Annotated in this window: 35 protein-coding genes; 5 read left to right on the forward strand and 30 right to left on the reverse strand. The window is 35.7% G+C overall.

All coding sequences use genetic code 11. From position 1 onward, the window contains the following. Nucleotides 1–153: 153 nt before the first annotated feature. On the forward strand, nt 154–627 hold the full coding sequence (locus tag NQ163_RS17450; protein ID WP_268191616.1) for an aminoacyl-tRNA deacylase: 474 nt from the start codon (nt 154–156) through the stop codon (nt 625–627). Between the two features lie 42 nt (nt 628–669). Here NQ163_RS17450 and NQ163_RS17455 read toward each other — a convergent pair whose 3' ends face one another. The 16 genes from NQ163_RS17455 to NQ163_RS17530 all read right to left on the reverse strand — a co-directional run bounded on the left by NQ163_RS17455 (nt 670) and on the right by NQ163_RS17530 (nt 18,918). After that, the gene (locus tag NQ163_RS17455) at nt 670–1,656 is read right to left on the reverse strand and encodes an N-acetylmuramoyl-L-alanine amidase family protein (RefSeq protein ID WP_268191617.1); all 987 of its coding nucleotides are present in this window, start codon (nt 1,654–1,656) and stop codon (nt 670–672) included. Nucleotides 1,657–1,724: 68 nt separating this feature from the next. Next, a complete protein-coding gene (locus NQ163_RS17460) occupies nt 1,725–2,591 on the reverse strand; it encodes a DUF4249 family protein (protein WP_268191618.1) in 867 nt (288 codons plus the stop codon). 10 nt (nt 2,592–2,601) lie between these two features. Further along, nucleotides 2,602–5,187: a TonB-dependent receptor gene (locus tag NQ163_RS17465; protein ID WP_268191619.1), complete on the reverse strand. Its 2,586-nt coding sequence runs from the start codon at nt 5,185–5,187 to the stop codon at nt 2,602–2,604. Nucleotides 5,188–5,322: 135 nt separating this feature from the next. Then, the gene (locus NQ163_RS17470; RefSeq protein ID WP_120239638.1) at nt 5,323–5,784 is read right to left on the reverse strand and encodes a hypothetical protein; all 462 of its coding nucleotides are present in this window, start codon (nt 5,782–5,784) and stop codon (nt 5,323–5,325) included. Between the two features lie 97 nt (nt 5,785–5,881). After that, nucleotides 5,882–6,415, reverse strand: a complete 534-nt coding sequence (locus NQ163_RS17475) for a DUF3575 domain-containing protein (protein WP_268191620.1) — start codon at nt 6,413–6,415, stop codon at nt 5,882–5,884. Between the two features lie 18 nt (nt 6,416–6,433). Further along, complete coding sequence (locus NQ163_RS17480) at nt 6,434–7,411, reverse strand: FecR family protein (RefSeq protein WP_268191621.1); 978 nt, start codon at nt 7,409–7,411, stop codon at nt 6,434–6,436. Between the two features lie 64 nt (nt 7,412–7,475). Beyond that, nucleotides 7,476–8,048, reverse strand: coding sequence for an RNA polymerase sigma-70 factor (locus tag NQ163_RS17485; protein WP_268191622.1), 573 nt, complete (start codon nt 8,046–8,048; stop codon nt 7,476–7,478). Nucleotides 8,049–8,253: 205 nt separating this feature from the next. Further along, on the reverse strand, nt 8,254–8,610 hold the full coding sequence (locus NQ163_RS17490) for a hypothetical protein (RefSeq protein WP_268191623.1): 357 nt from the start codon (nt 8,608–8,610) through the stop codon (nt 8,254–8,256). A 945-nt stretch (nt 8,611–9,555) separates the two neighbouring features. Next, complete coding sequence (locus NQ163_RS17495; protein ID WP_268191624.1) at nt 9,556–10,722, reverse strand: DUF819 family protein; 1,167 nt, start codon at nt 10,720–10,722, stop codon at nt 9,556–9,558. Between the two features lie 404 nt (nt 10,723–11,126). Further along, the gene (locus NQ163_RS17500; protein WP_268191625.1) at nt 11,127–12,371 is read right to left on the reverse strand and encodes a DEAD/DEAH box helicase; all 1,245 of its coding nucleotides are present in this window, start codon (nt 12,369–12,371) and stop codon (nt 11,127–11,129) included. Nucleotides 12,372–12,740: 369 nt separating this feature from the next. Next, on the reverse strand, nt 12,741–13,727 hold the full coding sequence (locus tag NQ163_RS17505) for a lysylphosphatidylglycerol synthase transmembrane domain-containing protein (protein ID WP_268191626.1): 987 nt from the start codon (nt 13,725–13,727) through the stop codon (nt 12,741–12,743). A gap of 46 nt (nt 13,728–13,773) precedes the next feature. Beyond that, nucleotides 13,774–14,187 carry a DUF5655 domain-containing protein gene (locus tag NQ163_RS17510; RefSeq protein WP_268191627.1) on the reverse strand — a complete coding sequence of 138 codons (414 nt, stop codon included), beginning with the start codon at nt 14,185–14,187 and terminating at the stop codon, nt 13,774–13,776. Nucleotides 14,188–14,247: 60 nt separating this feature from the next. Continuing rightward, nucleotides 14,248–15,792: a carboxypeptidase-like regulatory domain-containing protein gene (locus NQ163_RS17515; protein ID WP_268191628.1), complete on the reverse strand. Its 1,545-nt coding sequence runs from the start codon at nt 15,790–15,792 to the stop codon at nt 14,248–14,250. A gap of 39 nt (nt 15,793–15,831) precedes the next feature. Continuing rightward, nucleotides 15,832–16,827: a FecR family protein gene (locus NQ163_RS17520; protein ID WP_268191629.1), complete on the reverse strand. Its 996-nt coding sequence runs from the start codon at nt 16,825–16,827 to the stop codon at nt 15,832–15,834. 6 nt (nt 16,828–16,833) lie between these two features. Further along, nucleotides 16,834–17,388 carry an RNA polymerase sigma-70 factor gene (locus NQ163_RS17525; RefSeq protein ID WP_268191630.1) on the reverse strand — a complete coding sequence of 185 codons (555 nt, stop codon included), beginning with the start codon at nt 17,386–17,388 and terminating at the stop codon, nt 16,834–16,836. Nucleotides 17,389–17,613: 225 nt separating this feature from the next. Further along, on the reverse strand, nt 17,614–18,918 hold the full coding sequence (locus NQ163_RS17530; RefSeq protein WP_268191631.1) for a carboxypeptidase-like regulatory domain-containing protein: 1,305 nt from the start codon (nt 18,916–18,918) through the stop codon (nt 17,614–17,616). A 249-nt stretch (nt 18,919–19,167) separates the two neighbouring features. Here NQ163_RS17530 and NQ163_RS17535 point away from each other — a divergent pair, with 249 nt between their 5' ends. After that, nucleotides 19,168–19,878, forward strand: a complete 711-nt coding sequence (locus NQ163_RS17535) for a hypothetical protein (RefSeq protein ID WP_268191632.1) — start codon at nt 19,168–19,170, stop codon at nt 19,876–19,878. 38 nt (nt 19,879–19,916) lie between these two features. On the opposite strand, the gene nadA is transcribed toward NQ163_RS17535, so the two are convergent. Both nadA and NQ163_RS17545 read right to left on the reverse strand, forming a co-directional pair. Continuing rightward, nucleotides 19,917–20,843, reverse strand: a complete 927-nt coding sequence (gene nadA, locus NQ163_RS17540) for a quinolinate synthase NadA (RefSeq protein ID WP_268191633.1) — start codon at nt 20,841–20,843, stop codon at nt 19,917–19,919. A gap of 104 nt (nt 20,844–20,947) precedes the next feature. After that, nucleotides 20,948–24,334 carry a ligand-binding sensor domain-containing protein gene (locus NQ163_RS17545; protein WP_268191634.1) on the reverse strand — a complete coding sequence of 1,129 codons (3,387 nt, stop codon included), beginning with the start codon at nt 24,332–24,334 and terminating at the stop codon, nt 20,948–20,950. 198 nt (nt 24,335–24,532) lie between these two features. On the opposite strand from NQ163_RS17545, the gene NQ163_RS17550 reads away from it, so the two are divergent. Continuing rightward, the gene (locus NQ163_RS17550) at nt 24,533–25,267 is read left to right on the forward strand and encodes a copper homeostasis protein CutC (protein WP_268191635.1); all 735 of its coding nucleotides are present in this window, start codon (nt 24,533–24,535) and stop codon (nt 25,265–25,267) included. 265 nt (nt 25,268–25,532) lie between these two features. On the opposite strand, the gene NQ163_RS17555 is transcribed toward NQ163_RS17550, so the two are convergent. The 12 genes from NQ163_RS17555 to pstS form a co-directional block, all read right to left on the reverse strand. Next, a complete protein-coding gene (locus NQ163_RS17555; protein ID WP_268191636.1) occupies nt 25,533–26,711 on the reverse strand; it encodes a phosphopentomutase in 1,179 nt (392 codons plus the stop codon). Nucleotides 26,712–27,391: 680 nt separating this feature from the next. Beyond that, nucleotides 27,392–29,008, reverse strand: a complete 1,617-nt coding sequence (locus NQ163_RS17560; protein WP_268191638.1) for an ABC-F family ATP-binding cassette domain-containing protein — start codon at nt 29,006–29,008, stop codon at nt 27,392–27,394. A gap of 151 nt (nt 29,009–29,159) precedes the next feature. Further along, a complete protein-coding gene (locus tag NQ163_RS17565) occupies nt 29,160–31,208 on the reverse strand; it encodes a tetratricopeptide repeat-containing sensor histidine kinase (protein ID WP_268191640.1) in 2,049 nt (682 codons plus the stop codon). Nucleotides 31,209–31,333: 125 nt separating this feature from the next. Beyond that, on the reverse strand, nt 31,334–31,678 hold the full coding sequence (locus NQ163_RS17570) for a hypothetical protein (RefSeq protein WP_268191641.1): 345 nt from the start codon (nt 31,676–31,678) through the stop codon (nt 31,334–31,336). 130 nt (nt 31,679–31,808) lie between these two features. After that, nucleotides 31,809–32,798 carry an L-glyceraldehyde 3-phosphate reductase gene (mgrA, locus tag NQ163_RS17575; protein ID WP_268191642.1) on the reverse strand — a complete coding sequence of 330 codons (990 nt, stop codon included), beginning with the start codon at nt 32,796–32,798 and terminating at the stop codon, nt 31,809–31,811. A gap of 226 nt (nt 32,799–33,024) precedes the next feature. Next, complete coding sequence (locus NQ163_RS17580; RefSeq protein WP_268191643.1) at nt 33,025–34,821, reverse strand: sensor histidine kinase; 1,797 nt, start codon at nt 34,819–34,821, stop codon at nt 33,025–33,027. An 18-nt stretch (nt 34,822–34,839) separates the two neighbouring features. Next, nucleotides 34,840–35,529, reverse strand: coding sequence for a response regulator transcription factor (locus tag NQ163_RS17585; RefSeq protein ID WP_268191644.1), 690 nt, complete (start codon nt 35,527–35,529; stop codon nt 34,840–34,842). A 527-nt stretch (nt 35,530–36,056) separates the two neighbouring features. Then, nucleotides 36,057–36,749, reverse strand: coding sequence for a phosphate signaling complex PhoU family protein (locus NQ163_RS17590; protein ID WP_268191645.1), 693 nt, complete (start codon nt 36,747–36,749; stop codon nt 36,057–36,059). A 95-nt stretch (nt 36,750–36,844) separates the two neighbouring features. Beyond that, nucleotides 36,845–37,693, reverse strand: a complete 849-nt coding sequence (gene pstB, locus NQ163_RS17595; protein ID WP_268191646.1) for a phosphate ABC transporter ATP-binding protein PstB — start codon at nt 37,691–37,693, stop codon at nt 36,845–36,847. Continuing rightward, nucleotides 37,675–38,568: a phosphate ABC transporter permease PstA gene (gene pstA, locus NQ163_RS17600; RefSeq protein ID WP_268191647.1), complete on the reverse strand. Its 894-nt coding sequence runs from the start codon at nt 38,566–38,568 to the stop codon at nt 37,675–37,677. The genes pstB and pstA overlap by 19 nt, the downstream gene beginning before the upstream one ends. A gap of 23 nt (nt 38,569–38,591) precedes the next feature. Continuing rightward, nucleotides 38,592–39,446, reverse strand: coding sequence for a phosphate ABC transporter permease subunit PstC (gene pstC / locus NQ163_RS17605; protein WP_268191648.1), 855 nt, complete (start codon nt 39,444–39,446; stop codon nt 38,592–38,594). A gap of 114 nt (nt 39,447–39,560) precedes the next feature. Continuing rightward, complete coding sequence (gene pstS, locus NQ163_RS17610; RefSeq protein WP_268191649.1) at nt 39,561–40,631, reverse strand: phosphate ABC transporter substrate-binding protein PstS; 1,071 nt, start codon at nt 40,629–40,631, stop codon at nt 39,561–39,563. A 326-nt stretch (nt 40,632–40,957) separates the two neighbouring features. Here pstS and NQ163_RS17615 point away from each other — a divergent pair, with 326 nt between their 5' ends. Together NQ163_RS17615 and fabG are read left to right on the forward strand one after the other, a co-directional pair. Next, nucleotides 40,958–41,695, forward strand: a complete 738-nt coding sequence (locus NQ163_RS17615) for an SIR2 family NAD-dependent protein deacylase (protein ID WP_268191650.1) — start codon at nt 40,958–40,960, stop codon at nt 41,693–41,695. A gap of 221 nt (nt 41,696–41,916) precedes the next feature. Continuing rightward, nucleotides 41,917–42,663 (forward strand): 3-oxoacyl-[acyl-carrier-protein] reductase, encoded by a 747-nt coding sequence (fabG, locus tag NQ163_RS17620; RefSeq protein WP_268191651.1) that lies wholly within the window; start codon nt 41,917–41,919, stop codon nt 42,661–42,663. The last annotated feature ends 508 nt before the right edge of the window (nt 42,664–43,171 follow it).

Genomic DNA, 43,171 nt, shown 5'->3' on the forward strand with positions numbered 1-43,171 from the left:
TTTTTTTTTGTATTTTAAAGGTTCCCCCCTCTTAGTTGTTAAAGTGGGATCGAAGTGAGAAAAGAAAAGGAATAAAACTCAATCGGCATGACCGATTAAAGGCGATAGAGCCTTATGCGGATTGCAAATTTTAAACCATAGAACCAGAACGCTATGCCTATCCGAAAGTTAAAGCAATATCTAGATGAAAGACAGATAAAATATGTTACGATTCGGCACTCTTCAGCTTATACAGCTCAACAGATTGCGGCATCGGCCCACATACCCGGGAAAATGCTTGCAAAAACCGTAATGATTAAAATTGATGGTAGAATGGCAATGGCTGTCTTACCAGCATCTTATTTGATCGATTTTGATTTGTTAAAGCAAATGTTAGGTTGTAAAAAAGTTGAATTAGCCCACGAACAGGAGTTTAAAGATATATTCCCTCAGTGCGAAGTAGGAGCAATGCCTCCTTTTGGAAATCTTTATAACCTGGAAGTTTATGTGTCAGAAAGTTTAGTAGAAGATGATGATATCGTATTCAACGCAGGAACTCATACCGAATTAATCATGTTATCGTATGAAGATTTCCACAATAGTGTTGAACCAGTAGTTTTGAAATTTACACATAAGTGTTACGCTTAGAAATTATATAAATGATTAAAATTAAAAAACACTTTTCTTTTCTTACTTTTTCTTTTGTTCCTTATAATCATCAATAATTCCTTCGCATAGCCATTTTGCCAAAGCTTGTCTGTTATCAGTTTTGGTAAATCTAATCTGATCCCTGTAATTGTTAATATTTCCAAGCTCTACGAATACCGATGGAGGTGTAGTGGTTTTTAGCATGTACAACCTTCTTGAACCAACGGTTCCTGTATATTTTCTGTTGGGTTGATATTTCGCGTATTTGGCTTTCATCTTTTTTTGAAGGGTTAATGCAAGCTTTTTTCCCTTTGTACTATTGGCATGATGATAGAAGTATACATCGGTTCTGTTTCTTTTACTTCTTGAATCGAGATGCAATACAATTAAGCGTTGATAGCTTCCTGGTTTTTCTTTTCTGGCTAATATGTTTACGGCAGCTGCTCTTTGTCTTAAGCGCGGGGTTTGTTTTCTCGGAATTACCTGGGAAGGATAGCATTTTTCATCTTTATCGGGTTTTAGAAAAGCCGCATTTCGAATTCCATCATTGGCATCTCTAATAATAAAATGGACCTTTGCCCCTTGCGATATAAGCTCTTTACCCAATCTTAAAACAATATCATAGGCATACTCGTCTTCACAAATTTTATTGCCCGATACTTTACCTACAGCACCAGGATCTGGACCTCCATGACCGGCTACCAAATGAATTACTGCACCTTCCAATGAATTATTGACTTGCTTTACGCTTGCGTGTTCTTTTCCTAGCAGGGGAATGGAATGGACGGAATATCGCAATGGAACTTTGTATTTTCTACCAGCAATTAAATGACCACTTTTTGTGAAACGACCTGGGTTTAAGGCTTTGAATTGTGTGGTATGTTTGGCTGGAGTGAGTTGGTTTCGGTATAAAAAAGCATTGAATCCTTCACCTTTTTTTACACTTACCCATTTGAAATTTTCTTGTGAAAATATTGGATTGCTTAGGCTTAGTAGAAATATTATTAAGAGAGGAAGGTATTTTAACATTGAAAAGCGTTTAATTTTGGTTCAATAAAAATAGATCAATTTTTAATATAACCCTCAATGTCATTTAATTATTGTTTGGATACAATTTTATAATCCAAGGCATAGCTTGAGAAAATGCCAAATGCTTCTTCAACATTGGAATAGAGATTTGTTTTATTGGAAAATAAGATATCGTCTTTGTTTTCGAGGGATACAAAGGATCTTTCGTAATTGAAATAATCTTCGTTTAGGTGATACAATTCAATTTTATATTCTGGATAATCCACAAAAAAATCATTATTCAAAATATAAAATGAAATCTCAACTTGTGAACTTTCAAAGTTTTTATCGGAAAAGCTTCGGCTACCACGAAGCATATTTTGATCAAAGTCATTATCATTTACATTCAAATTTCCTTCAAATACAATATCGTTGCTATAATATTGAATCACATTCGAGTGATTATTTGCGATGCCTTTTACGAGCAGCATATAGTAATTGTTTTGTGAGGCATCATCAGTAAATTTTAAATGAAAAGTGGTTTTGCCTTCTGATACATCATTCACAAGTTGGATGTCATTGATCGATACTTTTTCTGGCGCAAAGGTGTTTGTTGTGATTTTTTTGAAACTTGGATGTGTTACTGTAATTTGATACTTGGATTCACTCGCCAGGTATTGACCAGGGAGTTCATAAATACCATTTTGTCGATAAACGAAATCGCCTAATTCTTTATCGTTTTTATGTGCTGTAATTCTTGCATCAGAAATATATTTTATTTCAACAGATGTTCCAGTACTCTTTGATAATTTTACCTGAATTAAACTATCTACACCCATTAATGAATTGACAGAAATGATCTGATGGGATTTTGCTTCAGGAAGCTCTTCTTCCTCTTCGCATGAAACAAGTAGTAAGAATAAAATTAAGCTGGTTAATAGTTTAAAATAATTCATGATTAAAGGATTAAAATTTATAGGAATAGCTTACACTTGGTATAAATGAGAACAGGTGGATTTTTTTTAATTTAGGGTCAGTATATGTATTATTATCAGTAGATACATACATAAAGCTAGTGTTTTTTCTATTGTAAAAATTATAGATGTTTATATCCCAGGACCTTGTTCCATGTTTCTTCTTCTTTATAAAACTAATTGACAAATCAAAACGGTGATAGTCTGGAAGTCTGTAAGAATTTCTTTCAGTAAAGACTGTTTTTGTTTCAAAGGAGGAAGGATCATATGGAGATATGGCTGAAATATTGGAAGTCGATAAGGTTGCGGGAAGTCCGGTTCCATAAGTCCAGAAAGCAGAAAACTTGGTTTTATTGCTAATGAACTGATTGACTTGAATGGAAAAATTGTGTCGACGATCATAAGGAGAAGCATAAGCCTTGCCATTATTGATACCTTTAAACTTTACTTTTGAATGAGATAGGGTATAGGCAATGTTTCCATTTGTTTTCCCCATGCTTTTACTCAACTCTATTTCCAATCCTTTACTCCATCCTTTGCCATTTTCAACCATATATTCCCAATCAGAACTAACGTCTTGAAAGTATGATGTTTCTTTTAAATCCAATAGGTTTCGACTTAGTTTGTGATATATTTCGATGTTTAATTTTACTGATTTGTTAAATGAATAATGTGTTCCAGCTGTATATTGGAAAGAATCGATTGGTTTAATTTTTTTGGTTACCGGAAACCATAAATCAGTTGGCAAACTTAAGGTGCTGGTTCTTACCAAATGAAGGTATTGTGTCATTTGAGAAAAACTACCGGTAAGTGACCATTTTGGGGTTAGGAAATATTGTGAATTTAATCTAGGTTCAATTGTAGAGTAGTAGGTATTATCCACAAAGAAACTGCTCCAGCGAGTTCCCATATTAACCAGTAATTTCTTACCAAATCTAATTTGAGCTTCACCATATAAGTTAATCTCTTTTGATTTGATTAATTCATCAGTTGAAATTCCAGGGTTGTTATCTCTGGTGTTTTTGAGAAAATCACTACCAGGTTTGGTATGATGAAGCGAAGCTTCCAGTCCAAATTTTAAATAATGTTTATAATCGGGGATAAAGTCAAACTCTGTTTTAAATGAGAAATCACGAATACCGGATTTAAATTCATGATTATAGTTTTCAATATAGTCTGAATCATTGTTTTTTTCACTTCTCTTTTCTTTCAGCAAGAAGGTATATCTGCTTAATATCAGAGTTGTGTTACCAAATAAGTGATTGTTGTACACATGATTCCAGCGCAGTGAGTTGGTGAAATTTCCCCAGCCTAGTTTATATCGGACTTTTTCTCTGATGTTTGCAGAAATATCTTCTGAGCTTTTTATACTATACAAATCACCTCCCCAATAAGTACTGAAGTATAGTTTATCTCGTTGAGAAAATCGGTGCACAATTTTCCAGTTTAGATCACCAAAATAGTAGCCGGCATTTACATTGCTACCTGAAAGATCCAGAATCCCATTAATCAAAAGATCAAGATAGGTCCTGCGTATAGATAAGTTGAATGTAGTTTTATCTTTTTTGATTGGCCCATTTAGATTGAATTTTGCAGTAAGCAATCCCAAACTATAGCCTCCTTCCAACTTCCTGGTATTTCCATCTTTCATACGAATGTCTAAAACTGAAGATACTCTTCCTCCATAATGTGCAGGAAAACCTCCTTTAACCAGCTTCACCTGGTTGATGGCATCCTGATTAAAAACAGAATACAGGCCCATTAAATGCGAAGAATAATAAACAGGAACATCATCTAATAGGATAAGATTTTGATCGGGTGAGCCATTCCTGATATTTAAGCCACCTAAACCTTCGTTGCTGTTTTGCACACCAGGCAAATGTCTTAAGTTTTGGAATAAATCATTTTCACCAAAAACACCCGTTTGTTGCATGGTTTTGGCCTGGAAACTATTCGTACTAACAAACAAATGATTAATGTTGTTTGTTCTCTCGTCTGCGGTTACTTTAACTTCCTGAAGAATGGTTTTGGGTTGCAAGGATATGTTAATGGAAGTATCTCTCTCCAGCTCAACATCTAGTAGTACCTCTTTGTAACCCACAAAAGAAAACTGCAAAAGGTGTGTTTTGTTTTTTAAGCTCAGGCTGTAAAAACCAAAATTATTACTAACTGTTCCTGTGAAGTTGCTCAGGTTTGCAATAGTTGCATTGATTAATACTTCTCCAGATTTGGCATCACTGATGTATCCACTAATTCTGTATTTTCTGTCGTAGGGTGGAATAGAGATAATGAAAATTTTATTGCCTTTTGCCTGTATCTTAAAATTTTTCAGGTTAATGGACTGATTTAGGATATCTCTAATGGATGAAACTGAATCAGATAGTTGAACCCTTTTATTGGTGTTTAGTTCACTGGTAAAACTAAACTGGGCCTTGGTTTGATCTGTAATTTCTTCCAGTAGTTCGGATAATTGATAACGACTTTTTGGAAGGCTAATTTCTTGTTGCAGATTGACATTCTGACAATAGGCCGATAGAAAACAGAGCAATAATGAAAAAGTAAAAATAAATTTTACCATGAATTAAAGGATGTGATTGGTTAAGGCCGTAAAAATAATTATTGTCATTATAAACAACAAAAGGAAGCCCATAAGGCTTCCAATTTAATGCATTTTATTTGAATCTTTTATAATTTCATTTGGTTAGAAGGGATATTAATTATTATTTAACCTCTTAAAGATATATCTGGTAATGAATATCCCTTTACCATCACCTTTACCACTATCACTTTCAACACCACTGGCAACAAATGCCAATTCCCATCCTTCGTTGGTAAGTTTGTTAATTTTCGACGATAACAATGCATCGTTAGAAGCAATATTCTGGAAGTTAATACCTGCAATACTATAGAAGTTTAGCAATTTGGTTTCTGAGAAAAGGTTCACTTTTGCATCCGATCTTTTCACCGCTTTTTGTTTGCTTTTCTTACCATCGGTTCTTTCAGTGGTGAAATTTGCAGCCTCAATTGGATCTTTCTCTTCAATGATTCTTGAACGACCAATTCCCATAGGAACGATTGACTCTACTGAAGTAATCACTTTATATTCTACTTTTTGAGCATTTGAAGTTGAGAAAAATCCGAATGCAATTGCTGCAATAATTAATAATCTTTTCATGTTTATTTATTTGTTTAATTAATTTTTAGACACAAGTTGAGCCTTTCACTCAAATTCTCGAGTAAATAATACTTTCTTTTAATACGTTTTGTGATTTTTAAAATGCAATCCCCAAGGTGATTCCTGCTCGCAAGGTAAAGCCATCCCAGCTACCGGTATCAAAGTCATCTTCAACACCTGATTCTACATCCAAATCAATATTGGTGTAACCCGGACCAAAGAACCATTCGAAGCTAACTCTTTCTTTGAAAATGTATTGCTGACCAATAATTAAACCAGCTCCCAATCCATTCATTTTTGCTTCGTTATTGGCTTCATTTTCCAATTCAAAATGTAAATATCTGGCGTAAGGAGCAACAAAAAAACCTTTTGGAGCAGGTGAATCAGAAAGATAGAATCTGTATTCAGGAGTTACACCCCAGCCTCTGATTTGTGTATCATCCCAGGTTTTTCCGGTATACAGTAAGCCCAACTGTATACTGCTATTATCGTTTAATTGATGTTCTACAAAAAATGATCCTGTTCGTACCAATGGACTAAGCATATTGGCTTTTACTACTGTTTTCTGTGCTTTTGCAAATGAAACGCTTAGCAATAGTATGAATGATAGAAGTGTAATTTTATTTTTCATCGTTTCTTTCTTTTAGATTTAATTACGCTTTTCTGAAATAATGAGATGCTTGCCCCTTTTCACTGTTTTTACATTCAGATGCAATTCCAGTTCTGATATCACATCTTTGATATCATCGTTGTTGAATATGCTGTTAAATGTCAGCGTATCTATTCTTTCGCATCTGTTCGTAATTTTTACACCATAGTAGTCTTCTATGTATTTAAAAACTACTGGTATTGGTGTCTTGTTAAATCTTAGAATTCCAGTTTTCCAGGCATCAAAATTTGGTTCATCATTTTCCGACTCGCTAAGATTGGAATTGTGCAAAATTCCCTTTTCACCTTTGGTCAGGTAAACCACTTTTTTAGTTTTCTGATCTGTTAAACTTACTTTTCCAGATTGAACGGTTACTATGGTTCTTCCATACTCATCGTTGCGAACATTAAAGGCGGTACCAAGTACTTCAATTATCGCATTTCCAGAAGTGATTATAAATGGTTTGGATGGATCTGATTTTACCTGAAAGTAAGCTTCACCTTCCAATTTTACATTTCGTTTTTTACTACCAAACTGGTTTGGATAAACAAGTCGGCTATTCTGATTTAAATAAACTTGTGTTCCATCAGCCAAAAGAACCTGATCTTTGTTTATTTCGGTTTTTTGCTGAGCCAATTTTCCAAATCCGGGAGTGGTTTCATAAAGCAACACAAAACTCAATCCGATTAAAAGCACAACTGAAGCTGCATATCGCATAAAAACCCTAAGTTTTCTTGATTTAACCGATGCACCACTTTTTGATTTTACCAATTTCCAGTCTGCTTCTACATCAATTTTATCAAATACCTCAATTTCAGTACTCTTTTCCCAAATCTTACGAACTTTGTTAAAAACAGCTTTGTTTTCCGGATTTGATGCCATCCACTTTTCAAATGTTTCTACATCTTCCTCCGAAGCCTTTTGATTTAAAATGCTTAATAATATTTGCTCGTCGATATGTTGTTTGTTCTTGTTCATTTTCGCTTTTCTAATAGTAAGACAAGTAAGAATATCCTCACACGTATTTAAATTTGAAAAAAAATCACATTTTTTCCATGAGCCATAAAATCAGCAGGCTTGCTAGCATTGGTCCAATTTTATTTCGTAGGATTTTTAATGCTTTACTGATTTGTGTTTCTACAGTTCGTTTCGATATGCCTAACTGATCGGCAATTTCCTGGTTGGTATAACCATCAAAACGATTCATTTTAAAAATACGCTGGCATTGTTCTGGCAACTCATCAATGGCTTGATACAATTCATACTCCAGTTCGGTTTGCTCCAAAATTTTGTCAACACCAACTCCGATATCCGAGTTCAAGTACTTGATATTTTCATGATGCTTGGCATGCGTGTTTTTTTGTTTGATTGCGTTTAGGCATGCATTTCGAACAGAGGTATACAAATGTGCTTTTGCCGAGGTGTGAATTTTAACAGTGTCTTTGTGGTCAATTAACTGAACAAATACATTTTGGACAATTTCACGGGCATCATCCAAATCGGAAAGAAATTTATTGGCATAGGCCGTTAAAACCGCATAGTGTTCCTTAAACAGTGCTTCAATTCTTTTTTCAGTAAGTAATTCTATAGAATAGTTGGTAGAGCTTTGTGTCATCGATATCGCGCTTGTAATTCCCTTTATTTTCAATTCATATATTAATATATCGAGTAGGTATATTTTGAATATGAATTTAATGTTTTTATTGCAATATTACCTACCCTCATTCATTAGACAATTAATTCTTGTACTACACGTACTGATGGTGTAAAAAAAAAGATCATTGCAATGGCAATGATCCTATTTTGATAAGTGTGGTGGTTTAAGCAGACTCTTCAATTTTCGTTTTGGTCGATTCGTCAACCGTGAAGCCCCAGCCACCCAATTTCTTTAAATCCTCTGGATAATGAGCCTTTAGAAGGTTACGGATTTGAATAATATCCTTTCTTACCGCTTTTGCTTCTTTGTTTTTCTGTTCATTCAATTCTTCTTTCAAACGATTCGCTTCATCAGCTTTTTGTTCATATTCCTGCATTTTAGCCAATCGTATTTGTAGAGAAGCAAAGTTTGGAAAATCTTTAAGTAGGCTTGATTCACCATCTGTGGTGTTTTTAGCGATGATCTTGCTAGCCAAATCAGCAAGTTCATGCACTTTCGATGAAATCTTAACTCTTGACATACAAATTTGTTTTAAAATAATTATTTATCCATTGTTAAATTAATAAAACTTACTCGTGGTAAGATCAGCTAAGCTGCTGAATTTCAAAATTTATAATCGTTTTAAATAGTATGTTAAGTGGTAATGGGCTTGTGAATGGTCCTGTGTATTGTTAATGAGCCTGTAGATGGTAATGGTAATTTCTTTTGTATTGCCTGATAATACAGGAAAATATAGTTTTATAGTAAGTTTTGTGAATGGGATGATTTACCATTAAATGATGAATTTTCAGCACGAAGTATGTGAGATGTTACCAAGGGTGTATGTGATATAAACGTAGGAAAATATGAGCAGAACGTGGAAATATATGACGCTGACGCAGGAAAAACTCATCTGAACGTAGGAAAATATGATCTGGACCCTAATTTTTGAGATGTTTTTGTGGAATTGGATGTCATTTTCCTACAAAAATATAATGCCAGGCTAGCCAAAATAGACAAAAAAATGCGTTGATGTGATTCCGACGCGCGTCAGGCTCATCTTTTCCCAGGTTTGGCTGATCTCAACGTGCGTTCAGCTCAAGTAAACCTGGGTCAGTGTCACATCTACCCAGGAACGGAACTCATTTATGCGCGTGGGGGAGAGTGTGACGCATGAAAGTATCTTATAATTGCAGGAAAGAAAAGCCAAGTTTCACAGCTTGGCTTTCATATCGTGCATGCAGTTTTAATTGTTCTTCTAGTGCATTTCTCCAATATCGTCCATATTGGGTTTATATTTCTCTGCTCATAAAAGGTAGCACATTACCCTTCCAATTGAGACTAAAAAGTCGCTGAGCGACGATAGTATGGTAGCCAATTTCATATGGTGTAGAAAAAGTACCATAGGTACGATATTGTCATTTAGCAATAAAAAAGGCCTTGCAATTCTGCAAAGCCTTTCTTTATATATGGTTTATTGATATGTTTAGCTCAAATAAATCGCAATACTAACCCCAATAAAAGTACCAATAACATAGCCCAAAATTCCGACTAAGATACCAGGAGTTACCAGCTTTTTTTGTCCCATTGATGCAGCCATGGGTGCGGCAACCGATGGGCCCATAATATTGGCAGCCGAAGAAATAACCACTTCGTAAACATCAAGTTTGAACAGTTTGGCCAATGCCAGTAGAAACAAAAAGTGGAAAATCATAATGGTAAGATAGAAAGCCAATACAGCTGGTCCGATACTGAATATTTGCTGAATGTTTGTAGCGGCACCAATGACAGCTAAAAACACATACATCATCCATAAACCAACCGAGAATGCGGTGTTTTCGAGAGGTTGTAAGAGTTTAGGAAACAGGTTGGCTGCCAGCACTGCAAAAACCGTAATGATTAGAATGCTTAAATTGATATCAGTATTCAAAAGACTTTGCAAATAAGGAGAGACAAAGCTACCTGCACCTGCTATGAAAGCTGCAATAAATACCGAAACGGCAATTCGCTCCATGGTGATAGGATATTCTGCTTTTTTTGCTGAGCTTTCTTCTACACGATTTTCGGCCTTAGGCTTTACAAAAAAGCGAGCCAAAAATAGCAGAGAAGGAGTTAAAAACAGGAATAGGGTGTACAGGTTGGAAACAAAATTATCAACAGCAATGGTAGCTGTAAACAATGGGTTTGTACTAAAATTAAGTGCTTCGGCAGCAGCTATAAAATTCACACTTCCACCAACAAGCGTTGCTGCAATAACTCCTGCAGTTTTACCAGAATCAGGACCCAAATCGATAATGTTGAAGGCCAAAAAACAACCCAAAACAATGCCAATGGCTCCTAAAATGTAGGCCACAAGCAATTTGCCGCTTTCCTTTACAATTTTTACAATGTTAGAACTAAACAGGAGCATAGGAATGGAAATGGGAATGAAGTACGAAAATACCAATTCGTAAACATCTACCTTAATGTTTGGGTTCGATGCTACCGGAACAACTCCAGCCATTGCCAACAAGGACATGGAAATCATGGTAACCAAGATACCTGATAGTTTTCCAAACCATTTTTTGTGTTCAGAATAGATTCCAAAGGCGGCAGCACCTGCCACAACGAAAAACAACACCATGTTGCTTTCGGGAGAGATAAGTGATTGCATGTGTAAGATATTGAAATTAGTGTATTAGACCACTTTGCTTGAGTTCAAACAAAATGGCTTACCGAATTTAATAAATAATTTGAATCAAGGATTGAAAATTTCCCTATATCCTCAAGCCGGAAGGCTTTTACTTTTTCCATTGATGAAAAAGTAAACAAAAAATCTAGGGCGTGTAAGCTAAAACTGCTTCTACTTGAAAACTTTAAGTGCGGCGGAGTGATCTTCGAACAAGTTCTCAGCTTCTCCGTCTTTCTAAAAGTTTACTGCGTATAATCAGCTTGACCTTCCAATGCCCCAAAGACATGATGTTATACTAAACCTTTTTAAAGGAAATATTACAATCCTGGACTCTTAAAATATTCAAAAGAAAAGCTCAAACTATATTGGTTTGAGCTCGAAGTATTTTACTTTTTCTTTCTTTTTTTCTTTTTTGGATTTTCGAAGTATTCATCTGCTTCTTCCATAAGTTCTTTCAAACTTTTTGAATAATCTTCCGAAAAGTCGATGGTTGCAGAGTATTCCTGGTGTGAGATATCCATCACTTGAATTTCCCCTCCAAGATAATCTTCAATTTCGTTTAAAAGTTCCTTTTCAGTATCTGGGCAACAGAACGAAATGGCAGTTCCTTTTTGTACGCCACGTCCTGTACGTCCAACTCGGTGTACGTAGTTCTCAGAAACATCAGGAAGATCGTAGTTTACCACGTAATCAACATTGGGAATGTCAATTCCACGTGCACTTACATCGGTAGCAATTAGAATTTTTACTTTGCCGGATTTAAATTCATTTAAGGCGGCCAAACGATCTTTTTGCTCTCTATCGCCATGAATCAATTGTGTTTTTACGCCCACACGATCCATTGCTTTGTGTACACGTTCGGCACGAACTTTGGTTCTTACAAAAACCAAAATTTTACTTTCCTCATGCTCTTTGGCAATGCGTTCAAGGAAGAATCGCTTGTCATCCATTTTTACATATGCCAATGAATGCTCCACATTTCTTGATACCGGATCTTTCGGTGAAATTTGAATGCGAATGGCTTTTCGAACCAATGAATAGGCCAACTTCTTAATTTTTGGCGTAATGGTTGCCGAAAAGAATAAGGTTTGTCTGTTTCTTGGCAAAAATTTAATTAGGTCTTGAATGTCTTTAATAAAGCCCAAATCCAACATGTGATCTGCTTCATCCAATACCAGGGTGTCAATGTTTCTCAAATTGATATAGCCTTGGCTTGTAAGGTCGAACATTCTGCCTGGAGTCGAAATTAAGATGTCGATTCCCTTCTGCAATTTTGCAATTTGTGGATCTTGTTCAACGCCACCAAAAACGCAAAAGCTCTTTACTTTGGTGTACTTGCCAACTTCCTGAAACACTTCGGTAATTTGTATTGCCAGCTCGCGAGTAGGAACCATTACAACACATTTAATGTCTTTACTGCTTTTGTTTTTCTTCGATTTGTGAATTTTATCGATAATAGGAATGGCAAAGGCTGCCGTTTTACCGGTACCGGTTTGTGCAATAGCCAAAACATCCTCACCTTTTACAATGGGTGGAATGGCTTTGTACTGAATATCGGTGGGTCTTTTAAAACCAAGTGTTTCCAGATTCTTCTTAATATCTGGAGAAAAGTTATATTGACTAAACTTCATTCTTCTTTGTCTTCAAATTTGCGACAAAGATAGTTGTAAAAACTGAGTTTGCAGGCATATCCATTTTCTGATTTTCACAATTAATTCTAATACATGCAGACCGCATGAATAATATTGCCATGAATCTTTAAATTATTATCCACTGCACTGTATTTAAATGCCAATTATAGATTCTAATACTTCGGTGCACTGCACCTTTTTATTTGCTATAAATACTTCGCCACTCTGTGGCTTGTTTCGTATTGATTTTAATTAAAAACAGGTTGATAAGGAGCGTAGCACCAAAGTCTCTATAGAATAAATGAGTTGAATAAAACCTAAGGTGCAGGGCACCGCAGTATGTAATACCAATACTACTTCAAGTGCTATTTATGCCCGCTTCATTTCTACCCAATATCTAAAATAACCATATCCACCCAGCACAAGGGTTCCGATAAAAGTTAGCCCGTTGGATAAAATTCCAAAACTAATTCCTGCATTGGCATCGAGCTGATAGGCCAAAAATAATTGTAGCAAAAAGAAATGCGTGGTTCCTATTCCGCCCGGACTTGGTAGTGCCCATCCTAATCCTCCAATAAATAAAATTACTACGGCAAAGAAGATTGAATATTCTGATGTTTCGGGCAAACATAGTAGGTATATGTAATTTAGAATTACCAGTGTCATCCAAATTAAAAGGGTAAGTAGAATAAACTTGAATCTCTTTTTTAAGAGCAATCCTTGTTTTAAGGATTCAAACATGCTTTGCAAAAATCCAACCACTTTCTTGATAATTGGTTTCTCTGATTTTTTAAGTCTTTTGAGACTAATCAAAAACAAAACGACAAAGAGAATTAGAAGGATTGGCAGGACATAGATGTAGCGATATCCGTAGATGTGTGAAATGCCACCAATGGTTGAATCAATAATTCCTTGTAGTCTTTCTACCTCGATAACGAAAATGCATACAATTCCTAATCCTAGTATTAACAAGTCGTAGGCACGTTCGGCCATTACACTTCCCATGGAAACAGCCACCGGAACTTTCGAGTTTTTTTGAAGTGATGTACAACGGATGATTTCGCCAAGTTTAGGCGTGAAACTATTTACGAAATATCCCAAAAGGAGAGAGGTGAGTACTTTATCGGATTTAGGAGTTTCTCCTGTCTCTTCGATTAATAGTTTCCAGCGCAAAGCTCTTAGGTAAAAGACCAGGAACAGACATAGAAAACTAAGGAAGATGAAAAAATAATCGGCTCCTGCCAAGCTTTCCCAAACAGGACCTAATGGTTTTTCATGTAGGGTAAGAAAAAGGAATATTGCTCCGATAATTACACCAGATAGGTTTTTAAGTATGCTTTTTATATTATTTATCATCTATTAAAAATTCAATTGTAATTAGAGGAAGAAACAAAAATATAAATTATTTTTTCCTCACGGTCCAATAGGCAGCCTTTATCCAATCCTTTATTTGTGCATCGAAATCTTCAGCTTCGGCTATTACTAACCTATGAAGCACCCTGTTTTTAGATATTCGCTTGCAAAAGATTACAGGGAAAACATCTTCTTCGTGGTGAAGCTGATATTCCAGTACAAGTCGATCTTTTTTAGGGTAAACCGATAAGAAATTTGCACCAATTTTAAACTGAATGCAGGTTTTTAGGTATAAAATCTCGATGTTTTCGAAAGTATTCACATACTCTTCCAATAGGGCAAAGGTAGCCACTACATTGTCACTCATTTTATTGGTATGAGTTTCTTTATCGGTGATATAACACGAATGATATTGATTTGGTCCGGGAAGAATTCGCTTACAATTGGGGCAAGTCCAAGGCATACTTCAATTCTATAATTTTCGGAAAGATACAACAAATCTTAATTTTACATAGAACTCACGTTAATTTAGATCTGACCTGCCCAAAGCAATTTGTTGCATGCTGTTGTTGATTCTTTTTAAGGCATCCTGAATGTTCTCTTCGGGTTTTATAAAATTGCTTTTTCCCCAAAAAGTAGGATCATATCTTGTTTTGTAATTGGAGAAAATGGTAGTAGGAGGTAGGGATTCCCTATATTTAAATCGTACAACATTCTCCGCTTTAACATTTGTAGTTGCCATCTCGAATGAGGTGAAGAAATAACTGGAGAACAATCTCTTTTTATTTTTAACTTTGAATTTTAGATTTCCCAAGGCATGATTCAAATAGTATTTTCCGTTGATATCTCGATAGCTCACTACATAATTTATCATGCTTGGTTTGGCCTTGGTCTTTGCACTGCCTTTTACAATGAATCGGTTTTTTAGTTCGTTCATGCGATACTTTTCGAAACCAAATTCAGCTCGAATGATGGCCAAATTATTAGTTTCAATAAATAATTTACCTTCTAACATAGGTTCACTCAGTTTAGGCCTGGGTTTAAACTCAATAATGTATACCGAACGATTGTTGTAAGTGCTGATATCCAACAAACGGTAATTGTACAAATGGGTATATTCTTCGTTTAGAAATTCGGGTAGGTTTTTCACAATATCCAACTGTAAACATCCTTGAATTCCACCTTTTAGTCGAAACGAAATGGTATCTAATCTGGTAACATCATAAATTTTTCGGCTTTTAAAAACTTTTACTCTTTCCAGTGCATCTTGATGAGAATAGGAACTTTTGTAGATATCCAATACTGATTCCAGATAAATCATGTATTTGTTATTTTTCATCACCGATTCCCGGTAGAAAGAGGTTAGGTTTGTTGATTTTTGAGGATAGTTCTTGTGGATGTTATTCACAGCTGCATGAACCAAAGCCAAAGGATCATTGTTTCGAATAATTACTTCTTGAAGGGAAATGAAATCTTCTTTGAGTTCCACTTCAATTTGATTTTTCTTTAAATTGGCAACAACAATTTCATTATTCTGATATCCAACATATGAAAAAACCAATGTGTCATTTAAGTTCTCCGAAGATATGCTTAGTGAGAATTCACCATCTTGGTTGGTTATGGTACCCACGTGCTTTCCTCTTATTCCGATGCTGGCATATGGTAAAGCTTCTTTTGAATTCAAATCTTTAACAATACCAGTAAGTTTTCGGTATGAAATGTATGGTATAATTTCCTTAGGAGCCTGAACATTAAGAGCTTCCTTTACAGGAACAATAACAATGTGCTTTTTGGTTACATGAAAATTAAGGTCTTTATCAGGGATTAATTTTCTTAGTACACTTGAAAGTTTTTCATTTTTGATGGTAATATTTAAAGGCTTTCGATCTTTAAAAAGGTCGGCATTGTAGGTGAAATAACATTGGGCTTTTTGTTCAATGCTGTCTAGTGCACTTTCAATAGGAGTTTCAGATAAGTTTAGGTTGATCTTTTTATCCAACAAATGAATTTGAGCTTTGGTATTAAAGCATAGAAATAGCAGAATGAAAAGTATGGTATGTTTTTTCATTGAGTACTTTTGATATGATTTAATACGATCCATAAGTAATTAAATTCCCTTTTTCAATATGATGGTTTTACCTTTCTTCTCATATGTCAGATTAAATGACATACAGATATTGTTTAAAACATGCCTAAGCGATTCCTGATCGAAAGTGGTATTAATTTTCTCTTTTGCAATTTCATCGCTTTCAAACTGAATTTGAACGTGATAAGTTCTTTCAATTACTTTGGCAACTTCTTTTAGCTCCATTCTTCTGAAAACCATTTTTTGTGTTTTCCACGATAAGTAATTGTCATCGTTCATTAAGCTTTTGCTCAGTAAGCTTTCTTTCAAAATCGCAAAATCACCTTTTTCAAGGATAACCGATTCCTTATTGTTGATCTCAGAAAATTTAACTTTCCCCGTTTTAACCAGAACTTCAACTTTATCATCCTTGGCAATTACATTGAAAGATGTTCCCAAAACTTTAATTTCGGCATCTTTTGCTGCAATAATAAAGGCTTTGTTTGGGTTTTTGGCAATATCAAAAAAAGCTTCACCTTCCAGGCTTACATTTCTGGTATCATCATTAAATTTTCTTGGATAAACCAGTTTGGCTTCTCCGTTTAGAGTAACGGTCGAACCATCGGCAAGAACAATGGATTTATTGCTTTCATGGGCTTGCGAAATAAAAGTTTGATATGGCGATAGGTAATCATTGTAAACTTTGTTAGAAATCAGGCCCAAGCCAATTACTACAATAATCATTGCTGCAAACTGAAGAACTCTTTTGGTATTAAGAATTAACTTTTTGCCACTCTTCTTATTCTTAATTTGGCCGTTTACTTTGTTCCAGGCAATATCAGCATTGTATTGCTCTCTGATTTGCATTACATCTTCAACCAAACCCAAATCCTTTTCTGATGCTGCAACAATTTGAGCATATTCGGGCTTCGAATCAATCACCTTTTTAAAGGCTGCCTTTTCTTCCTCACTCATTTCTCCGCTCAAATACTTCGAAATGATTTCCCATTCAATGTTATGTGATGTTTCCTTCTTCATTTTATTTTAAAGCACAATAATACTAACGTAATCTTTTAAATTTTTGCGAAATGCCTTTAATGCTTTTCCCATATTGGCTTCAACAGTTTTTACCGATATGGAAAGTTTGTCAGCTATTTCTTGATATTTTAATCCTTCAAATCTACTCATTTTAAATATTTTACTGCATCTTTCTGGCAGATTTGATAGTGTGTTTTGTATAATGGTTTGAATTTCCTTTTCTTCCAGGCTATGATTTGTGGATGAATCGTTAATTCTGGTGTTTTTTAAATGATCTTCGTATTGGTTTCTAATTCCTTTTTTTCTTAAGTGTTGCAAGCTGTTTAAGTAGGTTGCTTTGTACAAATAAGCTTTGAAAGAGGTATGAATTTTTAGTTTTTTTCTGTCTTCCCAGACCTGGCAAAACAGATTTTGAACAACTTCTTCTGCTTGATCAGGATTTTTGACAAATTTTACCGCATAATGACATAACAGTGGGTAATAAAACTTAAATAATTTTTCAAACTCTTCTATATTGCCTTTTTGAATGCTTAATAATATGGTGTTTGTATCTTCCGACATTCTTATTTTCGTATTCCTTATATATTAGTTTAATTATTTTCTAATATAGGATATTTAGTTATTAATTCCTTAGGATATGTTTACTTTAAAAGTGTGTTTTTTTGATGTATTCTTAAGGAATTAATGGAAAGAACCACATTTACTCTTTGTTATCCCCATATAAAGAGTTTGTAATTCTTTCCATTATTAGTGCTTTATCAGTTAATAGTAGGTTATGCTATTTATTTAACGAGCTTTTCTTTTTAATTTTCGAATTGCTGCCTCAATAGATTGATCTGGTTCAATTGTATTATGGGCACCCCAGAAATTCTTATCAGCAAAGTTTCCAATTTCATCAACCATTACTTGATTTCGTTTGAATTTTTCATGTCGATTGAATCTCACAACATTGGATTCATCTCTGTCAGTAATTGCAATTTCGGTCATAGCTGTGTAGTTGGTGTTGAATAGTTTTCTTTTCCAATTACATTTGAAATTGATTTCACCACGGGCATAGTTAAAATACCATTTGCCTCCTGTTTCATGATAGTTTACGATATAATTAGCTGAGGTTGGTGTTACCTTAACGCCTATTGGTTTTCTTCTAATAAATAACCTGCTTGCATCTTCCGGATTATCAAGGTTTAAGCTGAATTTTGCACTTGTCAATGCCAGGTTTTCAGTTTCTACATAAAGTAATCCATAGTATAAAGGAATGTCAACTGCTTCTCTTTGAATAAACTCAATTACGTAATGTAATTTTCCATTAATCTGTGTAATTGATTTTAAATTGAACTTATAACTTTGGCTGAAATCTTCTGAAAGCAAGTTGTAAGGGTTCTTAATTACATCAAGTAACAATGCAGTTGCCGGTCCACCTTGTAGTTTAAAAAGAAGTGTGTCCATTTTCTTAACATCCTGGCTTTTTCTTCCTTTAAAAACCTGAACCTGGTCTGATTTGGCTTGTTTGTAGCCTGACTTGTGAATGTTAACAACAGCTTCAGATATTGCTACATAGTTTCTATTTTTACGAACGGTTTCTCTGTAGAATCCTTCCATCATATTGGGCGTTGTTGAGTAGTTTTCACCTACCTTCTTTAAAATTCTTCTTACCAACTGCTCAGGATCCAAAGGATAAATATTGATTTCATCCAAAGGAATAACAGCCATCTGAAGTTGCAATACATTTTTCTTAGGTTTTAATGATTTGATATCGACTTCCAGATTTTTGTATCCAACATGACTGATTTCAATTTTACTAACAGGCAAATCTTTAGCAATTTTTAGTGTAAATTCGCCTTCATTATTTGATACGGTAGCTACATTTACTCCTTTTACTGCCACTGTAGCAAAAACAAGAGGGTCTCTAGAATCTTGATCTTGTATTTTACCTTTATATACATTGTATTTTAAGGTGTCAATAACATGCTGTACCTTATTCTTTTCTTTCTTCTTTTTTTTCTTCCATTCTCCTGCTGATACAGAAATGGATGACAATAATAAAAATGCCGAAAGTAGAATGGTAATTTTTGAAATAAAATTTGTTCTCATGGCAAAATGTTTTTATCTGTTTATATTATTGTTGTTTATATGGAATTACGATCGTTCAATTTCCTGTTTCTATTACTATGATGCATGAGGTTGAATTTACCCTATTAAAAATTGTTGTTTTTTTTTATTTTCGGTTAATTTCCTTTAGTTCACGTATGTATATTCTTAATAAGAAGTAATGCATAGACATCTCGGATTTTATAAGTAATTTTAGTTTGATTCATTACGCAAATAATCATTTAAATTAATATGAAAGTAGATTTCTGCAAAGAGGAACTGGTTTTAAAAGTTTACCCGACTATTGGAGGGTGTTTTCAAGAAGGATGGAATGTATTGAGGAATCATTTTTTGATTCTTTTCCTGGCAGTGGTTCTTGCCGGATTACTGGATATTCCAATGGGGTACAAGCAATACATTGAAAATGTAGATGATTCTTATTCAGTGGGGATTTCTTTTTTTAATTTAATTGGATTCATCTACTATGTAATGATCATCACGCCATTTAATTATGGTTTTGATTGGATATATTTAAATGCAGCCAGAAAAAAAGAGCCACAATTCGAAGAAATACTTTCAGGCTTTAAAAAATACTTAGTTGTAATTCTTAGTCATTTACTGGTTATAGGCATCACAGGATTTGGCTTTATCCTACTGATTATTCCAGGTATATACCTATTGTGTAAACTGGTTTTTGTGCCTTATTTGGTGATGGATAAGAATGTAGATCCTATTCAAGCAGTAAAACTAAGCTACTACCTTACGAAAGGCTACTTCTGGACAATTCTTGGAATGGGTATTCTATCGTTCTTTATTATCATTCTGGGAATTATTTGCCTTGTGGTAGGGGTATTTGTTTCCTTAGTTTGGGTGCACTCGGCCTTTGCGGTTTTATACAGGGCTGTTGATGAATTACATTTTAAAGAGGCTTGCGAATTAGCAGGAGTAGAAATAAAGGAATAATAAAAAAGCCATCACATCTGATGGCTTTTCTTATACAATTACAGTTTTAACTGTTTCGACATTTCAAGCATTTTAACTATTGGAGCTTTGGCATTCTCCATGATATCATCGGGTAGAATAATTTCTGGTTGTTCATTTTTAAGAGCCAAATAAATTTTCTCCATGGTATTTAACTTCATGTATGCACAATCGTTACACGAACAAGTTTCATCAGCAGGAACAATTAAAAATTCTTTTTCGGGCGAATCTTTTTTCATTTGATGAAGAATACCTGTTTCGGTAGCAACAATAAATTTCTGAGCATCGCTGTCTTTGGTGTATTTCAACATAGCGGTTGTAGAGCCAACAAAATCAGCAAGCATTAAAACAGGCTGAGGACATTCTGGGTGAGCGATTAAAGTTGCATCAGGGTTCTCAACTTTCATTTTCATGATTTTTTCTGCTGAAAGAATATCATGAACCTCGCAAGTTCCATCCCATAAAACCATATCTCTACCAGTTATTTCATTAATGTAACGACCTAGATTTTTATCTGGTGCGAATATTATTTTCTGATCTTTAGGCAATGATTCAACCAATTGTACAGCATTTCCTGATGTGCAAATTAAATCAGAAAGAGTCTTTATTTCTGCACTACAATTAATGTACGAGATCACCATGTGATCGGGATATTTTGCTTTAAATTTCGCAAAATCACTTGCAGGGCATGATTCAGCCAATGAGCATCCAGCTTCCAAATCAGGAAGAAGAACTTTAGTATTTGGATTTAGGATTTTTGCAGTTTCGGCCATAAAATGAACCCCTGCAAATAAAATAATATCTGCATCTACTTCAGTTGCCTTTTGTGCAAGTGCCAAGCTATCACCTTTAAAATCCGCAATTTCCTGAATATCCGGAGTTTGGTAATAGTGCGCTAAAATAACTGCATTCTTTTCTTTTGCCAGTTGAAGAACTTTCTCTCTCATCAAATTTTTCTTTGCTATAAGGTTGTATAAATACAGATGCAAATATCTTTAAATTCTTGAGAAATCCAAGAGGAGTCAGTTTATTTTAACAGGTTCTTAAAAATTTAAGCAGAGGGCAGAGTAAATAGAAAAGTGCTTCCTTCACCTAATTTGCTTTCCACTTTTATCTGTCCTCCATTAATTTCTACAAATTCTTTGCAAAGGAGTAATCCCAATCCCGTACCTTTTTCTCCTGCTGTACCCGATGATTTATATTTCAGGTCAATTCTGAATAGTTTGTCAATATTCTCCTTATCAATACCGATGCCTTGATCTATGATTTGAATTTCATGAAAATCGGCGTGTGGAATAACCTGGATCGAAACATTGCTGGTATTATGAGAAAATTTGATTGCATTATTAATCAGGTTTCTTAAAATAGAACTACACATGTTCCGATCTGCTTTCACCCTTATTTCTTCAGAACAAAATTTTGTAAGATTGATCTGTTTTTTATCTGCTGAAGCTTCGTATAGACTTAATGTATCTGATATCAATTCACACAAATCAAATTCACTTGGTTCAAAATCAATTTTTCCTGTTTGTGAACGTGACCAGGTAAGAAGGTTTTCTAATAAATTGAAAATGTGTTTTACTGACTCATGAATTTTTTGAATGCCAATTTGCTTTTCTTCCTCTTCTACATGTTCGTAATTCTCATGAATCATCTCACTAATCGAAAGTAAGCTGGTAAATGGATTTTTTAAGTCATGAGATATAATTCTAAAAAACTTGTCTTTGGTGGCAACCATCTCTTTTAGGTTTTGTTCCGATTCTTTTAGGTTTTTATTGGCAACTTTAATTTTCTCGTTTTGTGCACTGAGTAGTTTATTGGTTTTAATGTTTAAAAGATAACCATATACAAAAACTATAATACCACTAGCAATGATTACCAAAAGAAAAATAAACCACCAGGTCATGTAAAATGGGGGATGAATGATGATTTGCAACTCTTTGGGAGTTTCGCTCCATTTTCCGTAAGGGTTTTGTGCAATTACCTGGAAACTATATTTACCAGGCGAAAGATTAGAGTAGGATGCAAAATTTCTTTTCTCAGAATACACCCATTTTTTTTCCAGGCCTTTAAGTCGATAGGCATAATTCACCTTGTCGGGAGAAAAGTTTGACAAGGTCGAGAATTCAAATGAAATGAACCGATGTTCATAATCCAATTCTATTGAATCGGTAAAGGCAATGCTTTTTGAAAAACCATAGCTGTCGTTTTCTTTGTTATAGGATATTTTATTGCCTTTTGAAATTGCTGGAAGAACATTTACTGGCTGACCATGAATCTCGAATTTTGTGAGCACAGCATCATACAATGCATCTTCTGTAATTTCGTTATCCGGATTGATAATGTTTAATCCATAAACTCCACCAAAATAGAGCAAGCCACTTTTTCCTTTGTGGAATGCTCCTCCATTAAATTCATTGCTTTGCAAGCCGTCATGAACATCAAAATTGTTACAAGAATGATTGTTTAATGAAAACTTACATATTCCGGAATTGGTGCTGAGCCACAAATTGTTTTTCTTGTCGGGAAGAACTCCATAAATTACATTATTGGGTAAACCGTGTTCTGTTCCAAAATGTTCAAATTGCTGAGTGTTGGGATTGAACTGGTTTAATTTGTTGTTCGTGCCAATCCACAAAGTTCCATTTTTCTCTTCGTAAATGGAGAATACCACATCGTCTGAGATTGTGTTTTGCGAATTGCTTTTATAGGTATAGCTTTTGAATGATTTTGATTCTTTGCTGTAAACATTTAATCCACCGCCATAAGTTCCTACCCAAATGTTTCCTTTGGTATCTTCGAAAATTACCGAATAAACAAAATTGTGGGAGATGCTGTTGGGATCATTGTCCGAATGTTTAAATTGTGTGAATTTTTCTGTTTTAGGATCAAGCAGATTTAAGCCATTTTGTGTGCCAACCCACAGTAAACCTTCGCTGTCCTCAAAAATTACGCGAACCGAGTTGTTGCTAATCGATTGCTTGTTGTTTGAATCATTGGTATAATATTTTCTTTTCCCATTTGAAGGATTATAACGGATCAGGCCGTCGCCATCAGTACCTATCCAAATCAGGCCTTTTCGATCTTCATAAACTTTACGAATGGCTTTATGCGGAAGCTTTCTGGATTGTCTAAAATCATATCTGATAAAGGTATCCTGACTTACCTGATATTGTGTGAGACCTTGGTTATTTGTTCCTATCCAAACATTAGCGTCTTTATCTTCGCAAATTGACCAAATAAAATTACCTGGTAAACTATTTAGATCTAAAGGATCGTGTTTTAATAAATCGAATTTATGCAATTGAGGATCGTAGATGCTAATACCTGCTCCAAAGGTTCCAATCCAAATAACTCCATTTTTATCTTCGTAAATACAATTGATGGAGTTTTCAGATAAACTTTGAGCATCTGCTGAATTGTTCTTGTAGTGGTATTTTTTCTGCTCTCTGGTATCTAATCGAAACAATCCTGAACCAAATGTGCCAAACCATAAATTGTTGTGGTTATCAATGATTAGTGGTTTTTCCGTATTAATGGAAAGACTATTTGTTGATTCGAATGATTTTACTGACTTTTTAAAATGTGTAGCATCTTTAGGTTTATAGAGCAGTGCGTTATTGGTAGAAATCCATATCGTAGAGTCTTTATCGAATAGGATTCTTTCCACTTCAATATCTTTAAGGAAATGTTGGCGTTTGGCTTTTAGATTTTTATCGAGAAGATAAAAACCATTGTTGGTCCCAACAAAAATGGATTTAGGGGTTTGAACTAAGGTCGTGATTTGAATGCTATCCTGACCATCAGAAAGTTTCTCTTTTGTGATTTGATTGGATTTTTGGCTGTATGAGTACAATCCGACATCTGTTGCGATTAAGATGATATTGGAATTGATCTGGAGAATACCATTAATCCTGGAGGAAATACTTGGGGAGTTTTTAATGCTGATGGAACTTAGCTTTTCGATATCAATGCAATTGATTCCATCTAAAGTGCCAACCCACAAACGCTTATAAGAATCTTCATACAAATGTGTAATCGAATCGTTTGTTAAAGCTTTATTGGTCCCTATGCCTCTAAATTGAGTAAATTGTTCATGAACAGGATCAAATCGAGTGAGTCCGCCTTGAGATCCGAGCCATAATTTTCCTTTGCTATCTTCATAAATATGCTCTATCCATTTGTGAGTTATGGTGTTTAAATCATCGGGATTGCTTCTGTAAATCACAAAGTTTTTGCCATCGTATCGATTTAAACCATCTTCGGTACCAAACCACATGAACCCTTTAGAGTCTTGAAAAATACAGTAGACAGAACTAAGTGACAAACCATCATTAATTGTAATACGTTTAAATCGAATGTTATTTTGTTGTGCTAAAACATTGCCAAAAGACAACAAAATAATAAGGAGGAGCAAAATTGTTTTTTGGTGGTTCATGTTGGGTAAATCTGGGTTAATCAATCCACAACAAATTAATGAAAAAAGTTCTCTTTACGTAATTTATAAAATTAAAGATTGTTAAATCAGCTATTTGGGATGGAATGCGATTCCATATTCAAAATTTATTGTGTTTTGTGGGAAGAGAAAATTACTTTTACCTTTTCAAAGCTTAATGTTAGAAAAGAACCTGAGAGAATGTTAGAAATTTGTTGTTATTCGGTGCAATCGGCAATAATTGCTGAACAATCTGGTGCCAATCGTATTGAATTGTGTGCTGGTGTTTATGAGGGTGGTACTACACCAAGTTTGGCTACAATACAATTGGTAAAAGAAAAAGTAGACATCCCCGTTCATGTTATTATTAGACCCAGAGGTGCCGATTTTTGTTATTCGGATGTTGAATTTGAATGCATGAAGATGGATATCCTATCCTGTAAAAAAGAAGGGGTAGAAGGTGTTGTATCAGGCATTTTGCTTGCCGATGGAAAAATTGATATTGAACGAACAAAAGAATTGGTTGATTTGGCAAAACCAATGAGTTTTACCTTTCACAGGGCATTCGATATGCTTGAAAATCATGCTGAGGCATTGCAGGAATTAATGGAAATGGGTGTTGAAAGAATTCTTACTTCGGGTGGAATGCAAACTGCAGAAGAAGGAATTGATCTGTTGATCGAATTGGTAGAAAGAGCAGAGAATAGAATCATTATAATGCCTGGTAGTGGTGTAAATGAAGATAATATTGGCAAACTTCGAGATGTAACAGGAGCTAAAGAGTTTCATTGTTCAGCCAAAAAGTTGGTAAAAGGCAAAATGGAATATCAGAATCCGAATATCAATATGGGAGGAGAGGGAAGTATTCCCGAATTTGAATATTACGAAGCAGATTCTGAGAAAATAAAGAAAGTTTTATGCAAGCTTCATGCATAATAAAAACTTGCATGATGAAATGCGAATCACCAACAGAAATGAAACTTTTCGTGTCGCGATAGCTATCGGGAGTGTAATTTTTTCATTGTGTAAATGTAGAATTAGAACTATGCGTCAGTGCATTATTGTATTGACCATTGAATTTTACAACTATTCTACCTTTCCACGATTCAAACTGTTCAAGACTTTCAAAATAAAAAGAGCTGTTTCATAATTGAAACAGCTCTTTTTATTGATTTGAAAACTTTTAATCGAATTCAGTATTTTAGTAAAGGTCTTTGGCAAAACTTCCTTCCACTTTATTGCCTAGTAACAATTCTTCAACTGTTGCTGCAATATCGGCAAAAGTAGCTCTGGTTCCCAAATTAACATTCTGTTTGATGTTTTTACCATATACCATTACAGGAATGTATTCCCTTGTATGATCGGTTCCTTTATAGGTTGGATCACAACCGTGGTCTGCGGTTAAAATTAAAATTTCGTCTTCTTTTAGTTTTTCCTGAATTTGTGGCAGGTACTTGTCGAACTCTTCCAAAGCATCTTTGTATCCTTCAGGATTTCTTCTGTGTCCGTAAACCATGTCAAAATCAACAAGGTTGGTAAAGATTAATCCTTTTGAATCTTCTTCAAGAGCAACAAGCGTTTTTTCAATACCATCCACATTGTCTTTGTTGGTACCTCTTGAATCGGTGATTCCTTGTCCTGCAAAAATATCTTTGGTTTTACCAATTCCAATCACATCCAAACCATTTTCTTTTAAACGATCGAGAACAGTTGGTTTTGGTGGCGTAACCGAATAGTCATGACGATTGGCAGTACGAGTAAAGTTTCCTTTTCCGCTTCCCAGGTAAGGACGAGCAATTACACGAGCTACCGGTTCATGTTCAGAACAAATTTCCAAAGCAATTTCACAAGCTTTGTATAATTCTTCCAAAGGAATAACTTCTTCGTGTGCTGCAATCTGAAATACAGGATCGGCAGAAGTATAAACAATCCAATTTCCTGTTTTCATTTGCTCATCGCCATATTCATCAAGAATTGCCGTTCCTGAAGCTGGCTTGTTTGCCATTACTTTTCTACCGGTTCTTTCTTCGAATAACCTGATGGTTTCCTTAGAAAATCCGTTGGTATAAGTAGGGAAGGCTTTTTCTAGTTTCACACCAGCAATTTCCCAGTGGCCGGTAGTTGTATCTTTACCTTTCGATGCTTCAGCCGCTTTTCCATAAGCTCCATTGGCATTGTTTTCAGGTTCAACACCTTCAATATCGATGATGTTACCTAAACCAAGTTTTTGCATGTTTGGCAGCTTGATGCCTCCGCAATGTTTTGCAATATTTCCGATGGTGTTCGATCCAAGATCACCAAATTCTTCAGCATCTGGTAAATAACCAACACCTGCGCTATCTAATACTACGATTGTAGCACGTTCAATTTTTTGAATCATAAAGTATTGTGTTTTTATGTATTTCGAAAAATACAGATGATGGGTTGTTTTTGTAGTGCTGCAAAGATAACGGATCAATTAGTAATTAACAATTAATATTGAATAATATTAGAGTACAGCAGCCAGCAGTCAGATTCAAGTTTCAAGAAACAAGTAATACCGATTATTAATTTATATAAGCCATTAGTGCGCTTCACTTCTAATGCCTAACAAATTATATATCGGCATTATACCTAAACTATTCGAGAGCTTAAAATAGCTCTCTATTTTTTATATATGGTATAACAAGCGAAATGAATTCAAATCGCAGTTAATGCTCATTACTAATTGTTCATTATTAATTGTTAATTGCAAAAAAAGATCCCCCAAACAACAAGTGTCTGAGGGATGAAATATTAAAACCTGAATTCATCTAAAAATATTTACACAGTTTCAGCTATTTTTTAGTAGAAATTATTACAGATTTTTGTAGCACTATCGGGATAATGCAAAAAAATATGGAATGATTTATACAAAAAATAATGTAATCCATAAGGAAAGTCACCTTTATTCAATCTTTAAATTAAAAATTCTTCAAAATACCCCGGTATTCTTTCAAAATTTTTAATTCAAATCTTAAACAAATTTGACTTTCTGTGTTAGATATTTTTAGGTGAATTCAGGTTTAAGATTTATATAGACTAAATTTGATACATCTTTTCGCGTTGCTCTTTAATCTTCTCGCTAGTAATGTAGTCATCGTAATCCATCAACTTATCGATAATTCCATTCGGAGTTAATTCGATAATACGAGTACTTACGGTTTGAATAAATTCATGGTCATGAGATGACATCAATACAGTTCCACCAAAGTTAATTAGTGAGTTGTTGAAAGACTGGATCGATTCCAAATCCAAGTGGTTGGTTGGAGTATCCAAAATCAACAAGTTGGCGTCTTTTAGCATCATTCTTGATACCATACAACGTACCTTTTCACCTCCTGAAAGAACATTTGCTTTTTTGTAAATATCCTCACCCGAGAACAACATTTTACCCAAATATCCACGCAAGTAAATTTCACTTGTGTCATTTGAATATTGTGCCAACCAATCGATCAAAGTAACTGGCTCCTGAAAGAAGTCTGAGTTATCTAATGGCAAGTAGGCTGGCGTAATGGTAACACCCCATTCGTATGATCCGCTATCGGCTTTAACATCTCCATTGATAATATCAAATAAAGAAGTCATTGCACGAGGATCTTTTGAAAGGAATACCACTTTTTCTCCTTTTTCAATGGTGAACTCAACATCTTTAAATAAGGTTTCGCCTTCGATGCTTTTGCTCAATCCCATACATGAGAAAATCTTATCACCAGCTTCGCGTTCCTGTTGGAAAATAATACCAGGGTAACGACGCGTTGATGGCTGAATGTCCTCAATGTTTAATTTCTCCAACATCTTCTTACGAGAAGTAGTTTGCTTCGATTTAGCAACATTGGCACTAAATCGGGAAATAAATTCCTGAAGCTCTTTCTTCTTCTCTTCAGCTTTTTTGTTCTGCTGTGCCTGCTGACGAGCTGCCAACTGACTAGACTCGTACCAGAAGGTGTAATTACCAGAGAACATCTTAATTTTTCCGAAGTCGATATCCACAATATCAGTACAAACTGAATCCAGGAAGTGACGGTCGTGAGATACAACAATCACAGTATTGTTAAAGTTGGCCAAATAGTTTTCCAACCACATTACAGTTTCTAGGTCAAGGTCATTGGTAGGCTCATCCAGAAGCAAGTTATCCGGATTACCGAAAAGTGCCTGAGCAAGCAATACACGTACTTTTTCCTTACCACTTAATTCCTTCATGGTTTTATAGTGAAATGCTTCTTTAATGCCAAGACCACTTAAAAGTTCTGCAGCATCGCTTTCAGCATTCCAACCATCCATTTCGGCAAATTTTTCTTCCAACTCAGATGCTTTAATTCCATCTTCTTCCGAAAAATCAGGCTTGGCGTAAATGGCATTTTTTTCCTGCATGATAGCCCAAAGCTCAGCATGTCCCATCACTACAGTATCCAATACCGTAAATTCGTCAAATTCGAAGTGGTTCTGTTTTAGAACAGCCATTCTTTCACCTGGTTCCATCATTACTTTTCCTGTAGTAGAATCTAATTCTCCGGAAAGAATTTTAAGGAAAGTTGATTTACCAGCACCATTAGCACCAATAACTCCATAGCAGTTGCCTGGAGTAAATTTTATATTAACATCCTGGAAAAGGGGTTTTTTCCCGAATTGAATTGATAAGTTTGAAACTGAAATCATTTTATCTAGACCATTTATTAATTCAGGGCGCAAAATTAGTAATTATTCTCTTTAATAAAACATATGAGCCATGAAGTTTTTGTAAATATGTCCTGTAATACAGTAAAGTTGTTACATGCAATGTCTTTATCAGTAATATTTGATAATATTTCTATTGATGAGATATCGATTCCTCTATAAAGATTTTTTCGGCATTTGGCACTGTAAATCTGAAAGTTGTTCCGTGTCCCTCTCTGCTTTCTACCCAAATTTTACCATGATTTCTCTCGATAAAATCCTTACAAAGTATCAAGCCCAAACCGTTTCCTTTTTCTCCGCGGGTTCCACTACTTGTAGTATCCAACTCAAAAATGTGGGAAATTGCTTCATCCGAAATGCCTACACCATTGTCTTCTATATAAATCTCGGTATAATCTTCTTTCATTTCAGCTCCAAGAACAATTAAGCCACCTTCGGGCGTAAATTTTAAAGCATTGTTTAAAAGGTTACGAACAACAGTTTCCAACATTGGTCGGTCGGCATACACAAAAAGATTTTGTGATATGGACAATTCCAACAAAATGTTTTTTTGTTGCGCACCGGCTTTATAAATTTTCAGGATTCCGGATAATAAATTCTTAACCGGGATAACTACAGGAGTGAAAGGCAATTTGCCGGATTGATTTAACGACCAGGACAATAGATTATCGGTAAGGTTGAGAACACGTGTTACGCATTCGTTCAAATCCTGGCTGGTTTCATCCAATTCGTGATATCTTCCTTGCTTTAAAAGAATTTGTATTAAATGGGATATGCCCGATACCGAAGCCAAAGGGGAACGCAAATCGTGAGAGATGATTTGGAACAGTTTATTTTTGGTTTGGTTCGATACTTTTAATTCTTTGTTTCTGCAATCAAGAAGTTCTTTCGACCACTCGATTCGTGATTTTTGCAATCTAAGTAATCTTGTTAGCTTTTTGTTACTGTAATACGAATAGACTATAAATCCGGCATAAGCTGCAATCAATATCAAAATAACAACTAGGCCATTACGTTGCATAGCCTTGTTGTTGTTCTCTTTTTTTAACAAAGCAATTTGCGCTTCTTTCTTTTCTGCTTCGTATTTGGCCTGAATTTCAGAAACTTGCTTAAGGATTTCTGTATTGAGAATACTATCTCTTAATTGATCGTGAATATCGAAATAGGAAATTGCACTATCCGAGAGGTGCTTGTGCGTGTAAATTTTGAAAATTTCTTTGGAGCTATTTTCTTGTAACTCAATATTGCCAACTTCTTTACCCAATTGATATGCTCTTTTGCTATAACTTAGTGCTTTATCCAAATTATTGGTCATATAATAGGAGTGTGACAAGCCGTTTAAGGAGGTAATGATTAAACTCTTGTTCCCTATTTTTTCCTTTAAGTTTAAACTCTGTTTATGGTAGTCGATAGCCATGGCATATTGTTTCATCAATAGCAAACATGCACCAATGTTGTGGTAGGTTTGTGCCAGGCGATATTTATTGGGCTTCGCTTTAAGTACATCTAAGTTTTTCTTGTGATAGCATAAGGCTTCCTGAAATTTATTTTGAATGGAGTAGATGTTGGCGATATTGGTATTTGATAGGTAAAGAGATGAATTTAAGTTATATTCTGTGCTAATTCCAGATGACTTTCTGTAATAGTATAGGGCTTTGTTGTAGTTTTTGAGTCGCTTGTATACAACACCAATGCTATTGTATATTGAAGAAAGTGCTTTAGTATCGTTTTGATTTTCAAAAAAAATCGCACAGCCCAAGTAATCCTTAAGAGCCTGATTAAGATTCCCAGTTTTAGAATAAACGATAGCTCTATTAAACAAAGTTTTGTTTATGCCTGTAGAGTCATCTGTTAGCTTATAAATATCTATTGCCCTTGTATAATAATTAAGAGCTTCTTTGTAGGAACTTTTTCTTTTTGCAAATAATCCCAATCTATTTAATGCATCTCCTGCACCAGAGTAATTCTTACAAGCTATTGCAAGTTCAAAACATTTTTCTGAATAAAACAATGCTTCATTAGGGTGTTTTCTGTAGTTTGTTCCAGTCCAATCGTTTAAGAATTTGATCTGCTCATGAACATCTTGTATGGAATCCAATTGTCTATCAACAAACGAATTGTTTTGACCAAATGATTTTATGGAGAATGCCAGTATGAATGTAAAAAGAAGTAGTTTTTGCATAGTGTTAAAATGATTAGCAAAAACTAAGATATGAAAAACTGTAAGAATTTCATCAAACAATGATTAAAAACACAGAACGGACATTGATTAATCAATGTCCGTTCTATTTTTAATAAAAAACTTACTTAAAGAATTTCTTCTTCGGCATCATCAAAATCCACATCAGTACTTTTATCCTCCGTAGGATTGGTTATCAAAGAAGCATCCACCATTACCATGCTAACGGTTTTAATTTCATTGGTTGGACCTTGTTCCAATGGCACTGAGAATTCAGCGATTTCTGTTCCAACACCACCATTAGAAGTAATGGTAGCAGTAACCGCCCAAAGCTTTTTGCCATTTTTTTCAATTTCTCCTTGGCTAAGCGTATTTAAAGCATAGCCTTTTGGTACCGATACTACTGAATTAAGTGTGTAAACTCCATTTGATGCAGACTTGATCAAATTCACATAGGGTTTTAGTAATTTCATATGGCAATTATTTTAATTGTACAATAAATCAATTTTGAAATTAGCAAAAAAGCGCCAATCAACCAATAAATTTTATACATAAATTTATTTCATGATAATGATTTTTTTGAAGCTCAATATTCTAGCTAACCTAACTTTTTAAGATCTTTTCAATTTCTTCCAATTCGAAAATTTCAAAGTGTAGGTTGTTTACACTATCGATATTCTGATCGAGTTGAGCAACCGAACTAGCTCCAATCAGAACAGAAGTTACACGTTCATCTTTCAATAGCCATGCAATGGCCATTTGTGCCAGACTTTGACCTCTTCTTTCTGCCATTTGGTTTAAGGCTTTTACCTTATCAATTGCCTTATCGGTAATTTGATCTTTTTGCAAGAAACCATGAGATTTGGCTGCTCTCGAATTTTCAGGAATGCCCTTAATGTATTTGTTGGTGAGCAAACCTTGTGCAAGAGGCGAGAAGACGATTGAACCAATTCCATCATTTTCGATCTGATCCAGCAAGCCATCTTCTACCCAACGATCGAACATCGAATACCTTGGTTGATGAATCAGACAAGGAGTACCCAGTTCACGCAAAATTTGCGCTGCTTCACGGGTTTGATCAGGAGAATAGGACGAAATTCCTGCGTATAAAGCTTTGCCTTGGCGTACCACATGATCCAATGCCATCATGGTCTCTTCAAGTGGCGTATTGGGGTCTGGTCGGTGCGAGTAGAAGATGTCCACATAATCCAAACCCATTCGCTTTAAACTTTGGTCGAGACTGGCAATTAGATATTTGCGTGATCCCCAATCACCATATGGGCCCGGCCACATATGATAGCCTGCTTTGGTGGAAATGATCATCTCATCGCGGTAGTGACTCAGGTGTTCCCGAAGGATCTTACCAAAGTTTTCTTCGGCCGAACCAGGGGGTGGTCCGTAGTTGTTTGCCAAATCGAAATGTGTAATTCCTCTGTCGAATGCTCTGAATAGGATTTGCTTGAAATTATCGTATAGATCTACATGTCCGAAATTGTGCCATAATCCTAAGGAAATGGCTGGCAGCAATAATCCACTTCTTCCACATCTTCGGTAAGGCATGTTTTCATACCTGTCTTCACTTGCTTTGTGCATTTTTTTGTAGTTTGATGAAGCTTGAAGATAAGGATAAAGTCTAATAGTACAACAGTTAAACTGTCTAAAAGTAGAACAGTCTAACCGTCCAATAGTCTAACCGTCCAATAGTCTAACCGTCCAATAGTCTTATGGTCCAACGGTCTAGTAGTTTAAGAGTTCAAAACATATTTAGCTTACAGAACTACTGGACAGTCGGACAGTCCGACAGTTTGACTTTGTGACTTTAGGATAACTGCTTTTTCAAAGAGAAGAAAAACTCTGTGCCACCTTCTTTTCGCGCTTTAACAAAAATGCGTCCCTTGTGAAAGCCCACTGCATTTTTAACTATGGACAAGCCCAGTCCGGTACCGCCCATTTTTCTTGACCTACCATTATCGGCACGGTAGAAGCGTTCAAAAATTCTTGGCAAGTGGTCCTCCGAAATGCCAATTCCATTGTCATGGTAGGAGAAGTAATGGTAGTTGTTATCCTCAAAGTAATTTTCTACCACGATGCTTGCTCCTTCTCCAGCATATTTAATTGAGTTATCGATCAGGTTTCTGAAAACCGAATCCAGTAATTCAGAGTTGCCTTTGATGTTTAAATCTTCAGGTATATGAAGCTGGATGTCCATTTTAGCATGTTCCAGTTTTAACTCAAAATCATCCAGCATTTCATTCAATAGTTTGCCAATATCTACATTTTCAATGGGAAACAATTGTTGTGTTTCTTCCATTTTGGTTAGCACCGAAATGTCTTGAATTAAATTCGATAAGCGGTTGATTTGCACGCAGGATCGTTCAATGAACAGAATCTTTTTATCCTCGGGCATATCCGGATTGTCTTTAATGGTTTCTAAAAAGCCAGAAACAGCAGTAACAGGAGTTTTAAGCTCATGCGCAATGTTTAGCGTCATTTCTTGCTTAATGGTTTTTTCGTTTTCCGATTTGGTGATATCGTTAATCGAGATTTCGAAATTACAATCGGGGAAAACCACAACCTGGTACAAAAACATTTTATGGCCCACGGTAACTACATTTTTCGAGCTGATGATCTCAACATTAGGGATGTAGTTTTTCTCCAGTTTTTTAATGTTTGATTTAATGAAATCATTAATCTCTTTCAGTTCGGGCAGCTCGAATATCTCCTCGTAGTTATGCGTTGAAATGTTCGACAGGTAATTGATATAATCAATAAAATGACTGTTCCACAGAATTAAGTTCCTGTTTTTATCGAAAACTGCTACACCTTCCTGTGCAATCTGAAGGTGCATAATTAGCTTTTCCTTTTCTTTTACCAGGTCTTCCTTGGTTTTGCTTAACTTGTTGTAAATCTTTACAATTTGATGGCTGATTTCACCCAGTTCGGTTTTTCCAAAATTCTCATGTGGATCAATAGGTCGGTTTTTGGCAGCATTAATGGCAAATTTACGAAGCTTGGCAATGGAGTTACCAAAATGCTCGGTTGCATAAAGCAAGAATACAATGGTAACGCCAAACAAGGCGATTAGGAAATAGAAAAACAGCTTGTTGGCCTTTAAAAAAGAGACTACACTCTCGTTGTAGGGTAGTGCTGCCCTTACAAAGTGTGTGTAGTAATGCTTTGAATAATAATAATAGGTTTGTCCTGTTGATCCTGATAATCGGATGTTGCTTCCTTTGTTCGCATAAATCGACTTTTGAACTTCAGGTCGATTCGTGTGGTTATCTAGCCGATCCAAATTGTCAACATCAGAATCATAAACAACTTTGCCATCACGTAAAATAACGCTCAATCGTATATTATGGTCAGGCATTAAGCTTCTTAATGAATCAACTTCGAAAAATTCGTTTTTGGCAATTAAATCTTTCTGCCTGATTAACTCTTGAACCTGTTCGGTGTAGATATTCAGCGCATACTCCAATTTTTCTCTTCGGTAGGCAATTTCCTGGTTGTATTGGAAACCACCAATTAGCATGGAGAAAATCAACACAATCAAAAAGAAGTAAACAAATAAGCGTTTCTTGTATTTCGATCCAGAGTTAGGAAAGTTTGTTGTCATGTATAAAAACGAATTAATCTATTTTAAACGGGGATCAAAATAATATCCATACCCCGATTTGGTTTTAATTAAATTGTGATATTCTGCAATTTTTTTTCTGATTCGTCGTACATTCACATCAACCGTTCGATCGCCTACAGAGCTGTCGTCCTCCCAAATTTTATTCATGATTTCATCACGAGAGTAAATTCTTCCTGCATGGTTTAAGAGCAGGTGTAAAATCTCAAACTCTGTTTTGGTTAGGCCAACATCAATATTGTTAATCGTAACTTGTTTCGATGCTGGAATCAATCTCAAATTTTCGTATTCGAAAGCAGATTCGTTTTTCGATTCAGAGAATACACGTTTGCAAATTACATGAATTCTGGCAATAACTTCCTTTACGGAAAAAGGTTTTGCAACATAATCGTCAGCACCTGCTTTAAATCCAAGCAATTTGTCGGTTTCACTTCCTTTGGCAGTGATAAACAGTATGGGTTTATCTACCAAATCGGGATTACGACGAATTATTTTAGCCAATTCCAGACCTGAGATTTCTCCCATCATAATGTCTAACAGGAAGAAATCATAATTGCTCAAGTCCAGTTGTAGGGCCTGTTCTGAAGAAAAGGCTGTATCTGCCTGAAAACCTTCTTGTTCGAGGTTGTATTGCAGGATTTCGCACAAATCCTCTTCATCATCGACTACTAATATCTTTAAATCATTCATTTTTAGGAAATCTTTCCGGGTTTTTTTAAGGTTATTTTGGTATAGTATGATTTTGTTGTGAGTAGTTTATAAAATTACCTATCTCATAAATTAAAAAATCATTTCTACTTTACTCGAGCGGACTTGGTGGGCATTGGAAGGACAAGCTTCTTATCCACAGAAAACATTTTAGAGAGACGGGGAAGCTTCGTCCCGAAATAGAATTTGTAAGCATTTGGGAGCCAAATGCAACAAAATTCATAATCGGGAGAGAAGATCACCCCGCCGAACTTAATGTTTTCAAGTAGAAGTAGTTTGTGCTTACACGCCCTTCCCGAAGCTTCGGGATTGTTTACTTTCTCATCGATGGAGAAAGTAAAAGCCATGCGGCTTGAGCAAAGTTAAACTAAAGAATGATCGATTTAGTTACTCACTATATTTCATACAGAACTGTTTTTTTTAGTAAAGTGTTTAGTATTCAGATCTTGAAAGTTCCCAGAGAGATTTTAGGGTTTATTGCTTACTGATCACAGGTAATTGTTCACCGATTAATCTTCTTCAGATATGTCTTTGTGACGCAAATCGATTCCTCGTTGATAATAGATGGAAGCTTCGGCAATATTGGTAGCATTATCGGCAACTCTTTCAATGCTGCTTAAAATGTTTCCAAAGTTCAGCAAGTTGTACATGTCATTCTGGTCTACGCCTTCAGGAGTTTCTTTTTTCACCATTCGTTTCATAAGATCGTATCTCATTTCATCAACAAACTCATCATTTTTAATGGTCCAAATGGCATATTCCATATCACTGTCTTCGAATGAAATTAATGCTTTACGCACCATTTTTTCACTTATCGATAGCATGTTTAGTAATGAATCGCGATGTTTTTCAGGGATAAATGGTGGTTCCATATGTTCGATGTATCGCAATACATTATTGAGTTGGTCTCCTATGCGCTCCATAAATCCGATCATCCTAAAGTAGGAGACAAGCAATCGCAATTCACTTGCCATAGGCTGTTGCAATCCCATGGTTAGAATGATATTGTCGCTCATTTTAATCTCCAGATTGTCCAGTTTATCTTCATTGGATTTGAACTTTTCAATCCTTTTCGCATCGATGATATCCAGGCCATAGGATACAACTTCATCCATAATTTCAAATTGTTCCTGAAGGATTAGCTTCATTTTACTGAAATCGGAATGTAGCTTATCGAATTTTTTATCTTTTTTGATGGACATACTATGTTAATTATGAATTATGAGTTATGAATTATAAATTATGAATTGTAAATGAGTAAGCGTAATTGCTTATTCAAACTTTAAATAACAGAAAATCAACCAAATTTACCGGTTAGATATTCTTCGGTGCGTTTGTCTTTCGGCGTGGTAAACATTTGCTTGGTCTTGCCATATTCTACCAACTCTCCCAGGTACATAAACATTGAGTAGTCGGAGATACGTGCTGCCTGCGACATGTTGTGCGTTACCAATACGATGGTAAAGTCCTTCTTCAATTTCACCAGCAAGTCTTCAATTTTCGAAGTAGCAATAGGGTCAAGTGCCGACGTAGGTTCATCCAATAAAATAATGTCAGGAGTATAAGCCAGGGCACGTGCAATACACAATCTTTGCTGCTGACCACCTGATAAGAAAGTTCCTCGGTTGTGAAGTGCATCTTTTACCTCGTCCCAAAGTGCTACCTCTCGCAGTGATTTTTCAACGATTTCATCTTTTTCAGATCTTTTTAGCTTGATTCCATTCAGGTTAAAACCTGCAATTACATTGTCGTAAATGCTCATGGTTGGAAATGGGTTTGGACGTTGAAACACCATGCCAATCTTTCTTCTCAACTGAATAGGATTCAGTTCGTAGATGTTTTCATCACCCAAATAAACCCCACCTTTATTGTGAGTGTTGGGATACAATTCGTGCATGCGGTTAATGGCTCTTAAAAGCGTACTTTTCCCGCATCCCGAAGGCCCCATAATTGCTGTAATTTTGTTTTTCGCGATGCCAGCGGATACATTCTGTATTGCATACTTATCACCTCCGTATGAAACCGATAAATCATCGATTTTTAAAACAGGAGATTCAATCTTCTCAATAGGATTCTTTATCACGACGTTCTCTTTGTATTTTTGCTCTGTAGGCATTTGCTCTTGTTTTAGTATTGTACTTTCCATTTTCTCGCGATTGCTTTAGCTGATAAATTCAGACCTAAGATTAATAGTAAGAGGAATAAGGAGGCACTCCATATCATATTTACCAGGTTGGGATCGTTGTAAAATTCCCAAACCAAAAGAGGTACCGCACTCGAAGGTTCTGTAATATTGGTGTTGATAACCGTACTTCCCAAGGCTGTAAGCATAAGGGGAGCTGTTTCTCCTGCAATACGAGATATTCCCAGGATTACTCCGGTAAGGATGCCTGAAATACCAGTTGGTAAAATCACCTTAAGGATTACTTTGTGGTAAGGAACACCTAGAGACAGGGCGGCTTCTTTTAATGTTCCGGGAATCATTTTTAAGGTTTCTTCGGTTGAGCGGACGATAGATGGCAACATCATAATCGATAGGGCAACACTACCAGCCAAAGCAGAGAAACCGTTGGTTACCGGCTTTACAATCCAGATGTAGCCGATTACACCCAATACGATGGATGGTACACCCTGAAGCATATCCACAATAAACCGAACCAAGCCTGCAAATTTTCCTTCGGCATTTTCGGCCAAATAGGTTCCACAAATAATCCCGATTGGAATGGCAATTAATGAAGCCAATCCAACAATAATAAGCGTACCAACAATACCATTGGCAATACCACCCGGTATCACCTCGTTATTGGCAACTGCTATCATTGCTTCCATGGTATCAGGTGCTTCCTCGAAGAAAAAGCTGATGTTTAACTGGCGATATCCTTTAATTGCCAATTGGTATAGAATCAGGAACAATGGTACACCCGAAAGAAAGGCAAGGAAAATCATCGCATTGGTAAAGATTTTGTCTTTCAGCAAGCGCTGCTTCATCTTCCTGTCTGATATTTCTGTAGAGATATTCATTTCTTATCTTATATAATTGATGGCTAAGCCGATAATTTTTTCATGATTAATTTTCCGATATAATTTACGATACCGGTGATGACGAAAAGGATCAAGCCGATCTCAATCAAAGCAGTGTATTTTAACCCTTCAGCTTCGCCAAATTGGTTGGCTATCAAACTGGCCATGGTATTTCCCAAATCGAAAATTCCGGTTGGCATATTATTGGAGTTACCAATCAGCATGGTAACGGCCATGGTTTCGCCAATTGCTCTACCTAAGGCAAGTATGTACCCTGCAAATATTCCCGAACCTGCATTGGGAACAATTACGTTTCTAACCACTTCGTAGCGAGTTGCTCCAAGTGAGTAAGCAGCTTCTTTTAAACTACCTGGAACCATTGAGATTACTTCGGCACCAAGAGAAGAAGCGTATGGAATAATCATGATCGCCAGAATTACCGATGATGTGAATATTCCGAATCCTTGTGCATTAAGACCCAGTTCTGCAACCAAAGGTTTTAATGCGTAAAATCCCCACAATCCGTATACAACCGATGGAATACCAGCCAACAGATCAACTACCGATCTCAAAAAGGAAGGCAAGGCACCATCTTTAAAATATTCGCCTAAGAATAAGGAAATGGAAAAGGCGAAAGGAAATGTGATGATTAATGCCAGAATGGAGGTTAGGAGTGTACCGATAATAAATGGCAAAGCACCATAAGATTCACGTCCTTCTGTTGGATCCCATTCTGTAGAAAATAAAAATCCAAACCCAAACTCTTTAAAAGAAGGGATGGAGCCAACAAATAGTGTAGCAACAATTCCCAGGGCAATCAGCACCATAAGAACACCACTGCTAACTAATAAATATTTGAAGATTTTTTCGCTGTTCATAAGATTTGAACGATTCAGTGTAATAGAAGAACGAGCTTGTTTCAGCTAATAGTTTGGAGAACTAATTGTTAGATAAGTTGAGACAAGCTCGTTGCTTGACCGAAGTCAATTGTTTTATTTTAATGCTTTTCCGTTATAAGTTACCTTCCCAAGAACTGCTTTGGCTTTCGCTACTGCAGCTTCCGGAAGTGGAGCATAGTGTACTTTTGTAGTTTCTTTTTGAGCTTCAGGACTTACAACCCATTCAATCAATTTGATGGTTTGCGCCGCTTGATCAGCGCTTCTGTCGTTGTAGTTTTGCTCCTTGTAAAGAATTAACCAGGTAAAGCTGGAGATCGGATATCCATCAGCAGCATCGGTATTGGTTAAGCTTACACGAGTATCAGCTGGCATTTCACCTTTGGCAGATGCACTTACCGACTCAACAGATGGAAGAATAAAGTTACCTGATTTGTTCTGGATGCTTGCTATAGGAATACCCATTGCAAAAGCGTACTCAGATCCGATGTAACCAATGGCACCTTCAGTTTGACTGATCGTACCGGCAACACCAGGGTTGCCTTTAGCGCCAATACCAACAGGCCATTTTAAAGCTTTACCGGCACCAATTTGCTCTTTCCATTCAGCACTTACTTTGCTCATGTAATCGCTGAAGATAAAAGTAGTACCCGATCCGTCAGAACGATAAACCACTGTGATTTCCATGTCAGGAAGTTCTACATCAGGATTTACTGCTGCAATTTTAGCATCGTTCCACTTGTTGATTTTACCCATGAAAACACCTTCCATCAATTCTGGCGTGAATTTTAATTCTGGTTTTCCTGGTAGGTTGTAAGCAGCAACAACAGCACCCAAACATGTAGGAACGTGAAGTACTTCTGCTGGCATGTCGGCTAGCTTCTTGTCATTCAGGAATGCATCGCTTGCTCCAAAGTCAACGATTTTATCTTTTAAGCTTCGGATACCTCCACCTGAACCAATTCCACCATAGGTTACCAATAAACCTTTTTCTTTGGTGTAGCTCTTGAAAATTTTGTTGTAAAATGGTTGTGGGAAGGTAGCTCCGGCACCTGTTATTGTTTTAGCCTTTTTATTGCTTGCAGTTTTATCTTTACCAGCATTTCCGCAACTTGCCATTAAGGCAACAGCAATAACAGCAGTAAAAAGCAATTGAAATTTTTTCATTTTGGTTTAAATTTTAGTTTAAAAAACGATTGTTCTTAGATTTTTTAATATTTTAAAATCTTGTTTGATACATTACATAGTGTAAAAAAGAACTAACTTGTATCTTTTCACACTACAATGTTAAAACACTAATGTTACAGGAATATTACAGCAATGTTAACAAATCGTTACTAGTTGTAAGTATCAGAATATCAATGGTAAAAACTTGCGAAAATATTTTTAAGAAAGGATTTTTATTTAAGTTTCATTAATATTTTGTATCTGTTGTTATGGCATTTTTGATTTAAAATAATTGAGCTTATTACAGATAAAATAATGTAGAAAGTATGAAAAAGGATTTACAGGAAGTCGCCGATATCATTTCCAATTCAAAATCGATGATTGCTTTTACCGGGGCAGGAATATCGGTTGAAAGTGGAATACCACCTTTTAGAGGACCAGATGGATTGTGGAGCAGATACGATCCCCAATGTCTGGATTTGGATTATTTTCATTTGAATCCTGTTGAATCGTGGAAGGCCATAAAGTCGATCTTTTATGATTTTTTTGGAGAAGCAAAGTCCAATGGCGCTCACAAAGTGTTGGCACAGCTCGAGGAGAAAGGATTGCTAAAAGCTGTGGTAACTCAAAATATCGACAATTTGCATCAAGAGGCAGGTTCAAAAACGGTTTATGAATTTCATGGCAATTCACAGAAGTTGGTTTGTTTGCAATGTGGTAAGAGCTATGTGCCATCTGAGGTAAATTTGGATGAATTGCCACCCAAATGTGAGCAAGACAAGAAAATTCTGAAACCCGACTTTGTCTTTTTTGGAGAAGGGATTCCTGAAGCAGCCTATCGAAAATCATTGCAGGCAGCCAGAGATGCTGATGTGGTATTGGTAATAGGAACTACAGGTGAAGTAATGCCTGCTGCCATGATTCCTACCGAGGCCAAACGAAATGGAGCGGTGGTAATCGAAATCAATACCGAAGAATCGAACTATACAGATGGAATTACTGATTTTTTTCTTCAAGGAAAAGCAAGTGAAATTCTAGCCGAAATTTACAGTTTGATAAGATAGGGAATAGCTTGTAATGTCGTGTACTTGTGTGGTATAGAGGAATTGATTTCGATTTGAATTGTAATGAATACTGATACTCTATTGTTTTATGAGACATAAACAAAAGTAGATATCCCTGAAAATATTTTATATTTGTTAGCGATTTTGGTGTTTGGGCTCGTGTATGAGTGGGAACATCATCCTTAATCAAGAATATATTTTTAATAAAAATAGAATTTCACATGAAGTTATTAGAAGGAAAAACAGCGATTGTTACCGGTGCTTCTCGCGGTATTGGTAAAGCGGTTGCAATTGAATTTGCAAAACAAGGTTGTAATGTTGCTTTTACTGACTTGTTCTACAATGAACAAGCTATCGAAACTGAAAAAGAAATTGCTTCTTACGGTGTAAAAGCAAAAGGATATGCTTCTGACGCAAGTGACTTTGCTGATACTGATAAAGTAGTTGCTGAAATCGTAAAAGAATTTGGTGCTATCGACATCTTGGTAAACAATGCTGGTATTACTAAAGATACTTTATTAATGCGTATGACTGAAGAGCAGTGGGATGCAGTAATCAATGTGAACTTGAAATCTGTTTTCAACTTTACCAAAGCAGCTCAAAGAACCATGTTAAAGCAGCGTAGTGGTTCTATCATCAACATGAGTTCAGTAGTTGGTGTTAGCGGTAACGCTGGTCAGGCAAACTACTCAGCTTCTAAAGCTGGTATCATCGGATTTACAAAGTCTGTAGCAAAAGAGTTAGGTTCCAGAGGGATCCGTTCTAATGCAATTGCTCCAGGTTTCATCATTACTGAAATGACTGGTAAATTACCAGAAGATGTAGTAAAAGAGTGGGCAGGAAAAATTCCATTGAAACGTGGTGGTACACCAGAAGAAATTGCTCAAACATGTGTTTACTTAGGATCTGATTTGTCTTCGTACGTAACAGGTCAAACACTACACGTTTGTGGTGGTATGAACATGTAAGAAATATCATACATTATAGATATGAGCCATCTCAATTGAGATGGCTTTTTTTATGAAAGTTTTGAAAAGTTTGAATCGTGGAAAGGTAGAAAAGTTGAAAAACTCAATGGACAATACCATGATGTAGCAAGGCATCGTTATAATTCCACATTCAAACAATAACAAAATTACACTCTCGATAGCTATTGAGACCCGAAAACTTTTATTTCGCTTGGTGATTCGCTTTCATCAGGTAAGTTTTTGTTAATAGACGCAGATTTTTAGGATTTCAGATGATTGTTTATGATATGCTTCGTTGGATGATTGATAGTGGGTAATTATTTTAAATTATTATTACCAACCTTTAATTTGTTCTAGTGTCCAAAGTGGGCATTGTAAGGTTAAGCTGCTTAGACGTAGAAAAATTTTTAGTAATCCCGAAAGCTTTCCCTTAGGTTTGCATAGTCATGGTTAATACAACTGATTTTGTAGTTTAGTGGTGATTAACCAGTCAGCAGAAGTAAACTAA

Origin of the sequence: Marinifilum sp. D737 (assembly GCF_026672275.1) — a bacterium.
In the GTDB taxonomy this organism is placed as follows: domain Bacteria; phylum Bacteroidota; class Bacteroidia; order Bacteroidales; family Marinifilaceae; genus Marinifilum.

Excerpts from the sequence above, each read along its gene's own strand:
- NQ163_RS17475 (WP_268191620.1), bottom strand. The coding sequence starts at position 6,415 with ATGAAAAATAAAATTACACTTCTATCATTCATACTATTGCTAAGCGTT.
- NQ163_RS17460 (WP_268191618.1), bottom strand. The coding sequence starts at position 2,591 with ATGAATTATTTTAAACTATTAACCAGCTTAATTTTATTCTTACTACTT.
- NQ163_RS17535 (WP_268191632.1), top strand. The coding sequence starts at position 19,168 with ATGAAAGTAGATTTCTGCAAAGAGGAACTGGTTTTAAAAGTTTACCCG.
- NQ163_RS17590 (WP_268191645.1), bottom strand. The coding sequence starts at position 36,749 with ATGTCCATCAAAAAAGATAAAAAATTCGATAAGCTACATTCCGATTTC.
- NQ163_RS17505 (WP_268191626.1), bottom strand. The coding sequence starts at position 13,727 with ATGATAAATAATATAAAAAGCATACTTAAAAACCTATCTGGTGTAATT.
- pstC (WP_268191648.1), bottom strand. The coding sequence starts at position 39,446 with ATGAACAGCGAAAAAATCTTCAAATATTTATTAGTTAGCAGTGGTGTT.
- mgrA (WP_268191642.1), bottom strand. The coding sequence starts at position 32,798 with ATGCACAAAGCAAGTGAAGACAGGTATGAAAACATGCCTTACCGAAGA.
- NQ163_RS17495 (WP_268191624.1), bottom strand. The coding sequence starts at position 10,722 with ATGCAATCACTTATCTCTCCCGAAAGCAACATGGTGTTGTTTTTCGTT.
- NQ163_RS17580 (WP_268191643.1), bottom strand. The coding sequence starts at position 34,821 with ATGACAACAAACTTTCCTAACTCTGGATCGAAATACAAGAAACGCTTA.
- NQ163_RS17465 (WP_268191619.1), bottom strand. The coding sequence starts at position 5,187 with ATGGTAAAATTTATTTTTACTTTTTCATTATTGCTCTGTTTTCTATCG.
- nadA (WP_268191633.1), bottom strand. The coding sequence starts at position 20,843 with ATGAGAGAGAAAGTTCTTCAACTGGCAAAAGAAAAGAATGCAGTTATT.
- fabG (WP_268191651.1), top strand. The coding sequence starts at position 41,917 with ATGAAGTTATTAGAAGGAAAAACAGCGATTGTTACCGGTGCTTCTCGC.
- NQ163_RS17555 (WP_268191636.1), bottom strand. The coding sequence starts at position 26,711 with ATGATTCAAAAAATTGAACGTGCTACAATCGTAGTATTAGATAGCGCA.
- pstA (WP_268191647.1), bottom strand. The coding sequence starts at position 38,568 with ATGAATATCTCTACAGAAATATCAGACAGGAAGATGAAGCAGCGCTTG.
- NQ163_RS17525 (WP_268191630.1), bottom strand. The coding sequence starts at position 17,388 with ATGTCGGAAGATACAAACACCATATTATTAAGCATTCAAAAAGGCAAT.
- NQ163_RS17470 (WP_120239638.1), bottom strand. The coding sequence starts at position 5,784 with ATGAAAAGATTATTAATTATTGCAGCAATTGCATTCGGATTTTTCTCA.
- NQ163_RS17530 (WP_268191631.1), bottom strand. The coding sequence starts at position 18,918 with ATGAGAACAAATTTTATTTCAAAAATTACCATTCTACTTTCGGCATTT.
- NQ163_RS17485 (WP_268191622.1), bottom strand. The coding sequence starts at position 8,048 with ATGACACAAAGCTCTACCAACTATTCTATAGAATTACTTACTGAAAAA.
- NQ163_RS17545 (WP_268191634.1), bottom strand. The coding sequence starts at position 24,334 with ATGAACCACCAAAAAACAATTTTGCTCCTCCTTATTATTTTGTTGTCT.
- NQ163_RS17450 (WP_268191616.1), top strand. The coding sequence starts at position 154 with ATGCCTATCCGAAAGTTAAAGCAATATCTAGATGAAAGACAGATAAAA.
- NQ163_RS17570 (WP_268191641.1), bottom strand. The coding sequence starts at position 31,678 with ATGAAATTACTAAAACCCTATGTGAATTTGATCAAGTCTGCATCAAAT.
- NQ163_RS17560 (WP_268191638.1), bottom strand. The coding sequence starts at position 29,008 with ATGATTTCAGTTTCAAACTTATCAATTCAATTCGGGAAAAAACCCCTT.
- NQ163_RS17455 (WP_268191617.1), bottom strand. The coding sequence starts at position 1,656 with ATGTTAAAATACCTTCCTCTCTTAATAATATTTCTACTAAGCCTAAGC.
- NQ163_RS17565 (WP_268191640.1), bottom strand. The coding sequence starts at position 31,208 with ATGCAAAAACTACTTCTTTTTACATTCATACTGGCATTCTCCATAAAA.
- NQ163_RS17500 (WP_268191625.1), bottom strand. The coding sequence starts at position 12,371 with ATGAAGTTTAGTCAATATAACTTTTCTCCAGATATTAAGAAGAATCTG.
- NQ163_RS17515 (WP_268191628.1), bottom strand. The coding sequence starts at position 15,792 with ATGAAAAAACATACCATACTTTTCATTCTGCTATTTCTATGCTTTAAT.
- NQ163_RS17550 (WP_268191635.1), top strand. The coding sequence starts at position 24,533 with ATGTTAGAAATTTGTTGTTATTCGGTGCAATCGGCAATAATTGCTGAA.
- pstB (WP_268191646.1), bottom strand. The coding sequence starts at position 37,693 with ATGGAAAGTACAATACTAAAACAAGAGCAAATGCCTACAGAGCAAAAA.
- NQ163_RS17490 (WP_268191623.1), bottom strand. The coding sequence starts at position 8,610 with ATGTCAAGAGTTAAGATTTCATCGAAAGTGCATGAACTTGCTGATTTG.
- NQ163_RS17510 (WP_268191627.1), bottom strand. The coding sequence starts at position 14,187 with ATGCCTTGGACTTGCCCCAATTGTAAGCGAATTCTTCCCGGACCAAAT.
- NQ163_RS17615 (WP_268191650.1), top strand. The coding sequence starts at position 40,958 with ATGAAAAAGGATTTACAGGAAGTCGCCGATATCATTTCCAATTCAAAA.
- NQ163_RS17480 (WP_268191621.1), bottom strand. The coding sequence starts at position 7,411 with ATGAACAAGAACAAACAACATATCGACGAGCAAATATTATTAAGCATT.
- NQ163_RS17520 (WP_268191629.1), bottom strand. The coding sequence starts at position 16,827 with ATGAAGAAGGAAACATCACATAACATTGAATGGGAAATCATTTCGAAG.
- pstS (WP_268191649.1), bottom strand. The coding sequence starts at position 40,631 with ATGAAAAAATTTCAATTGCTTTTTACTGCTGTTATTGCTGTTGCCTTA.
- NQ163_RS17585 (WP_268191644.1), bottom strand. The coding sequence starts at position 35,529 with ATGAATGATTTAAAGATATTAGTAGTCGATGATGAAGAGGATTTGTGC.